Origin of the sequence: Thioalkalivibrio sp. AKL9 (genome assembly GCF_000377825.1) — a bacterium.
Lineage (GTDB): Bacteria > Pseudomonadota > Gammaproteobacteria > Ectothiorhodospirales > Ectothiorhodospiraceae > Thioalkalivibrio > Thioalkalivibrio versutus.
The window spans coordinates 1-56,098 of record NZ_KB905117.1 but is presented as its reverse complement, the minus strand read 5'-3'; the positions used below and the strand labels follow the sequence as shown (position 1 = coordinate 56,098).

Here is a 56,098-nt window from a genome sequence, read left to right as displayed (position 1 = left end):
CCTTGATCAGGCCCAGCTCGTGGCGCGCTTCGTGTTCTTCGCCAAGCTTGTGGTTCAGCACGCTCAGGTAGTTCTGGATGATACTGAGCGGGTTTCCGGCCTCGTGCACCGTGTCGCGGATGCGCTGCTCGGTGGCGCCGTCCGGGGCATCCGCCGGCTCGGGTGTGGCGACCAGCGCCCGGGCGATCTCGCGTGCGAGGGAGCCGATGAAGTTCGAGCGGGCCTGCAGGGCCTGCGCCTGACTGCGTGCAAGGCCAAGGATCAGCACCCCCGCGGGTTCCTGGCCGTCGGCGAGCAGCGGAAAGCTCCACAGGATTTCGGCTTCGCAGAGCCGGAACAGTTGCTGGTCGATCACGGGCAAGCCGGCGGCGTTCTCTTCCTCGTGGAGCTGAATCTCGCGATCCAGCAGCGTATCGGTCACCAGGCTGCGCCCGGGTAGCAGCGGCAGGGTGAAATCGGGGATCTCGTCGTCCTCCACCCAGGCGGCGATAGACTGGTGATCCGGGTCGATCAGAAACAGCAGGCTGTGGTCTATACCCAGCGTCAGGTACAGGGTGCGGCGCGCGGCGGCGCAACGCTCCTGCAGGTCGGCCGCCCTGGCCAGTTCGCCATTCATGCGTTCCAGCTCGGTCAGATCACGGACCCGGGCGGCCAGTGCGCGCTCCGCCGCGTGATCGGTCTCCTCCGGGTTTTGATCCGCCGTGGTCCGGGTCGCGCCCAGATCGATTTCCAGTGATCCGGCAATTCGCCGCACATCCTCGGCCACGCGCCCGCGCAATTCGCGGGTCAATCCCTCGTTGAGGCCGAAAAGGGTATCCGCCGCGGCCAGGGCGGTCTCGTTGCACCCGGCCGCGGAATCCTGTGTGCCTGCGCCCGGCAGACAGCCCATTGCATGCGACAGGTTGACCAGCTTGACCAGGTGATGGGCGTCGCGCACGCGCTCGGCCGGTTCCAGGTGGTAGCGCACGGCATCGGCCAGGAACGGGCCCAGCCCCCAGGCCTCGAGGCATTCGCCGCCCAGTTCCCCGTAGTGTTGACTGTAGGTTGTGCGTTCGGTCTCGATCAGGTGGGGGTCGTCTTCGGCGGACTGGAGGATGGGCCAGTAATGCCCCTCGTCACCCACCAGGCGGACCAGGCGCCCGATGTCGATCAGCAGTCCGGCGAGGTAGGCCTCCTCGGGCCGCGGGTAGCGGGTGAGGGTTGCGAGGACCTGTGCCAGGTTGGCGGTGGTCAGCGCCCGTTGCCAGATGGTGCGCAGGTAGCCGCGATGGCGGGGTCCGAACTCGCCGAACAACTGCTGGATCGACGCGGTCAGGGCCAGGCTGCGCACGGTATCCAGGCCCAGGCTGAACAGGGCGCGGTCGATAGTGCGGCAGGTGGAGCCGCGATAGTAGAAGGGCGAGTTGGCGGCCTGCAGCAGGCGGCTGGACATGCCCGCGTCCTGCATGATCGCCCGGGCCAGGGACTGGAAATCGGCCTCATGGGCCTGGGTGGCGTCCAGCACCGGGATGAGCGCCTGGGGCAGGCTCGGTAGACCGTCCGTTGCCGTATTGACGCTCGTCATGCTGCTCCCCGGTCGCGTGCAGTCGGCCTGCCGCGCCTTTTGCCCTGTGTGCGTGTCCGGAACCGAAGCTCTGATGCAGTCTGTCGGATCACCACTGGTTCCTGACTATACTGAGTGGTATTGCCCCGCGCCACCGAATGGGGTAGACCGACTGTGAGTTCGCCATCATTCTTTCCCCATGCCGATGAGTGCCATGCAGGAAGCCGCGATGTCCCGTCACAGCGCCTTGACGGATACCCGTTCCCGTGTCGCCGCGCGCCCGCGGGTCCTTGTCGTGGCCAGCGGCAAGGGCGGGGTGGGCAAGTCCAGCATTGCGGTGAACCTGGGGATCACGCTGGCGCGGCGGGGGCGGCGGGTCGGCATCCTGGATGGGGATACCGGCCTCGCCAACGTGAACATACTGCTGGGGTTGCGCCCGCAACAGGGCCTGGCGGAGGTCCTGGCGGGCGAATGTGGAATCCGCGATATCCTGCTGGAAGGGCCGCACGGCCTGAAGATCATCCCCGGCGCCAGTGGTATTCGCGAATATGCGGAGCTCTCCGGGGCGCATCAGCAGCGGCTGGCGGAGGAACTGGCGAACATCGAGGCGGATTTCGACGACCTGCTGCTGGATACCGCCGCGGGCATTGGTGATACCACGCTCGATTTCCTCGCGGCCGGGCACCAGGTCCTGCTGGTGCTGACGCCGGAACCGACCTCGCTGACCGATGCGTTCTCCCTGCTCAAGCTGGCGTTGCGGCGTCAGGCCCTGGATGTCCGCGTGATCGTGAACATGGTGGCGGATGTCGCCGAGGCCCGCAGCGTCTTCCAGCGGTTTGCGAATGCTGTCGAGAAATACCTGCATACCCGGGTCGAATTTCTCGGCTTCGTCCAGCGCGACGAAAGCCTCCGCTCGGCCGTCACACTGCAGCACCCGGTCGCCCTGTTCGCCGAGAATGACCCCTCGGCGCGTCCGTTCCAGCGTCTGGCGAATGCCCTGGAAGACAGCCTTCCGCATGAAGACGCGCCAGCATTCAGCCTTTTCTGGCGGCGTCGTCTGCAGCAGGATGATCCGGCTGCGCATACGCCGTTGGGGGACGCTCGTCCACAAGCCCCGGCGCTCGCTGCGGAGCCGCCCCCGGTCGACCATGCCTCGGAAGCCTCGGAAGCCTCGGACGGCTTGGGCAGCGAAGAGGGTGTGCTCGGGCGCTTGCGCGCGGCGTTCGACGCGGCCCTGGAGGCCTCCGAGCCCGAGGCGCTGGCGGTGGAATTGGACGCCATGCACGAGCAGTACCGGGCGCGAACGGGCTGCGCTGCGATCGATCTGATGGCACTGGTGGACGCGCTGCAGGCGGATCCGGAGGCCCATGCCGGGTTGCTGGGCCGTTTGCGTGCGCGGCTTGCGCCCGCGATGGACGCACCCCAAGACGTAGCGGCGCCGGCGACCATGCAAGCCGGGGAGGGTCGACGCCCCGGGGCTGACCGTCCTCCGCCCGATTTCGGCTGGAAGGGGCGGGACGAGTCGGCCGCCAGGCCCGCTCGGGTGGGCTCCGCGTCTCGTGTGCAGGCAACTGCCTACGACGCGACCCGTTTTGGTCCCCAGGAGGCGCTACTCGAGCGACTGCGTCAGGCGGGCGATGACGCGCCGACCCTTGCGGAGTTCCTGCGCCGGATGTGAGCGCCCGGTGCCTGGGTTGGGCCTACTTGGGCCCGAGCAGCAACCAGGCGATCAGACCGACCAGGGGAAGAAACAGCAGGATCAGGATCCACAGTACTTTCACTATGGGGGTCGCGGGGCTTTGTGCGGTGCGCACGATTGCCCAGATCACGATCAGCAGCCAGATCAGGCCCAGAATGCCGGTGACTTCAATGCCCATGTAATGCTCCTTGCGAGGCTTGGCCGGAAGGGCCAAGCATGTTGGTTGACGTCTCCCAAGCAGATAGCACGACGTGTACCGCCCCGGCGCCAATCCGAACGGTGAGGAAATGTGCCGGGCGCCGCAAACGACTACCCTGCACCCCGATCATCAGCGAGCTTTCGGGAAGGAGAACCATGAAGATCTGGGTCGACGCGGATGCCTGCCCCGCGGTCATCAAGGAGATTCTGTTTCGTGCGGCGAAGCGCACGGGGGTTCCGGTCACGCTGGTCGCCAATCAGCCGATGCGCACGCCGCCGTCGAAGCTGATCGACTCGATCCAGGTCGGCGCCGGGTTCGACGTGGCCGACAACGAGATTGTCCGGCGCCTCACGGCCGGGGACCTGGTCATCACCGCCGACATCCCGCTGGCCGCTGAGGTGATCGAGAACGGCGGGCAGGCGCTGAACCCGCGCGGCGAGCTCTACACTCCCGACAACATCCGCGAGCGCCTCAGTATGCGCGACTTCATGGATACGCTGCGCTCCAGTGGGGTCGAGACCGGCGGCCCGGCGGCGCTGGGTCCGCGCGACCGCCAGGCCTTCGGCAATGCCCTGGATCGCTGGCTCGCGCAGAACGTGAAATAGCCGGCTGCAGGCGGGCTCCCGCGTGCATTAAACAGCCTCTTCCCGGCGAACAATCGCCGAGCGGCTGCAAGCGGCTGGAGTTAAGCGTCGCGCCTCATAGCCGCAACTGGCGGATCAGCTGCAGGGTTTCCGTGGCCAGCCGCAGGAGTTCGTCGTCGGCAGGGGCGCAGGTACTCTCGTGGTCTGTTTCGAGCGCGTGCCCGTGGGAGGAGTCACTGGAAGACTCGGAGTGTTCGGTATGCGGCCGGGATACCTGCAACAGGTCCGCAGCCTCCGGAAAGTGGCGGTACGTTTGCACTGACAACCCACCTTCGCGTCGGGGTGAACGGGTGACTTACCCGGGATAACGGCGACGAGCGGGAAACCTTGAAGCGTGGAGTTGGCTGGGAGGCAAAGGGCAAGGTTTGACCCCGAAGACTCTCAACTGGCGGATCAGTTGCAGGGTTTCCGTGGCCAGTCGCAGGACCTCCGCGTCGGCCAGGCTGCACGTCCTGGAACGTTCGGTCCGGAGCTCCGAGCGGCGGGAGGGGTCACTGGACTTGGAGGAGGCCCCGGCATGCGGCAGGGAAACCTGAAACAGGTCGGTAGCCTCCAGGAAGTGGCGGTTCGTTCGCACAGGCAACCCACCATCGCGTCGGGATAATTGGGATGACTCGTCCCGATAACGGCAAAGGGCGGGAAACCTTGAAGCGTGGGGATGCGCGGCAGGCAAATGGCAGGGTGGGCCCATGATGAGCTCAACGCGAAGGAGCCGGCATAAAGCCGGCTCCTTCAGGAGCATATAGCCCGATCGCGAACAGACGTGCGTAGAGCGCTACTTGCTGGTGCCAGTCAGCTGGAACGTTGTGGTTTCACCAGTATTGTCGGCAGTCAGGGTGCAAGCCTCGGTTTCCCCATCAGCAATCGTGGCAGCGGTGATGGAGTACCGAGTAGTGTCAAAGTTGTCGACAAGATCGGGCGCATCACTGCAGTCACCCACTGCAATACATTCAGTCTTGTTCAGGCGGCAGGCCGCGACGTTAATGGTGTTGGCCGAGGTCAGGTTGGATGCCTGGCTTTCCAGTGCGGCTTCTTCGGCATCGCTGGAAAAGTCGATAAAGCGCGGGGCGGCGACGGCGGCGAGGACGCCGATGATAATCAGGACGATGACGAGTTCGATCAGCGTGAAGCCGCGGCTGCGAGGGGCCTGCAGGAAGTCGGTCTTGGGTTGCATTGGATTCCCCTGGGTGGTCAAAAACTGCTTGTTGTTTGTGACTCAATTCACTTTTTTGCCGAGTCTAGCACGGCGGAACCGGTGTCGGTCCAGACGCGGGATGCGTGCGCGCCCCGGGCGGTTCAAAGGGCCGCGGCGCCCAGATCCCACATGGGCAGGAACACGCCCAGGGCGAGGATCAGCACCATCGCCCCGATGATCCCGATCAGGAGGGGCTCGATGGAGCTGGACAGCGTCTTCAGCTCGTAGTCCACCTCTTGCTCGTAGAAGCGGGCGACTTCTTCCATCATGTCGTCGACCTGCCCGGTCTCCTCGCCGACGGCGATCATCTGTAGCACCAGGGGCGTGAACATGCCCGTCCCGGCCGCGGCACCGATCAGGGATTCGCCGCGTTCCAGGTTGGCCCGCATCTCGTCCACCCGGTTTTCCACCCAGGCGTTGTCCACGGCGCGGCCGACCGCTTCCAGGCCATCCAGTACGGGGATGCCGGAGCGTGAGGCCATGGTCATGGCGCGGGCGAAGCGGGCCAGCAGGGCGCGTTCGATGATGGAGCCGACAATGGGCAGGCTCAGTTTCACGCGGTCCCACCACAGGCGTCCGGGCTGGGTCCGGATCCAGCGCAGGAAGCCGAGCGTGACCGCGACGGTGATGCCGAGCATCCACGGCCAGTAGGCGACGGTGAAATCGGAGGTCGCCATCAGGATGCGCGTGGGTAGGGGCAATTCCGCCCCGAAGCGTTCGAACATGCCGGCGAAGGCGGGAATGACCACCACGTTGATGATGGCGAAGGCCGCCGCAATGGCGACCAGCACAAAGATCGGGTAGCGCACGGCCTGCTTGATCTGCTGGCGCGTCTCGCGCTCGCGCTCGAGATAGAAGGCGAGCTGCTGGAAGGTCTCTTCCAGTCGCCCCGTGCTTTCGCCCATGCGCACCATGTTGACCATCAGGGGCGAGAAGACTTTTGGCTCGTCGCGCATCGCGGACCACAGCTCGCGCCCCGCCTCCAGGGCATCGGCCATGCGGCCCACGGCATCCGCAAGCCGGGCGTTGTGCGAGGTTTCGGCCACGCCACCCAGGCCGCGGACAATCGGGACCCCGGCGCGCGTCAGGCTGTGCATCTGGCGGACGAACAGCTCGAGGTCGTCCAGGCGCGGGCGGCCCGTGGCCTTGCGCTTGCGCCCGCGTGGTCCTCCCGTGCTGGCGGATGCCGCCGATGCGTCGCTGGCCGGACGAATCTCCAGTGGCGTTGCGCCGTCGCTCATCAGGCGGCGGGCGACGCCCGCTGGCGAATCGGCCTCGAGTTGCCCCTGCTGGACGCTGCCGGTCGAGGAACGGGCGCGGTAGTTGAACAGTGCCATGCGGTGGGTTAACGCTCGCGATCCGGAGGCACCAGTTCCAGACGACCGTCATCCAGCTCCAGCGGGTTGCCCGGTGGCGATGAATGCGAGTCGGCAGATCCCTCTGCAGAGGCCTGACGCAGGTCATCTTCGGGGAGTGCCGGGAGGTCGGAGAAATCCGGTTCGGCGGCCGTAACGGGCGCATCTTCCTGGTCGTCCAGGCGGGCCGATTCGCCCGCGATGCGCAGGACTTCCTCCAGTGGGATCAGCCCCTGGCGTGCATAATCCAGTGCCACCTGGCCGAGGGTACGAAACCCGGGGCTGCGGTGGGCGGCGTCGCTGAAGCCCTGGTGATCGTCGATGCGCAGCGCGGCCGCCATGTCGCTATCCAGTTCCAGCAGTTCGTAGATGCCGATGCGGCCGGAGACCCCGGTGTTGTTGCAGCGGTTGCAGCCGGTCCCTTGACGCCAGTTGGCCATCGAGTCGGGATCGTCGTCGATCGCGGCCAGCGCGGCGAGCTCCCGCGGGTCGGGGGTGGCCGGTTCCGCGCAGTCGGGGCAGACGCGGCGGGCAAGGCGCTGCGCGAGGACGCCGATGATCGAAGGCGCTAACAGGTAGCCCTCGACGCCCATGTCCAGGAGACGGATGGGTGTGGAGACGGCATCATTGGTGTGCAGGGTGGACAGCACCAGATGGCCGGTCAGCGCGGCGCGTACACCGATCTCGGCGGTTTCGCGGTCGCGCATCTCGCCGACCAGCACGACGTCCGGGTCCTGCCGCAGGGCGGTGCGCAGCACGCGCGGGAAGTCCAGCCCGATGCGGCTGTTTACCTGCACCTGGCATACACGCGGAATCCGATACTCGACCGGGTCTTCCACGGTGATGATCTTTTTTCCGGCATCGTTGATCGCGCGCAGGGCGGAATACAGCGTGGTGGTCTTGCCCGAGCCGGTGGGGCCGGTGACGAGGATGACCCCGTGCGGATGGCGCAGCAGGCGGTCGAACGGTTCGCGCACATGCGGTGGCATGCCCAGCTTGTCGAGATCGAGGATGCCGGTGCTCTGGTCGAGCAGGCGCATGACCACGGATTCGCCGGACTGCAGCGGCAGGGTGGACACGCGCACGTCGATCGAGCGGTCGCGGACGCGGATGTTGAAGCGCCCGTCCTGCGGCAGGCGGCGCTCGGAGATGTTGAGGCCCGCCATGATCTTCAGTCGCGACACCAGCGCGTTGGCGATCTGGCGTTCCTTGAATTCCTGCTCGTGCAGCACGCCGTCGATCCGCTGGCGCACGCGCAGCACGTTCTCGTCGGGTTCGATATGGATGTCCGAAGCACCGGTCTGAATGGCGTCTTCGAACAGCGTCTGCAGCAGGCGCACCACTGGTGCGTCGACCTTCATCTCTGCCTCGACCAGCTGGTCGAGATCGTAATCGCTGCGCGAGATCTCTTCCGACAGTTCCTCGGCGACCCGCGAGATGGCCTCGGTGTGGCGGTAGACGCGATCCAGCGTAGCGAGCAGGTCGTCTTCTGCGACCACTGCGATCTGCGGACGCTGCCCGAGGCTGCGAGCGATCTCGTCCTGCGCAAAGATGTCGGTGGGGTCCGCCATGGCCACCAGAATCCCGTCGCGCCCCTCGGACAGGGGCAGGGCGCGGAAACGCCGGGCGAGGGTCTCTGGCAGCTGCTTGGCCACGGCGGGGTCGAACTGGTAGCGGCGCAGGTCCACCTGCGGGATCTGCAGCTGGTCGGCCAGCACGTCGAGAATCTGCGCCTGGCTGACGAGCCCCATGTCGATCAGGACCTGCCCCAGCTTGCGCGAGCTGCCCTTTTGCTGCTTGAGGGCTTCGTCCAGCTGCCCCTCGGTGATGTGGCCATAGTCGATGAGCAGGTCACCGATACGGATGCGCCGGACCTGTTCCTGCAGGGCCGTGGCGATGTCCTCCTGGGTGCAAAGCTCTAGATCGGTCAGCACGCGGCCCAGCTTGCGCCCCGAGCTTTCCTGTTCGGCAAGGGCCTGTTCCAGCTGCTCTGGGGTGACGATGCCGGTCTCGACCAGGGTTTCCCCCAGCGAACGGCTCCGACGTGCCGCCGTGGGCGTACGGTTGCCTGCGCTCTTCTCCGCCGGGGCGGGTGTCTGTTCACCAGCGGGACGGTCCTGATCCTGATCGGTTTCCGGCTTGCGGAAAAAGCGCATGCGCCAACCTCTACTGGGAGCGCCAAACGAGCCCGCAGGCGCGGGAACGGGGCGGTGGCGGGTTTTGTGGCGACAGCTTGCCCCATGCATCCCTTGGCAACAAGCCTGCGTATTTCCTCTGCAGCAAGGCTGCTGCCTGCCTGATATGCTCGGAAGATCAGCCAGGGGCGTGTGAATGACTGGGGATCGGAAGTTAGGAGCACGGTTCGTCGAGCCGCAGGCGTCGGTTGCGAGCAGGGGGTTCACCATGCTTGAGCTGGTTGTCGTGCTCGTGATCCTTGGAGTTTTTGCCCTGATCGCCCTGCCACGTCTTCCTGCGGGCCTGTTCGATGGAACGCCGGATCTGGTGGCTGCGGAAGATCAACTGGTTGGGGATTTGCGGCGTGCCCGTTCAACTGCCATGGGTTGTGGGGATAACAAGTCCGTGCTCGTGGAGGTCTCGGACGGCTGGGTCGTGGACGCCGCGACGAACTGCCTGGCAAGCCCACTGGCTGGGCCGCGGAACCTGTCCGGGGTGTCGGTGGCGGGATCCGACCTGGAGTTCCGGTATCCGTGGGGGCGCCTGCACAACGGTGAGGATGTACTGCTGACGATTTCCGGAGGTTCGGCGGACCCGCGCCGGATTTGTGTGTTCGGCCTGACTGGAGCGATCCAGAGAGGAGGCTGTTGAATGGCGACCCCAACTGTCCCGCCGGGTATCGGTTCGCGCGGCACGACCTTGATTGAACTCTTGATCGGCCTGGTGATTATCGCGGTCGCACTGGCGGCGCTGGCCACAACACTGCCGCTACTGACGAGTCTGGCCGCCACCGAGGATGCCGAGGAGTTCGCGCGGGATGGCCGTGGGTGCGGCGAGGTATTGCTGGCGATCTTCGATGCCGATTCCCTCGATTTGAGTGGCTGTCCCGCAAGTGGCGTTGATCCGGCGAATTGGGCGGATGAAGATGCCCCGAAAACGGCGGAGGCCGCAGCTCTCCTGAATGCCGCTTGCGGCCATGCCACCCTGGAGTTGTCATGCACCGCACCCGCAGGTGCGGATTATGACGAGGTCGAGATCGGCTGGTCCCGCGGTGGAATGTCCTCCCTGAACCTGCAGTTCCCTCGTGACGAGGACTGACGAATGAGGCGCCGTTCTGCCCTCCAGCGCCTTCTTCTGCCCGGCAACCGGGGGTTCACCCTGCTGGAACTGGTGCTGGTGCTGGTGATCCTCGGGGTGATCGGCTTGATTGCCGCCCGGTTCCTGGGGGGCGCTCTGGAAGCTGTATTTGTGACCCGCGAGGTGACCAATACACAGATGGAAGTCGGCGCGGCGCTGGATCGCATGGCGCGCGATGTACGCCACGCACAGAATGTTGTTGATTGTTCTCCGGGACAGCTGACGCTGACGCTGCAGGATGCTGGACAACGACGCTACTACCTGGGCGGAGGACGGTTGTGGCTCGAGGAGGGGGGAAGTACCGCCTTGCTGGCCGGCGACGAGGATGATCCGGTAGAAACGTTCGTCTGCGACGACGCGGGACCGTTGGAGACGTTCGCCGTGTTGGAGCTGACCCTGAAAACGGTGAGTGAATACGAGGCCTCTACCCATGCCTATCGCCGATCCTGACCGGGCTCCCATTCGACCCCGTTCCGCACGCTGCACGGTCCGGGGCAGCATCCTGCTGGTGGCCTTGCTGATCCTGGTGCTCGCCGGCGCGATTGCCGTGGGTGCGGTCTCCCTGGTGGGTTCCGGCAGCTCCACCAGTGCCGATCGGGTTCAGTCCGAACAGGCCCTGTTTGCCGCGGAAAGCGGCATCCGGCGCATGGTTGCCGGGGAACCTGCGTGCGACGGGTCTACTCATGCCGTGGGTACCGCCTGGTTCAATTGTGACCCGGCACCGGGCCAGTGTGACGCGAACCGCAGCCTCGTGCAGGGATGGGTGGGGTCATCATCGCCGGACGGGGCTCTCGCCCTGCACCAGATCTGCGTGGACTTGCTGGGCGCTGGGTTGCCCCCTTGCGACGACGCGGCCTGGGAATGTGTACAGGATCCCGACGATATCAGTCCTGGTGGGGGTGGAAGGACTTACGAAAATCTCTAAGTGGCAGAAGGGATCAATGTGGTCGGTGCGGGCAACTGGACGGTACAGGGCGTTGCTTGTTTCAGCGAAGGCGTGCGCGTTTCCGGCGGCATTACCTTCGAGGGAAATGTCTATTGGGAGGGTGACGAGGACACGAGTGGCCAGGCCAGCACCTACGAGGGGTGCGTGTACGAGTCGGGCATCTTGAACGAGAGCCTGTCCGGCGGGGCGGATTGCGAGGGGGTCAGTGGTGCCTGGTGTCCGGAGGGTAGTGGTGGAGCGGGCGGCTCTGGCTGGGGGTACTCCGGGGGCTGAATGGTTTCTGCCACGATTCCTTTGCCACCACGAGCCCGCGGCTCTTACCGGTGGCCCGCGAGCGTTTCCCAGCGGGCTTCGGCGTGGCGGCGGGAGGCAGGGCCCAGATCGCCGGCGTCCAGGGACCGGCGGTAGGCGTTCCGGGCCTGGGCGGGCTCGCCAACATGCTCGAGGGAATGGGCCAGGCCCAGCCAGTAGCGGCCTTCGCCCGACTGGGTGGCGAGGGCTCGATAGTGGCGCGCGGCCTCGGCGTGGTCCCCGATGCGTTGCTGGGCCTGGGCCAGTAAGGCCCGCGCACGGGCGTCCAGCTGGTCCGGCGCCAGCCGGGACAGGGTGTCGCGTGCCGCCTGCGGGTCGCCGCTTTCCAGGTGGGCCAGCGCCAGGGTGATGGCATAGGGCAGATCTTCTTGATGGGTCGCAGGAACCTCGCCAAGGACATGAGCGGCGGCCGCCGGTTGGTCCAGCCGGCGCAGCGCCCGGGCGATTCCGAGACGGGCCTCTGCATGGTCTGGTTCCGCCTGCAGGTGTTCCTCGAACGCACCGATGGAGGCTCGCCATTGTCCGGACGCCTGCAGGCGGTGGCCGCGCTCGATCGGCGTCTCGCTCCGGGCTTCTGGGCTCGCAACTTCAACTCCCGGTTCGGGCGCGACGGGTTCCTCATCCGGGGCTGGATCATCCGGTTGTTTGGGCGCCTCTGGCGGGGCCCCGGACTCGCGCGTGTCCTCCGTCACGGCGCCGGCTGTCTGTGCCGGTTCTTCGCGGGGCGGCTCCGATGCCATCTCGGCATTTGCCTGGGGGACCTCTGTAGCCTTCACGGGGATATCGGGTGCGCTTTTGGTCCGTTCGGCGAGGGCTTCCCCTTCAGCCTGCGATCCAGAAGGGGCGCTCTCGGCGGAGGATGCCGTGACCTCGGTTTCCGCGGGGAGAGGCGTGATCGCCGGTGGTGCCTTGGAAGCCGCTTCTTCCGCGACGAGGGGCTGTGGCGTTGCGGGCGCTGTGGCCACCTCCGGGGGTGGGGCGGAGGCGGGCCCCAGCCAGTGCTGGAAGGCGAGCGCCACGAGCGCGGCGACCGCGACGCCCGCGCCAGCGGGACCGAGGAAAAGGATCCAGCGGGGCCGGGACCGGGCAGGTGTGCCCGCGGTCACGGTGTTCGCGGGGTCGGGTCGCCGGCCGGTGCGTTCTTCGAGACGGCGCAGGGTGTCGTTCAGCAGGCTCATGCGAGCAGCCCCGAGTACCACAGCCCGGCGCCAGCGGCCGAACCAGCGATGGCGGCGGCCAGCCAGGGCAGGGCGCGGGCGTCGCTGCGTGCCTCTTCGGTATCGCGCGCGGCACGGGCAACGTGGGCCCGGCGCGCCTGCCCGTCACCGCGGCCGAAGGCGTCCAGAAGGGCCTTGTGGGCCAGTATATTAAGCAGACGGGGCACACCGCCGCTGTGCCGTGCCAGCCGCCGCGCGGCGGTTTCGGTAAACAGGTCGCCGGCATGGCGCCCGGCCACGATCTGGCGAAACCGCAGGTAGTCGACCACCTCGTGGACAGCCAGCGGACGCAGGGTGCAGGCGTGCGTGATCCGCGAGCGAATCTGGCGCAGGTGGTGGGCGGCCAGGCGCTCATCGAGTTCCGGCTGCCCCAGCAGGACCAGTTGCAGCAGGCGTTCGGAGGCACTTTCCAGATTGGTCAGCAGGCGCACGGTTTCGATGGTCTCGTCCGGCATGGTCTGGGCTTCGTCGAGCAGGAGCACGACACGTGCCCCGGCGGCGGCGCGTTCCAGCAGCCGGTCCTGGATCCTGGACATCAGGTGGTCGGTGCCCGGCGAATTCTCCGGCGGGTCGATGGCCAGCTCGCGAGCAATGGCGCTCAGCAGTTCGTTGGGCGGCAGCCGCGGGTTGGGGATGTAGGCCGTTTCGAACGGTGCCTCGAGGCGGTTGAGCAATTCGCGGCACACGAGGGTCTTGCCCAGTCCTACCTGCCCGGTGATCTTGAGAAAGGCATCGCCCGAATCCAGGCCCAGACAGGCCGTGTTGAGGGCCTCGCGCATGCTCTCGCCCAGGTAGAGAAACCGCGTCGCCGGCGTCAGCCGGAACGGCGGTTCCTCAAGGCCGAAGTGTTGCAAGTAGAGCTGGGCAGACATCGCTCGGGGGTCCGGCTACATCTCCAGTGTGCGGCGTTCGGGTTCAGGGCCGTCTTGCTGCCAGTCGCGCAGGCGCTGGCGGGTGCGGTCGATCTCTTCCTCCCACACCCGGCCATCGCCGTCGACCACCAGCGGGCGCAGCAGGATGACCAGCTCGCTCTTGCGTTGCTGGATGCGGCTGGACTGGAACAGGCGTCCGAGCAGGGGTACGTCGCCCAGGATCGGGGTTCGGGAGGCAAGTTCCTCGGTGGTGTCCTGCATCAAACCGCCGATGACAATGACCTGCCCGCTACGGGCGCGTACCACGCTGTCGGATTCGCGAATGGCCGAGGCGGCCAGGGGGAAGGAGTACTCGTTGCCGTCGAAGCGGAAGCTGGTAATGCGTTCGTTGATCTCGCTGACGCTGGGCCGCACATGCAGGATGACCTCGCTGCCTTCGCTGATCTGCGGTGTGACATCCAGGGCCACGCCGTCAAAAATCGGGGTGAAGGTGGGGTCGGGAAGGAGGCGGTCGCGCGCCTGATCGCCGACGCCGCTCTCGGTGCGCAGCTGGAAGTCCGTGATGTAGGTGCGGTCGTTGCCGACCTTGATGACGGCCTTCTGATTATTGACCGTCGAGACCCGCGGGCTGGAGAGCACGGTCAGGTCGCCCTGGGTCTCGAGCAGTTCCAGGAAGGTCGCAAAGCTGTTGCGGGCATAGGCGGCGGTAAATACACCCCCCAGGGCTTCGAACTGGCTGCCGTCCACGATGCCGGGATCCTGGCGCAGGCTTCCGGCATCCCCGCCGGAGGGTGCGCGCTGGGAGTCGCTTTCCAGCCGCCCGGGACTGGACTGCCCAATGATCAGATCGCTGCCCGCGATCTGGGCCAGGTATGACCAGTTGATCCCGGCTTCGAAGCCGCTGCCGAGGGCTACTTCAAGCACCTTGGCTTCGAGGATGACCTGACGCTGGGCCGAGTTCTGAACGGCCTGGAGGAATCCGGCGGCGTCGCGCAGTTCGTCCGGCATGGCGCGCACCGCAACCACGCCGCTGTTTGGGTTCACGATGACGCGCCGCCCGTTATGCTCTTCGTTGTCGCCGCCGAGGACCAGCATCTCCAGTGATTGGCGCAAATCGCCCCAAAAGCTGGATTCCGAACGCGTGCTGATGCGGGTGCCGGAGGCCTCCGGTCCGTTGTCGCCGTTGCCCCCCCCGGCCAACTGCCCGCCGCTGACCTGGAGGCCAGTGCGGCCTTCGCGTTCGACGTTCAGGTAGTCGACGAAGAAAGTTCGGGTTTGCAGTCCGGCCGGGCCGATGCGGAAGGTGTCGTCGCGGCGGTCAACCTGGTATCCGTGCGTATCCTCGACGATGGCCAGGATCTCGGGAATCGTCACGTTCGTGAGGTTGAGGCTGACCTGTCCGCCCACATCGGGATGCACCACGGCGCTGTAGGGCGAATCCTCGACGAGGGTGGTGAAGAAGCTGCGCGCGGGCGCCGCGTCTACCCGCAGATCGAATACCGGTTCCGGCCGGGCGGGTGGCGCGGGCTCCGCCATCATCTCGCGGGCGACCTCGTCGGGCAGCTCCGGCGGCTGCGGATCGGTACCCGTGGCCAGCGGCTCGTCCAGCGCCTCCAGCGCGCGGTCGCGTGCCTGCGAACTGGGCTCGCCCGGGGTGGTGGCACATCCGCCGAGGGCGAGCAGCAAAGCCGTAAGGAGGGATGCGGGTAATAGCCGAGACTGCATCAAGGGTGTCTCCTGATATCCATGTCCGCCCGCCCGCCAAGTGGCAGGGTGCGGGTGCGACCGTTCTCTTTGAGGGTGACGCCGGTGGCATCGATGGATTGCACGCGGGCGCCGTTCAGGCGATCGCCGATGCGGACGGTGCGGCCGTCGATCACGGCCAGTGCCTCGGACCCGCGCAAGCGTATCACCGAGATGTTCGACGCTTCGCCGTGGGTGTCGGCCTGGGGGCTGCCCGTCGCCGATGCGGGTGGCTGGGTTGGATCGTGCAATGCGTCGGCCCACGCGGCGTGCCCGGCCAGCAGCGCACAGGTGAGGAGGATGGCTTTCATGGACGTCATTCGTGGCGCTCCAGTCCGCCCAGGTCGAGGGCGTCCAGGACGAGCCGTACGCGCGAAGCGGGGTGGTCCGTTACTGCGAGATCCAGGCGTCCCCATAGCCAGGTGACGGGGATCGCTTCCAGGTGCTGAAGATAAGCGAGCGTATCCAGATAGGGGCCACTCCACTCGATTTCGATGCGGTGGTTTTCCAGGCGCACTCCGCCTTCCTCGGCGTGTTCCAGGGTTTCTGCGCTGCGGCGTGCGAGTCGCTCAAGGGTCAGACCGTCCCGGTTGTCCAGGAGCTGACGTAGTAGCGCGGCCGTCTCGCGAGGGGACAGCAGTTCGCGCGAGGCGATCTCGAGGTCGGCTTCGTGTTCGGCGATGCGCAACTTTGCGTCGGCGAGCCTGCGTTCCAGCGAAGTAATCGGATCGGTGGCGGTGGCGAATCCGTGGATCTGCTCCTGCAGCGCGCGGGTCTGCTCGCGTTGCTGGTCGATCGACGCCTCCAGGTGCTCCTGTTCGGTTTCGACCGGGGTAACCGCAAATTGCAGGATCAGCAGGAACGGGGCCAGCAACGCCGCGGCGTAAAGCAGCCGCCGCTCCCGCAGCGAGATCTGCTTGAGGCGCTGTTCCAGCGCCTGGAGGAGGCCCTGAATGTTCATGGTGTCTCCACGGCGGCGCCGAACCGGTAGCGGAATTCGATCTGGCCATTGTCGGCCTGTGCCTCGAGTTCTGGCGATTGGGAGTCGAGGCCGAAGCCGTGTTGCTGGAGCGATTCGAAATAGGGCGGCAGGGCGTCCGGTGAGAGTGCCTTGCCCGTCAGTTCCAGGGCAGGCAGCCGGCCATCCAACCGAACGGCCGTGATCCAGACGCCTGCATGCCGGGTCCGCGCCAGCACCAACAGAGGATCGGCCATGGAGACACTGCGGGCATTGTTCAGGCGGCTCTCGAGCAGTTCGCCGGCGGCGGCCAGGGCTTCGGCTCGGGCCTCGGCCTGTTGCACGCGCGCTTCGGCCTGCTTGACTTCCGGGCCCTCCCACAGGGCCTGAAGCTGGCCTAGCTGTGCCTCTGTGCGGGCCTGCTGGGTCTCGGCATTGGAGAGTGTGTCCTGCAGAGCGAGGCGTTGCTGGTGGGCGCCGAGCCAGAGCAGCATGCCGGCAAGGATCGACGCCCCGATCGCGAGTGCCAGGCGCCCCCAGATGGGCACTTCCCGGCGGATATCGAGCTCCGCGCGATACAGGTTGATCTGTTGTGCCATTCAGTCCCGCTCCAGAGCGGCGCCCAGTGCGAAGGCGCAGCCGCGCCCGTCTCCTGTCGCCTCGTCCTGAAAGGTGGAAAGCGGCACCCAGCGAGCCTCCATGCGCAGGTTGTTGCCGAGATGCTGGATTGCGGCTTCTTCCACGGGCTCGTCGCCCATGACGGCCAACTGGCGGATGGGCGGGTGCGCGAAATGTCCGTCGAAGTAGTCCAGCGCGCGCTGAATCTCGAGCAGCACGCTGTCGAAGGCGGTTCCGCTCTCATCACTCAACGAGACCTCGACGTGGCGGGTGACGAACAGGTGATCGTCGCGTACGAGCACAACGGTTGCACCGTCGCTCTGGGCATAGAGCAGGGCCACGCCGCCGGTCGCCTGGGGGAGGCGTGAGGCTAGGTTGCGCAGGGCCAGTTCCGGGATGCCGACCCGGCCGACTCGCAGGCCGGCCCGCCGGGCCATATGGATGGCATCGCGAACAGGGGCCTGTTGGGCGACCACGGCATAGATCAGACGTTTGCCATCGTGGCGATGGGTATCTCCCATCGGGCAGTAGTCAACCACCGCATCGCTGACGTCGAAGTCGACGAGATCCGCCACCTGCCAGCGCAGTGCCTCGCGCAATTCATCTTCGGGGACGTCGGGTGCCTCGGTGGGCAGCAGGCGAAAGTCGTGCCGGTCCAGTACCAGATGGGCATGGTTGCGCTGCAAGCGATGCTGGCGAACCAGCGCTGCGAGGCGTTCGGGGTCGATCTCGCGTTCACAGCCGGTCCAGCCTGACCCTTGTCCGCGCGCCAGGGCGAGAACGCCATCGTGTCGGGCCAGCCCGACCTTCTCGGTGGTGCGCGTGCGCATGCGTCCGAACGGCATCTGCATGATGGCTTGAGTCCCCGGCGCGACTAAGGTCACCTGTGCGGGCGGTCACTTTGTCGCGCCGGAGGTGATCCCCCTGTTGAAATCAAGACACCGCGGAGGATGCCTTCTGTGATCGTCGTCACAGGGCGCAGTGTAGTGAATTGCACGGGTTCAGCGATAGGGGCCGTATCGTATGAGTGGGATGGCCCCTGGGAGAACACGGATTGAATCGCACGTCACTTCAAGCGGTGGCGTACGAACGGACAAGCCGTCCGCTCTGCCTTTATCCCGTCAGGCGGCAGTGAATGCGCAGGGCGTCGGGGACCTTGGGTAGGCTATTCGCAAGACAGTGGCAGAGTGGATCTGCAAACGGGAGCGGAACGGATGATATTGGGTAATGGCTTGAAGACCGGCCCGTGGGCCTTGGCGATGGTGTTGGGAATGGCCGGGATGTTGGCGGCCTGCGGGGGCGAGCGGGTATCGCCGGTGACCCTGGAACAGCTGGCTGCATCCGCGCCGGCCTTCAATGGCGAACTGGTGGAAACCGAGGGTGTCGTGAATCGTTTTGATGATCCGGAGCACTATTGGCTGGAAGACGACGCCATCAACCGCGTGGCGGTCAAGCCCGGGTCGGCGGTGCGTGATCACCTGGGCGAGAACTTGCGGGTGGTGGGGCGCTTCTCCTACCACCCGGAAGAGGGCCGGCGGATCGAGATCGATGCCGCCGCGACCGCGGCCCTGCGGGCGTCCCCCTGAGCTGCCAATGCAGGGGGGGGGGGCGATACCGGGAATTTTCAGAAGCAAAGGAGTCGTGATGACGGAATGGATTGACGTAGCCCCGGTGGGGACCATCCAGGATGGCGATCATCGCCTGGTGGAGACAGCGGATACCGAGGTGGCGATCTTTAACCTGGGTGGTGACTATTTTGCCGTGGAGAACCTCTGTACTCACGAGGATGTGCCCATCGCGGATGGTGAGATCGGCGCCGATGACTGCATCACGTGTCCGATGCACGAGGCCCAGTTCTGCCTGCGAACCGGCGAGGTGATGGCCGCGCCTGCCGAGGAACCACTGACCCGGTTCCCCGTGCGTGTCGAGGGCGAAATGGTTCAGGTGGGAACGCAGCCGCTGGACCTCTAAGGAACGTCTCAGCAAGGGTCTCCCTGTCCGGTGCGAAACTGCACTGGATGTCCCGCTTTGATCGCGCCTGTACACTGTGGACGGGCTCACGCTGAACTAACGCGAGCCACCACGCAGCAATACGAGGACACCTCATCGATGGCAGGCAGGGAGCATACAGACAGGGAAGCACGGGCCGCGGACCCGGCCGCGGTCTGGTCGGGTCTGTCCGGTTTGTCGGATGCCCAGCGCCAGCAACTGGTGCGCGGGATCGTCCCGCGGGTGACCGATCACCTTGAGCGCTGCCTGGAATCCGTCGCGCAGGATTGGTCCGCTGGCGGTGACGAGGCCGACAGCGCGGAGTGGGCGAACCAGCTCCAAGGCTATCAATATGTGCTGCGTCGTCAGTTCGAGGAGGCCCTGGAGCGTGACTTTGTCTCCACAACCTACCCACCCGAGTACGAATTCTCCGGTTCCAGCTACGCCGATGACAACTCCGGCCTGCAAATCCTGGACGATTACCAGTCCACCCGCCGTTCCCTGCGCCACAAGCTCGAAGGGCTGGTCCGCGAGCAGAACCGCTACTCCTGGTTCGTGTTCCTCCAGGCCGCGCGCGAGGATCATCGCTTCGAGCACCCCGGCTGGGCGCCGTGGTCGCCGCTGAACTGGTACGAGCGCCTGATCGAGTCGGCCGAGGAACAGTTCGGCCGGACGGATATGACGCTGGGCCTGATGCGAGCCTACGTGCGTTGTCTGGGCCAGACGGCCGCACCGACCCTGGCCTTTGTGGTCGAGACAGTCGAGGGCTGCGGGCTGGTCAGAGAGCCGGTGTCCGAGGTCCCGGAGGGCGACTTGCCCGGAGCGTCGCCGCGTGCGAGCTGGGCCCATGCCACCCGGGAAGAGGAGGGCCCCGCCACGGCGTCGGAATCGGCTGCGACGGAGAGCGCCGCACCTGCGGTTGGCGGAGCAGGGGGCCCTGCGGTCTCTGGTGCCGTGATGCCGGCCCCGGATGCCGGCGCGGCGGACTGGTTGCAGTGGGCCGCGGCGGCTGGCTGGCTACCATCGGGCCATGGAGTTGCGGCAGGCGGCGGTGACCCCGCGACCGCCGCCGTGGCGGACGAAGCCACGGCGGACCCACGGATCGAGAGCGTCATCGAAGGGGTCCTGGCCGGTGTATTCGCCGAGGTATCGCGTCACCTCGATTGCCATGCAGCGTTTCGCGCAATGATGCTGGAGCTGCAGCCGCTACTGGTACGTGCGGTTAGCCACGACCTCGAATTTTTCCACGACCCCGGGCATCCCTTGCGCGAATGGGTCGGTAGCCTGATCAATACGGGCGTACGGATCAGCCCCGAGGTCAGCGCGGACGACTCGGAGACGGTCCGCCGCTACCTGGAAGCCATGCGCCGGAGTATCGAACACCTGGGGCGTGCGATCGATGATCTGGATCGCCCTGCGGCGCAGGCGCTGGCAGACGACTGGGCCGCCGCCGTGGCCGCGGAACACGAACACTGGCAGGCGCAGGCGGCCGAGTTCACGGGGCCGATGTGTCAGAGGGAACGCGCGGCCCGCGCCCGGCGCACCCTGACGGTCTGCGTACTGGAGACCGGGGCCGAGCTCCCGGAGTGTTCCGCCGAGCAGATCGTCGAGGCCTGGGAGGACCTGCTGGCAGTGGACGAGGCGGCTGTGCAGGTGCTGGATGGCCAGGTGCAGGAGCTCGTGCGGGCCATCTGCAACCAGGCGACCCCACAGGAAGCGAACCCGCTGGTGCAGCGCATCGTGGCCACCGCACGTGAGCATGGCGCCGACGAGGCGCGCGTCAAGGCGGTCGTGCAGCACCTGGGGCAGGCCCATCTGCAACGGATCCGGGCCTCCGCCGACGAGCCGCGCTTCGATCCGCAGGCGCGCATCGAAGCGCGGCGGGCCGTGCGCCTCGAGGATGACGACCCCGACTTGTTGACCGATCTTGACGATCCCTGGGTCTTCGATGCCAGCCGCATTCGTACCGGCGAGTGGTTCGAGGTGGTCGACAAGGCAACCGGGCAGTTGCACCGCATGGGCCTGGTCTGGCGTGGCGAGGCCACCCGTGGCTATCTGTTCCTCTCGCTGGATCTGGGCGCCAGCCGGCGCCACTCCCTGCAGGGTGTGGCCCAGGAACTGCGCGAGGGCCGCATGCGCCCGCTCCCCGACGACAACCCGCTGGATGCCCTGCTCGCCTGACCTGCGCCTTTGCGCCAAGGGTCAAAGGCCTCTCTGGCACCTCGAAGTGCACGAAGACACGAAGAGGCGTCAACGGTGGGGCACCCGAGAGGGTCCGGAGACGGCGAGGAAATCGGGGTGAGAGCGTTGGTGCCGAGAGCCGTACGGGCTTTTCACGACGACGCGCCTGGTATTGGGCTTGAGGTACCCCGGACTATGGTGGAGGTAGGGGCGTTGAGCCCTGCGAAACGCCCCGTTCGGAGACGCTCGCGTCCATCTGGGGTGTCCCGACGTTAGGCCCGGGGCAGGCGCACTCGCAGGTGGGTCGCGCCGATGACCGCGGCCGGTACCAGCAGCAGATTCACTAGCGGGACCATTGCCAGAAGCGTGGTCCCGGCGCCGAAGCTCAGGGTCTCCAGCCGGTGGGCGCGCAGCATCGCGCGTACCTCGGCGAATGCCAGGCCGTCGTTGGCCAGTGGCGCCTCCAGGAATTCCACGGCCAGTACCCAGCTCCCGAACGTGAACCAGGCGATCGGGGCCAGCAGGTTCAGTCCGGGGATCACCGTGATCAGCAGCACGGGGATAAAAAGCAGGCCGTAGTAGCCGGCCTTGCGCAGCGCGGTTACGGTCGCGTGGCCCATCTCGCCAAGGAACGAGCGCGCCGGCTGGCGGGGCTCGTGGCCCAGCCCGCGGGCGGTGCGGTAGGCCAGTGGTCCGGAGAACGGGCTGGCGATGATCGCCGCCAGCGCGACGGCGGAGACCCCAAAGGCCACCAGCAGCGCCAGTGCGAACAGGGGCCACAGCAGCCAGGCGAGCCAGTCCCAGCCGCCGGGCAGCCAGGCCGCCAGAAGGGCCTCGAAGCCGAGCCCGGCGGCTGTCGCAAGCCCGATCACGACCAGGATGTTGATGATCAACGGGCCGATCACCAGACCGCGCAGGCCCGGGTCGAATACGCGCGCGAGCCCGCGAAACGGCGCGAGGAAGGCGAGCAGCGGCGTCAGGCGGAGGGTGCCGGCGGGCACGGATGTGTCCTTAGCGGCGCACCCCAAAGATCGCGAGTACGAGGCCCACGACGGACATGATCCCGCCGGCGATCAGGTACATGCGCGTGTCTTCCGTATAGCGCCCCATGAACTCCTGGTGCAGTTCCTCGCCCAGGCTTTCCGTGGCGTTGTAGCCCATCACCAGCAGGATGATGCCGCCCACCAGCAGTGCAATGCCGAGAATTCGCGTCCAGTGCATGTCGTATCCCCTTGTTGTTGGGTGCCTCCCCCGAATGTAGCACCGATCCGCACCTTCGGCGTCATGGCAGAGCACATCGTGGGACGGGTTTTGTGGGAACGGCCTGCCCGTGCCTTGTTCTGGCAAACAGCGCCGTAGGATGCGACGAGCGCAGCGAATCGCATCAATCACCGGGGGGCTGAGCAATGATGCGATTCGCTGCGCTCATCGCATCCTACGTTTGTTGTCCGAGTCCGGCTTTGCCGGGGGCTTCGCGGCCAAGGCCGTTCCCACAAGATTCCCCTCATGGAATGGGTGGCCCCACCCGGCATCGCGGTCGGCTTGCAGGCGAAGCCCCGGCCAAAGCGGGCGATTGCCGAGCCTCTCGGCCTGGCCGGTTAACTCGTGAAACCCGGCTCCAGCCCCACGCCGATGCGCGCGAGCCGGGCGGCGCCGCTGGCGGCATCGTCGTCCTCGGCGGTGGTCACCGGCAATCCCAGGATCCGGCTGCGGATGCGTGTCCACACGGGGTTCTGGGCGCCGCCACCCAGGGACACGACACGCTCCACGCGCGGGGCGCCCAGCTCGGACAGGCGCTCATAGCCGTCGTGCTCCACCCGGGCAACCCCCTCGAACAGCCCCTGCAGGAAACGCGCGTCGTCCTCGGGGCGGGGGGTGAGGCGGGGTTGCAGCTCGGGGTCGTTGACCGGGAAGCGTTCGCCGCGGCGGGGCAGGGGGAGATAGTCGAGCCCGCTGTCGGTCTCGGGGTCGATCGCGGCGCTCAGCCGCTCCAGGGCCGCATCGTCGAAGTGCTGGCGCAGTACCGCGCCGCCGCTGTTGGAGGCCCCGCCCACTAGCCAGCGCCCCAGCAGCCGGTGGCTGTAGATCCCGAGTTCCGGGGCGTAGATCGGTTCCGGGGCCAGCTGCTTGATCACCAGCGTCGAGCCCAGGCTGGTCACGCCCGTGGTGGCGTCGCCCACACCGGAGGCAAGGAACCCGGCGATGCTGTCGGTGGTGCCGGCGACCACCCGGCAGGCCGGGTTCAGATGCAGCGATTCCGCCATTTCCGGGTCCAGCGGGCCCAGCACCGTCCCGGCCGGGACCACCTCCGGCAGTAGCGACGCGTCACTGCCCAGGGTCTCCTGCAGCCAGTTCGGCCAGCCGCCCCACAGTGCGTCGTAGCCGAGCTTCAGGGCGTTGTTCTCGTCCATGCGGTCGAAGCGCCCGCGCAGGCGTCCGGTAACCCAGTCGGCCTGGTGCAGGACGCGGCGCACGCCGGAGAGCCCCTCGTGGCGCCGCAGCCACAACAGCTTGGCCGCCGATGAGCTGGGGCTGTGCACGGCGGAGTCCGCGGGCGCGACCCCGGCCAGTACCGACAGCATGTCGGTGGCCCGGGCATCGTTGTACATCAGGGCCGGATGGGTCGGGCGTCCGTCGGCATCCAGACGCAGCAGGGTGGCGGAGGTGCCGTCCACCGCGATGGCGGCGGGCTCGCCGTGCAGATGCGCGGCCGCTTCACGCAGCAGCTCGCGCACAATGGCCCACCACAGCGCGGGGTTCTGTTCCGCCCGCTGCTCGTCGCCCCCGACCGACGCCGGCAGTGCCCGGTGCGCGCCGTGGATGGGCGCCCCCTCCGGGTCCAGCAGCGCCAGCCGGATCCCGGAGGTGCCGAGATCAATGCCGATGGCGTGCATGGCAGGCTCGGTCAGCCGTTCATGTCCAGCGGGCTGCGCGTCGGCGCCGGCAGGTGCACCGGCTCCGGGGGCGTCCAGCCGGGCTTGCGGTGTTCCGCAACCACCGTGGTATAGACGCCGCCACGTACGTTGAAATACGAGGTCAGGCGCATGTAGCGCGGGTCGGTCGCCGCCACCAGATCCGCCAGGATGCGGTTGGTGACCGCCTCGTGGAATGCGCCCTCATCGCGGTAGGACCACATGTAGTTCTTCAGCGACTTCAACTCCACGCACTTGCCGTCGGCAACGTACTGGATATGAATCTCGGCGAAGTCCGGCTGCCCGGTGGCGGGGCACAGGCAGGTGAACTCCGGGACGCGGATATAGATCGCGAAATCGTTCTCCGGCGCCGGGTTGTCGAAGGTTTCCAGGGTCTTGCTCGGCTGGCTGGGCATGGGTTTGTCGCGTCCTCGGTCGTTCCTGTGGGAGCGGGCCTGCCCGCGAAGCCCCCGCCAAAGCGGGAGGCAAGGAAGGCTTGGCGTGCAGGCGCGCCGCAGGGTTTTGTGTGGTTTCGTGAAACGGTTGGATTGTCGAACTGGCAGTGGGTCACGGTAAACGTCTAAGCGTGTACCATTCTAACCCCGACTTTCCTGACCGCGGATAGCGCCGAACGTGCGACTCGCCCGAATCAAGCTGGCCGGCTTCAAGTCGTTCGTGGACCCGACCACACTCGTCCTCCCCGGCAACCGGGTGGGCGTGGTCGGGCCGAACGGCTGTGGCAAGTCCAATACCATCGACGCCGTGCGCTGGGTCATGGGCGAGTCCTCGGCCAAGCACCTGCGCGGGGACTCCAGCGAGGACGTCATCTTCAACGGCTCCTCCAGCCGCAAGCCGGTGGGGCAGGCCTCCATCGAGCTGGTGTTCGACAACTCCGACGGTCGCCTGGGCGGCGAGTACAGCGGCTACGGCGAGATCGCGGTCAAGCGCGCGCTGACCCGCGACGGCCAGTCCAAGTACTTCCTCAACGGCCAGCGCGCGCGCAAGCGCGACGTGGTCGACCTGTTCCTCGGCACCGGCTTGGGCCCGCGCAGCTACGCCATCATCGAGCAGGGCATGATTGCGCGGCTGATCGAGGCGCGCCCCGAAGAGCTGCGCGTCTACCTGGAAGAGGCCGCCGGCATCTCGAAGTACAAGGAGCGCCGCCGCGAGACCGAGAACCGGGTACGCCATACCCGCGAGAACCTGGAACGCCTGGACGACGTGCGCGACGAGGTGTCCAAGCAGGCCGAGCGCCTCAACCGCCAGGCCGCGACTGCCGAGCGCTACCAGGCGCTGGCCGCCGAGCGCCGGCGCAAGCGCGCCGAGGCCATCCTGCTGCGCCTGCAAGCGCAGGAGCAGGAGACGGAGGCCAGCCGCGCCCGCCTGAACGACGCCGAGACGGCGTTGGCTGCGAGCCAGGCCGAGGCCCAAAAGGCCCAGACGGGCACCGAGCAGGCACGCCAGGAGCGGGTCGAGCTGGAGGCCGCTACCACCCAGGCACAAAGCGCCTATTACGATCGCGCCGCCGAGGTCTCGCGCCTGGAGCAGTCCATCCGCCATGCGGAGGACGAACTGGCGCGCGAACAGGCCGAACTGCGCCAGCTCGAAAGCCGCATCGAGGCCGCCGCCAGCGAGCACCAGGCGGTGGAGGCGCGCATTACCCAGGCGGAACAGGAGAGTACGCAGCGTCAGGAGGCCGCCACGACCGCGGAGGCCGAGCGCGAACGCCTGGAAGCTGCCGCCGAAGGTGCCGAAACCGAATATCAGAGCGCACGCGAGGCGCTCACCGAGTGGGAGCGCTCGCTCGCCGAGCCGCGCCAAAACGCCCAGCTCGCGCGCTCGCGCATGGACAATGCCGAGCATCTGCTCAAGCGCGTCGCCCAGCGCCGGGAACGCGTGGAGGCCGAGCGCGCGGCCCTGCCGCAGACCCATCCGGGCACCGAGGCCGACCGCCTGGACGCGGAACTCACCGGACTGCGCGAGCGCTTGCAGGGGCTGCAGGGCGAACGCGACCAGCAGCAGGCCGCGCTGGCCGATCTCGAACAGGCCCAGCGCGAGGAGCAGGACACCCTGCACTCCACCGAACGCGAGGCGCGCGAGGTCGCCGGGCGCCTGGCGGGGCTGGAGCACTTCGCCGGCGAGGATGACCCGCAGGAGACCCGCGCCCGCCGCGAGGCCTGGGCGCGCGAGCACGGGCTGGACCTGTCGCGCCCGCTGGTGCAGCAGCTGGAGGTGACCGAGGGCTGGGATACCGCGGTGGAGATGGTGCTGGGCAGCTGGCTGGAGGCCGCCGTCACCGATCAGCCGGAGACCGCGCCGGATCTCCCCGAGGCGATGCTGCGCCTGGTCGGCACGGGCCTGTCGCACACGCCGGAGGTGCCGGCGGGGAGCCTGGCCGGGCAGGTACAGGGCTCCCCGGTCGTCACTGCCTGGCTCGCCTTGGTGCATTGCGCGGAGGATGCCGACGCGGCGCGGGCGCGCCTGGCCACGCTGGGGCCGGGCGAGAGCGTGATCACCCCGGACGGCACCTGGCTGGGCCCGGGCTGGGTCGCTCATCGCACGCTGGAGGGTGGGGCCAGCGGTGCGGTGGCCCGCGTCCGCCTGGCGCGCGAGCTGCAGGAACGCCAGGAGGAACTGAACACGCAGGTGAGCCGGCTGCAGGCCGCGCTGGAAGAACGCAACGAGACCATCGCGGCCACTCGCGCCCGGCGGGAGGCGCTGGACGGGCAGATCCGCGAACAAAAGGCGCAGATCGAGGACCGTGAGCGTCGCGTGCAGCGCCTGCGCGACCAGGCGCGCCAGCTGGAGCAGCAGCAGGAACGCATCGACCGCGAGGCGGGCGAGCTGGACGAGGAGGCCGCGCGCGCCCGCGAGCAGTTCGCCACCGCGGAGGCCGAACGCAACGAGGCCCTGACCCGCATCGAGACCCTGGAGGCCGACCGCGCCGCTCTGGAGGCGCGGGTCGAGGCCGCGCGCACGGCCCAGACGGGCGCCCGCGACGCAGTGCGCGCGGCGCGCGACACGGCCAACCAGGCGCGCATGGCCGAGCAGGAGGCGCGCCATCGCCTGGAACGCGAACAGAACGAACGCGGGCGCCTGGAGCGCCAGCGCGAGGACGACGCCCAGCGCCGCGAGCGCCTGGCGCAGGGGCTCAGCGACCGCCAGGGCCCGCTGGAGCAGTGGCGCGCGGACCTGCAGACCGTGGCGGAACAGCGCCAGGCCGCCGAGGCCCGCCTGACCCAGGCGCGGGCGGACCTGGAGGCCTGCGACGCGCGGCTGCGCGAGCTGGCGAGCACCAGCACCGAGCTGGGCAACCGGGTCGAGGCGCAGCGTTCGACCTGCGAGGAGCTGCGCCTGGATCTGCGCGAACGCTCGGTGCAGATCGAACAGCTCAAGACCCAGTTCCAGGAATCCGGCTTCGCCGCCGAGGCCCTGGCGCCCGAGCTACCGGAGGACGCGACCGTCCCCGCCTGGGAACAGGCGATCGGCGAACTGGATCGCAAGATCGAGAAGCTCGGACCGATCAACCTGGCGGCGATCGACGAGGCGCGCAGCCTGGAGGAGCGTTCGCGCTACCTGGAGGAGCAGCACGCCGACCTGATCGAGGCGCTGGAAACCCTGGAGCAGGCGATGCATCGCATCGATCGCGAGACCCGGGCCCTGTTCAAGCAGACCTTCGATCAGGTGAATGCCGGGCTCGGGCACAAGTTCCAGCGCCTGTTCGGCGGTGGCGAGGCGCGCCTGGAGATGACCGGCGATGACCTCCTGGATACCGGCGTCACCATCATGGCGCGCCCGCCGGGCAAGCGCCTGTCGACCATCCACCTGATGTCCGGCGGCGAGAAGGCGCTTACCGCCTCGGCCCTGGTGTTCGCGATCTTCGAGCTGAATCCGGCGCCCTTCTGCATGCTGGACGAGGTGGACGCCCCACTGGACGAGGCCAACGTCGGCCGCTTCTGTGACCTGTTGCGCGAGATGTCGGAGCAGATCCAGTTCATCTTCATTACTCACAACAAGGCAACGATGGCCATGGCGGAACAGCTGATCGGCGTTACCATGCACGAGCCAGGCGTGTCGCGCCTGGTTAGCGTGGATATCGACGAGGCTGTGGAACTGGCCGAGGCCTGACCGTCGGTACCGGGATCAACGAGGTTTTTTGTGGATTGGATGCGTATCAGCCTGGTCATTTTGGGGATTGTCCTGATCGCGGGGATCTGGGCCGCCCATCGTCTGCGCGCGCGGGCGCAGCAGCGCGATATGGAGGACGATGCCGCGGACTGGGGCGACGAGGCCGTACATATCCGTGCCAGTGACGAGCCGGGCGACAAGCGCTGGTACGAGCCGGCCGAGCCCGGGGACTCCGTTGAACCGGAGGCCGGCTGGGGCGATCCGCTGGATACCGGGCGCAGCGTTCGCACGGGCGGCGCGCGCGAACCCGCGTTCGACGAGCCGCGCATCCCCGGCGCGGCGCGCGAGGAGCGCCACGAGCCGCACCTCGGCGTGACCGCCAACGACGACGAGCCGGATCTGGAACCGGACTACGGTCGGCGGGGTGAGCGCGCCCAGGACATCTACGGCGTGCTGGACAGCGACGACGAGCCCACGCCGCCCCCGCCGCACGGGGCGTTCGAACCGTCGCCCGAGGATCGCCCGGCCCGGGCCCGGCGCAAGGGTTCGGCCAGCGCCCCGGTCGAGCGGGCCCGCGAGGCGTTCGGGGGGCTGGGTGCACGTCTGCGCTCCGGCATGGATCGCCTGCGTCCGGGCAAGCTCAAGCCAACGCGCGCCCATGACACCCTGGGCGAGCATCTGGATCCGGACCACGAGATGAACCCGGACCTGATCGAACAGCCGGCGCCGGATATGGAGACGCTGGGCGAATACGTGTCCGAGCCGCGCGTGGTGGGGCGCAATCCGAGGGCCGAACGCCGCCCGTCGGAGGAGAAAATCCTGCTGCTGCACGTGGTCGCGCCGCGCAACAAGCCGTTTACCGGCGTCGCCCTGGGTGCGGCGATGCAGCGCGCTGGAATGACCCCCGGCGAGATGGATATCTACCATTTCTTTGAGCCGGAGACGGATGCCGGCGTGCCGCTCTTCTCCGCCGCCAACATGATCCCGCCCGGCACCCTGCGCGAGGAAGACCTGGCGGACATGATGACGCCCGGCGTCACGCTGTTTACCCAGGTGCATCGCAGCGCCGAGCCGCAGCGCGCCTTCGAGGCGTTGCTGGAGCATGCCCACGTGCTGGCGCGCGATCTCGGCGGCAGCATCCTGGATGCCCAGCAGTCCACCGCGACCAACCAGACGCTGGCCTACATGCGCGAGGACCTGAGCGACTGGCTCCGCCGCCACCGCCCGGATGTGCTGCGCCGGCGGAGTACGCGGTGAGCCGGTCGGGTTCGCCTGCCTCGCAGGCTGGCTCGACGGATTCTCCGAAGACGCGCATCGACGCGCTGCGTCGCCAGATCGAGCATCACAACTACCGCTACTACGTGCTCGACGACCCCGAGGTCTCGGACGCCGAGTTCGATGCCCTGATGCGCGAGCTGGAGCAACTGGAGGCGGACCACCCGGAGTTTGTCACCCCCGATTCGCCCACCCAGCGCGTGGGCGCCACCCCGGCCGAGGGCTTTGCCACGGTCCGGCATCGCTTGCCAATGCTGTCGCTCGCCAACGGCTTCGAGGCGGACGCGATCCGCGACTTCGACCGCCGCGTGCGCGAGCGTCTGGCGAAACAGACTGGCGACCCTGCGCGCGGCGAGGGCGCCGTCACCTACATGGCCGAGCCCAAGCTGGACGGCCTCGCCATCAGCCTGATCTACGAGGACGGTCGCCTGATCCAGGCCGCCACCCGCGGCGACGGCGAGACCGGTGAGGACGTGACCGCGAACGTGCGCACTGTGCGGCCGATCCCGCTGCATTTGGGCGACCGCTTCACCGACGATGCCCCGCGGGTGCTGGAGGTGCGCGGCGAGGTCTTCATGCGCCGCGCCGACTTCGAGCGCCTGAATGCCGGGCTGGAGGCGGACGGCCTGCGCGGGTTCATGAACCCGCGCAATGCCGCCGCCGGCAGCCTGCGCCAGCTGGACTCGAAGGTGACCGCGCGCCGCCCGCTCAGCTTCTTTGCCTACTCGGTGGGTTTCGTCGAGGGTGGAACGCTGCCGGACACCCAGTCCGGCACCCTAGACTGGCTGCAGCGCCTGGGCTTCCCGGCCTGCCCGGAGCGCGAGGTGCTGGAGGGCGTCGAGGCCTGTCTCGAATACTACGAGCGCCTGGCCGCCCGCCGCGCGGGGCTGGACTACGAGATCGACGGCATCGTCTACAAGGTGGATGCCCTGGCCGATCAGCAGCAGCTCGGCTTCGTCTCGCGCGCGCCGCGCTGGGCCATCGCCCACAAGTTCCCGGCGGAGGAGCGCACCACCACCCTGCGCAATGTCGAGTTCCGTGTCGGCCGCACCGGTGCGCTCACCCCGGTGGCGCGCCTGGAGCCGGTGCTGGTCGGTGGCGTGATGGTCAGCAACGCCACCTTGCACAATATGGACGAGATCGCGCGCAAGGACGTGCGCATCGGCGACCGCGTGATCGTGCGCCGCGCCGGCGATGTGATCCCCGAGGTGGTCGGCCGCGCCGGCGGCGAGCGCCCCGCCGATACCCGCGCCATCGAGATGCCCGCGGCCTGCCCGGAGTGCGACTCGCACATCGAGCGCACCGAAGGCGAGGTCGTCGCCCGCTGTACCGGCGGGCTGGTATGCCCGGCGCAGCGGCGCGAGGCCCTCAAGCACTTCGTCTCGCGCCGCGCGATGGATATCGAGGGCTTCGGCGAGAAGATCATCGAGCAGCTGGCCGACGGCGGGATCGTGCAAAGCCCGGCGGATCTGTTTGCCCTGGATGCCGAACGCCTGGAGGCGCTGGAACGGGTCGGCCCGAAGCTCGCCGCGAACCTGGTCAACGCGCTGGAGCAGGCGCGCGAGACCACGCTGGCGCGCTTCATCTTCGCGCTGGGCATCCGCGAGGTGGGGGAGGTCACCGCCCGCAACCTGGCCGAATACTACGGCGACCTCGACACGCTGATGCAGGCGGATGCCGAGGCGCTGCAGGAAGTCCCGGATGTCGGCCCCATCGTCGCCGAGCACATCGCCAACTTCTTCGCCGAGCCGCACAACCTAGAGGTTATCCGCGCCCTGCGCGACGCTGGCGTGCACTGGCCCGACCCGCCCCGGCGCGAGGTCGCGGAGACGGGCGACGACGCGCCGTTGGCCGGCTGCACCTACGTCCTCACCGGCAGCTTCGACGCCATGACCCGCGACGAGGCCAAGGCCGCCCTCGAGGCCCGCGGCGCCAAGATCACCGGCTCCGTCTCCAAAAAGACCACCGCCGTCATCGCCGGCGCCGACCCCGGCTCCAAGGTCACCAAGGCCGAATCCCTCGACATCCCCATCCTCGGCCCCGACGACCTCGCCCAACTCCTAACCTGAGGCAATTTGGGCTGTCGCAATTTCACTGTGGGAGCGGGCCTCGCCCGCGAAGCGCCTGCCGGTGTTGGGCTTGGGCGGGAGGCGTTCGCGGGCAAGGCCCGCTCCCACAAAGCTCGTTCCTGCAAGTAAGTGCTTCGACAAGTCAAGGAGGTTGGAATGCCACGGAAGGCACGAACGCACCGTCTGCGCCTCGGCCGTTTCAGCGAGCCGGGGCGGGTCTATCTGATCACCGCGGTCTGTGCTAATCGGCAAGCATGGTTTTCGCAATTCGACCAGGGTCGCTGCGTCGTTCATGCGTTGCGCGATCTGGAAGGCGCGGCGTCGACGCTCTGTTTCGTGGTCATGCCTGACCATGTGCACTGGCTGATGCAGTTGGAAGGGGGTGACCTCTCCAGTACCGTGCAAAAGCTCAAGAGTCTCTCTACCCGCCGGATTGGGCGACTGCGGAGGTGCACGTGTCGAGTGTGGCAGAGCGGCTTCCACGACCGCGCGTTGCGCCGGGAAGAGGATCTCCAGGCGGTCGCCCGCTATGTGGTGGCGAACCCGCTGCGGGCAGGGCTGGTCGGCAATCTCGGTGATTACCCCCTGTGGGATGCGGCCTGGCTAGAGTAAGGGGCTGGATGGAGTTTGGCGGGGGTTTCGCGGCCAGGGCCGCTCCCACAGTAAACCAAGCCGGGGGTACCCTTGTGGGAGCGGGCCTGCCCGCGAAGCCCCTGCCAGCATGGAATGATGACAACCCCTTCAGCGATGAGTGCATTTTCATCACGGCTTGCTTATGCTCCGCACGCCGCGATGGAGAGCGGCGGCGAACGGGTGCGTACACTTGCTGTAGTGTAATTCAGGCAATTTTTGTGGACGGGAGAGTCGGGCGAGACATGCCGGAACGGTGTTGCAAATCATGCTGAGCCGGAGCTTGGAAAGGCTGCTCAAGCTGCCGCGCTCGACAAAGCGCTGGCTGATGGTGCTGGCGGATGTGGTCATGCTGCCGTTGGCGTTGTGGTCGGGCTTCGCCATCCGCCTCGCGGAGCCGTTCCCGACAATCATGCAGGAGACCTGGTGGCTGTTCCCTCTGGTGGTGCTGGTGGGCATACCCGTGTTCGCAAAGCTGGGTTTGTACCGGGCGGTAATCCGCTTCATGGGGTCCCGCACGATCTGGGCGGTGGGGTCCGGTGTGGCGGTCCTCGCTCTTGTTTTGTGGGCCGCCGTTGCGATCGGTCGCGTGGACAGCTTTCCGCGTTCCGTGCCGATCAACTTCGCGATCGTGGCCTTCATCTATGTCGGCGGCAGCCGCTTCCTGGTGCGCACGTGGTATCGCTCGATCATCGAGGCGGGCGCGGGTGCCGAGCCGGTGGTGGTGTTCGGGGCGGGCGAGGCCGGCGTGCAGCTCCTTTCCGGGCTCAAGGCCGGGGGCCGGTTTCGAGTGGTCGCCTTCGTAGACGAGGATCGCAGCCTGCAGGGGAGTTCGATCGACGGGATTCCGGTCCATAGTCCGGATCGTCTGGAGCGCTTTGTGTCGCGTTTTCGGGTCAAGCGGATGCTCCTGGCCATCCCATCCGCGACGCGCCAGGAACGCCGCCGCATTCTGGAACAGCTGGAGCCGCTTCCGGTGTACGTCCAGACGGTCCCGTCGATGGAGTCGGTGGTCTCCGGGCATGCGAGTCTCGAGCAGCTGGAGGACGTCGACATCGCCGATCTCCTCGGTCGTGATGCCGTACCGCCGGACCCGGAGCTACTCACCTGCAGTGTGCGCGACCGCATCGTCATGGTGACCGGGGCGGGCGGCTCCATCGGTTCGGAATTGTGTCGGCGCATCATTCGTCTCGAACCGGCGACGCTGATCCTGTTCGAGCGCAACGAGTTTGCGTTGTACAGCATCGAACGCGAGTTGCAGGAAACCGCGGCGCAGCTGGACCGGTGCCCGGCCGTCCACGCGGTTCTGGGTTCCGTCGCCAATACGCGACGCGTGGCCTCCGTGCTGGCGGAGCATGGCGTGCAGACGCTTTATCACGCGGCGGCCTACAAGCACGTCCCCATCGTCGAGGCCAACCTGATCGAGGGCGTGCGCAACAATGTCTTCGGTACCGCCGTGCTCGCGGAGGCAGCGCTCAATGCCGGCGTGGACCGCTTTATCCTGATCTCCACCGACAAGGCCGTGCGTCCCACCAACGTCATGGGCGCCACCAAGCGCCTGGCCGAGATGGTGCTGCAGGATCGCGCCCGAGAGCAGCGCGGGACCATCTTCAGCATGGTGCGCTTCGGCAACGTGCTGGGCTCGTCCGGCTCCGTGGTGCCGCTGTTCCACCAGCAGATCCGCGATGGCGGCCCGGTGACGGTGACCCATCCGGAGATCACGCGCTACTTCATGTCCATCCCCGAGGCGGCCGAACTGGTGATCCAGGCCGGTGCCATGGCCGAGGGCGGCGAGGTCTACGTGCTCGACATGGGCGAGCCGGTCCGCATCGTGGACCTGGCGCGCCGCATGATCCATCTGCATGGGCGCCAGGTGAAGGAAGACGGCGTGCCCGAAGATGGCGTGGAGATCGTGTTCACCGGCCTGCGTCCGGGCGAGAAGCTCTACGAGGAGCTGCTGATCGGCGACAACGTCCAGGCCACAGGCCATCCGCGGATCATGCGCGCACGCGAGGACTGCGTATCGGCGAAGGACCTGCACGCAGCCCTCAATCAGCTGGACCAGGCCGACCGCGACATGGACACCGAGCGGGCCTGCCGCACCATCCGCGCTGTGGTGCACGAGTACGCCCCGGCCAATCACCCACCGCAGGAACGCGTGGCTGGGTAAGGCGGGCGTTAACCTTTCGTGCCCCCGATCGCATCATTGTTCATGGCGCCCCAGTATCCTCGGGCGCTGGGTAAACGTGCCAGCGCCCCTGTAGGAGCCTGCTCGCAGGCGAAGCCCCTGCCCGCGCCGGACTTCGGCAGGGGCTTCGCCGCCAAGGCGGCTCCTACGGGGCTCGGACGCACGGCCGACGAACTTGGCTACACCGATTGCAACAGGAAGGAAACCAGGAATGAAAATCGCAGTCGCCGGAACCGGCTACGTCGGGCTCTCCAACGCCGTCCTGCTTGCGCAGAACCATGAGGTCGTCGCGCTCGACGTGGTGCCGGAGAAGGTCGACCAGATCAACCGCAAGCACTCCCCGATCATCGATGTCGAGATCCAGGACTTCCTGGAAAACCACGCGCTGAACCTCAAGGCCACGCTGGACAAGCAGGAGGCCTACGCGGGCGCGGACTTCGTGATCATCGCCACGCCGACGGACTACGACCCGCAGACCAACTACTTCAACACCGCCACCGTGGAGTCGGTCATCCGCGACGTGCTGGCGATCAATCCGCATGCGGTAATGGTCATCAAGTCCACCGTGCCGGTCGGCTACACGCGCGAGATCAAGGCGGAGCTGGAGACCGACAACATCCTGTTCTCGCCGGAATTCCTGCGCGAGGGCCGGGCGCTGTACGACAACCTGCACCCCTCCCGGATCATCGTCGGTGAGCAGTCCGAGCGGGCCGAGACCTTCGCCCGGCTGCTGGCGGAAGGCGCGATGGACCACGATATCCCCATGGTCTTCACGCACTCGACCGAGGCCGAGGCGATCAAGCTGTTCGCCAACACCTACCTGGCCATGCGCGTGGCGTATTTCAACGAGCTGGACAGCTACGCCGAAGCCAACGGCCTGGATACGCGCCAGATCATCGAGGGCGTGTGCCTGGACCCGCGCATCGGTAGCCACTACAACAATCCCTCTTTTGGCTTTGGCGGCTATTGCCTGCCGAAAGACACCAAACAGCTGCTGGCCAACTACGACGAGGTCCCGAATAACATTATCAAGGCCATTGTTGACGCCAATCGCACGCGAAAGGACTTTGTTTCCGACGCGATCATCAAGCGCCAGCCGAAGGTCGTCGGCATCTACCGCCTGGTGATGAAGAGCGGCTCCGACAACTTCCGCGCCTCCGCCATCCAGGGCGTAATGAAGCGCATCAAGGCCAAGGGCATTGAGGTCGTCGTCTACGAGCCGGAGCTCCCCGACGACGAGTTCTACCACTCCCGCGTCATCCGCGACCTGGACGAGTTCAAGCACGTGTCCGACGTCATCGTCGCCAACCGCATCACCGACGACATCCGCGACCAGGCCGACAAGATTTACACCCGCGACCTCTTCAACAACGACTGACCTGCACCGTGCACCTTGCGCGTAGGAGCCCAGCCCCCTGGGCGATAGGGCTCAACCAACGCCCCAATCGCCGAGAGGCTCGGCTCCTACAGGTCCGGGATCCATAGCACGTGTAGGAGGCCAGCCTCTGGCCGATAGGGCCTGACCAACGTCCCGATCGCCAAGAGGACCCGGCTCCTACTCGCGAAGCTCCATCAAAATCAGCCCGTCGCTGGGAGCCGTTGATTGCGGCCCTTGTAAATGGTCCAATGTGCGTTCAGCCCGTGAACGTACGGTGAAGAAAAGATCCCCCAGCCGAGGCGGACCCGCAAGAAATCGGGGTGGACCGTCCCGGCGGTAGCGTGCCCAAACGCCGCCCACCGAATCGATAACCTATTGATTGAAGAAGACCTTCATCTGGAAGTGCTCCGCCTGCTCGAACGCGAGCCGGACATGAGCCAACGCCAGCTCGCGCGTGCCCTGGGCCTGTCTGTGGGCAAGACGCACTACGCCCTCAAGGCCGTGCTCGACCGCGGCTGGGTCAAGGCGCAGAACTTCCGCCGCTCGGACAACCGCTCCGCCTACCTGTACAAGCTCACGCCAAGCGGCCTACAGGAAAAGGCCCGCCTGGCGTACGGCCTGCTCCAGCGCAAACGCGCCGAGCACAAAACCCTGATGACCGAAATCGAACAACTCCGCGCCGAGCTCCAGGGCACAAAGCCCGAGGCCGTAGCCCCGGAGCCCCGCAATCCGTAGGAGCCGCCTTGGCGGCGAAGCCCCTGCCAGAGCCGGACGCGGGCAGGGGCATTCGCCTGCGAGCAGGCTCCTACCGGGCCCGGCTCAGCGTCACGCCAACCGTCATCTGTGCGGACCACCCGTCCCCACCGTCATCCCGGCCGCGGCGAAGCGAAGAGCCGGGATCTGCACCGGTGGGGGCTCCCCAGACGCACGAGATCCCGGATAACCGCTTCGCGGTTTCCGGGATGACGAAGTTGGGCGCTCACAAAGAGCTAGAACGGTCAGAGAGCTCACTGGCCGAACTTGGAGATGAGAGGCAAAGGAATGCACTCCCAACGATTCGACCGACCGATAAACGTTACGCGCCATGCGCGAGAACGGATGGCGCAGCGCGAAATCTCGGAAAGCGATTTGGCGGAATTGGTGGAAACGGGTGAGCTACGCTACAAGGATGAGCGTCGGTTATGGACCGCGAAGCACTTCGAAGACCGTTGCGACAACCTCATTTGTGCGGCTTTGGTGCTTGAAGAACAATTGGTAGTCAAAACCGTCATGCATCACTTTGACTGGAGAGAGTGACGATGCGCACGACCTATGACGAAACCGATGACATTCTCGTCCTGCATCTGTCCGACAAGCCGATTACGCGCGAATGTTCGCAGGACTGGAACACTAGTGTGAGCTACGCCGAAGACGGAACGATTGTGGAAGTCGTGATTCTCGAAGCGTCCAAGCAGGGAGCCTGGCCGCTCCTGCGGTCGGAAGCCGCCTGAGCCCAACCGCATCGGCTTTAACGGAACGCCGTTGAGCTGTCGCAGGTGCGGCCGGTTCGTATTTCCGCGCCCGATCGCCGAGTGGCTCGGCTCCTACAGGTCTAGGGCCACCAAGCGGTGTAGGAGCCCAGCCCCTGGGCGAACGGGTCTGTCCAATGCCCCAATCGCCGAGAGGGCTCGGCTCCTACAGGTCCGGGTCCACCGCAGGTAAACGGTCATCCCGGTCGCAGCGAAACGTAGAACTGTGAAGAACTGATCTGCCTCCGTCGTTCTTGCGCGCCGGACGAGTGCGTGTCACCTTCTAGTAGGTCGTGGCATGAGGAACGATTGATGGCACATCAAGATAACGAAGTCCAGATAGGGGCTCAGGGCCGCGTCGTTATTCCCGCGGGGCTGCGCAAGACACTCAAGCTGAAAGCCGGCGACCGCTTGGTCGCGCGTCTGGTTGGCGAGAGCTTGGTGCTGGAACGGCGAGAACTCGTCGAGAGGCGGTTGCGCGATCGGTTCAAGCACATCCCCAGGGACGTCAGCCTTGTGGATGAGCTGATCGACGAGCGGCGGTCCGAGGCGACGCGCGAGCGCAAGGCTCCATGACCACGGTACTGGATGCTTCGGCAGTGTTGGCCTTTCTGCATGACGAGCCGGGTGGCGACCACGTGGCACCCGCTTTGGATGGCGGCCGCGTCTCAACCGTGAACTGGTCCGAAGTGATGCAGAAATCGCTCCAGCGCAACGTGAACATCCAGGAGATGCAGCAGGAGTTTTCCGATGTCGGGCTGCTTTTCGAGCCCTTCACAGCGGAACAAGCCGCGTTGGCGGCACAACTCTGGGAGCCTTCTCGGCAGCACGGGCTGTCGATGGCCGACCGGGCCTGCATCGCCCTGGCGATGGACAAGGCGCTCCCTGTGCTGACCGCCGACCGAGCATGGGGTCAGCTGGACTTGGGGATTGCCATTCAGGTTTTGAGGTAAGAGCGCGCAAGCGCATCGACACCCGCGACATGGGCTCGGACGAAGCCGCCCATCGCATCCTGCTCAAGCTGGAAGCCATGGGTTTCATCCGCAACCCGTAAACAGCACCAACCCATGTGCATGTAGGCGCCCAGCCTCTGGACGAACAGGCCTGTCCGGCGTCGCAATCGCCGAGAGGCTCGGCTCCTACAGGCTGCGGAGCCACGGCGAGTGTAGGAGCCCAGCCCCTGGGCGATAGGGCCCAACCAATGCCCCAATCGCCGAGAGGCTCGGCTCCTACAGGTCCAGGTCTACCTTGCGTAGAACGGTTATGCCGGCCGAAGCGAAGGGAAGGGCCGGGATCCGGGGGTGCGGTCGCACAATGGGTTCGGGACGGCTATCATTGTCTTTATGGCAAAGATTGCCAAGAAAGCTGGAGGTTTGTGAGGCTATGGCGACCATGAACGTATCGCTTCCCGACCCGATGAAGAACTGGGTCGAAAAGCAGGCCGAATCCGGTCAGTACAGCAACGTCAGCGATTACGTGCGCGATCTGATCCGTCACGACCAGGAGCGTGCCGAGAAGGTCGAGCGCATGCAGACGTTCGTCACGGAAGCGCTGGAGAGCGGTCCCGGCCAGCACAGTATGGAAGAGCTCCACGAGCGGGCGGCGCGCCAATGTTCCGGTTCCTGACTCGCCAGGGAGACGCTGATTGAATCGCACGTTCGCGCTCGAGTCGCTTTTTACGTGCGAACAAGGCGCGGCGACTGCCGTGCAGTCATTCTGCACAAGGGAGCCGCAACGCCGTGCGCGCACCCGTTTTGGTCAACAACGGGCGGCCGAGCCCCTGCTTTCAATAGCGTGTAGGGGTTGGCACCCCAGGTTCCACGATCCTGCGTTGCGCCCCGAAGAAATCAAAAACGGGCGGGTAGAACCACTACCCGCTGCACGACGCGCCTGGTCTCGGAAAACCTGGGTTATCAACGCGAGCGCGCGATTCAATCAGCGTCTCCCTCGGTAATGCCCTTTTACCTGAGTGAAAAGGCGGAGGAGGATGTCATCTCCATCTTTGTCCAGGGCGCAGCAGAGTTTGGTCTTGACCAAGCAGGGCGGTATCACGCAGCGCTGGAGCGCCAGTTCCGGTTCCTGGCGGAGAACCCGCTGGTGGCCCGCGAACGCGCCGAAATCGCTCCGCCTGTACGTGTCCACCCGTTTCAGGCGCATATCGTCGTCTACATCCTGGATCCGGTTGGCGACGTCTATATTCTCCGGGTGCGCCACGCACACGAAGATTGGCTTCCAAACCCTTGAGGTTCGCCGCAAGCCGATACGAGCCAGCCAACGCCCCAATCGCCGAGAGGCTCGGCTCCTACAACTCAAAGGCCCAAAGCCGTCGCCGCCCTGCGCTGCACGTCATTCCGGCCGTACGTCCTCCCACCCCGTCATCCCCGCCGTAGCGAAGCGAAGAGCCGGGATCTACACCGCTGGGGGTCGCCCGGACGCCCGAGATCCCGGATAACCGCTCCGCGGTTTCCGGGATGACGGAGGGGCGCGCAGGTTGTATGAGCCGAACCCACTGAGCGATGAGGCCTGGAAACACGCCGCTGGCTGGGATATGCTTTAGGCATATGCATCCATTTTGGGGCTAGATAATGAAGCGACGCACGGCGAGTTTGTTTCGGAATGGGCGCAGTCAGGCCGTACGGCTGCCGAAGGGATTTACGTTCGATACCGATGAGGTGGTCATCGAAAAGCGCGGGGATGCATTGATCCTGCGGGCCAAGCCGCGGTCCTGGGATGATTATTTCCTGGGTCCTGCCGAGACCCTGCCCGACGACTTTCCCGATTCGATCGAGGATCGAATGGCCCAGGATCGCGAGGCGTTGTGATCCATGCGCTATATGCTGGACACGAACATCTGTATCTACATCATGAAACGCCGGCCGCCAGAGGTGCACGAACGGTTACGCCACGTGCCGGTGGGGGAGGTAGGCCTATCCGCCGTCGTCCTGGCGGAATTGCGTTACGGCGTTTGCCGGTCGAATCAGAAAGAGCGTAGCGAGGCCGCATTGGAGCGTTTTCTGGCTTTCACGCAGGTGTGCGACTGGCCGGAAGAAGCAGCCGACCATTACGGAGACATCCGGGCTGAGCTGGAACACGCTGGCGCCCCCATTGGCGCAAACGACCTTCTGATAGCGGCGCACGCACGGGCAACAGGAACCGTACTAGTGACGAACAATGGGCGCGAGTTTGAGCGTGTGCCCGGGCTGCAGGTGCAAAACTGGGTGTCTGCACATTGACCGCGCGCCGGTATCCCCGCGCCGACACGCGGCAGCGTTAGCCCGCGGCCGGAACGCTACATCCACCCCGTCATTCCGGCCGTAACCGCACCCCGTCATCCCGGCCGTAGCAAAGCGAAGAGCCGGGATCTCCACCGGTGGGACTGCCCGGACGCGGGAGATCCCGGATAACCGCTCCGCGGTTTCCCGGATGAGGGCGGTTGGTGTGGGGCCCGGGGCGACCGGATAGGCCGATGTGTTTGACTCACGTGCGTGTGCAGCGCGTTGCCTGTCGAGGCATCATGTATATCGTGTTGTGAGCAGGAGGTCGGTTCGTGCATCCACTGATTCACCAGAACCGAGAGGCGATTGAATCCATTTGCCGACGTTATGGTGTCCGGCGCTTGGAGGTGTTTGGGTCCGCTGCACGAGCTGTCGATTTTGATCCCATCCGATCGGATGTCGATTTCCTGGTCGAGTTTGCGCCGGAAAGCGAAGCGGCCACATCCCTCGAGCCGTTCCTGGCGTTTCGAAGCGCTCTGAGCCGCATCCTGGGGCGCCCGGTCGATCTAATCACCCCCGAGAGTTTGGCCAACCCCTATGTGCAGGCCGAGGTCGACAGGCATCGGGAATCGGTCCATGCGGCGTGATCCTCGAGCCTATCTGTGGGATGCCCGTGAAGCCGCCCGCCGCGTCGCGGACTTCATCGGCGATGCCAATGAGGATGCATATCTTCATAATGCCTTGATGCGCTCGGCTGTCGAGCGTCAGCTGGAGATCCTGGGTGAAGCACTTGGTCAGTTAGATAAGCTCGATCCGGAGATTGCGAAGCAAGTGCCGCAGCTACGAGCAGCGGTCGATCTACGAAACCCTCTTATTCATGGCTATGCGAAGGTTGATGACCGTATTGTGTGGAACACAGCGTGCAACGATGTACCTGTCATGGCCAACGAGCTCGATCGTCTTTTGAGTCGCCTGGATTCATGAATGCCCGAGGGCTGCGGGGAACCCGGGGTGGTCCGGCCGGAGAAAAAACCATTTCCCGTTTTCTAAGCCCCGCATAACCACGGATTCTGGCCTGCAGGGGCACGCACCGCGCTTGTGCGATCGGACCTATCCAACGCCCCAATCGCCGAGAGGTTCGGCTCCTACATGTCCAGGGGCACCGCGGATTGTAGGAGCGCAGCCCCCTGCGCGATGGGGTGCTGGATATGCCCGAATCGGCCAGAGGGCTGGCCTCCTACAGGTTCGGAGCCACGGTACGTGAACGGTCACCCCGGCCGCCGCGACGCGAAGAGCGGGGAACTCCATCGCTGAGCAAGCCTCGGACGCTGAAGATCCCCGCTTTTCGGTTTCCGCGATGACGGGATAAAGGGGTTCGGCTTAGGAGGTGACGACGCAGAGCGGCCCTGCTTCCAGAATGCGCAGTGGCGCTAGGCTTGGGCCCCGGAATTGCGACCCCGGCGCTCAGACGGTCGCATTCGAAACACGGCGGGATGGCGGAAGGAGTGGTGGTGACACCGCTATACTAGGGGCCTGGCCGTTCGGCAATGGAGAAAGCGTGATGACCAAGCATTTGACGGCGATTATCGAGCAGGAGGATGGCGGCTATGTGTCGCTCTGTCCCGAGGTCGATGTCGCAAGCCAGGGCGCGACCATTGAAGAGGCTCGCAACAACTTGCGAGAAGCGCTGGAGCTGTTCTTCGAGGCGGCTCCGGAAGACGAGCTTCAAGAGCGCCTCCACGGCGAAGTATTCGTGACCAGCGTTGAGGTCGCCGTTGGGTAAGCTGCGACCGCTTTCGGGCAAGGAGGTGATGGCCATCCTTGCGAGGCACGGCTTCGAGCCCGTTCGGCAAAGGGGCAGCCATGTTGCCATGCAGAAAAAAGATGGACCCTCCACCATCACGGTTCCCATACCGGATCATTCGGAACTGCGAAAGGGCACTCTGATGTCGATCATTCGGCAGTCGGGTATTTCTCGTTCCGAGTTCGAATAGGCGGGTATCCCCACCCCGTTACCCCGGCCGCAGCGAAGCGAAGAGCCGGGATCTCCAGCGGCAGGACCGCCCCGATGGGGTCGGCAGAAACCAATCCCTCCCGTTGCCCTTTCTTGCGCGCGCGTCCCGTTGCCATGCGGCTGCCCCATATGCTCTACTTTCGGCCTTCGTTCACCCCGTGAACGCACAGTCAGCAGCTTTCCCAGGGCGGGCCCGCGAAAATCCCGGCGCACCGTTCCGGCGGTAGCGTGCCCAAACGCCGCCCACCGGCTCGATAACCTATTGATTGAAGAAGATCTTCATCTGCAAGTGCTCCGCCTGCTGGAGCAGGAGCCGGACATGAGCCAGCGCCAACTGGCGCGCTCGCTGGGCCTGTCGGTGGGCAAGACGCACTACGCGCTCAGGGCCGTGCTCGACCGCGGCTGGGTCAAGGCGCAGAACTTCCGCCGCTCGGATAACCGCTCCGCCTACCTGTACAAGCTCACACCAAGTGGCCTGCAGGAAAAGGCCCGCCTGGCGTACGGCCTGCTGCAGCGAAAACGCGCCGAGCACCAAGCCCTGATGACCGAGATCGAACAACTCCGCACCGAGCTCCAGAACACCGAACCAGCGGACGAACCACCAACCCCGTAGGGGCCCAGCCCCCTGGGCGAACAGGCCTGACCAGTACCCCCGATCGGGTGGCATTCGCACCCGGAATACCGGGCACGCACGCAATACAAGGGATCTACACCCTCATGGATTTGATTGAACCGTACGGCGGCACGCTGTGTGATCGCTATCTCGACGAGGGGGCCACCCGGGAGCTGAAGGCCCAGGCGCGGGACTACCTCGCCTGGGACCTGATGCCGCGCCAAGTGTGCGATGCCGAGCTGCTGCTGAATGGTGGTTTCTCCCCGTTGACCGGCTTCATGGGCCCGGCGGACTACGCGGGCGTCGTGGAGAACATGCGGCTGGCCGACGGCACACTGTGGCCGATACCGGTCACGCTGGATGTCAGCGAGGCATTCGCCGAACAGGTGGAGGAGGGCAGCCGCATCGCCCTGCGCGACGCCGAGGGCATGCTGATCGCCGTGATGGACGTGGAGTATCGCTGGCGGCCGGATCGCGCCCGCGAGGCGCAGCTCGTGTATGGCACCCGCGATACCGCGCATCCCGGCGTCAACGAATTGATGCATCGCACCGGCCCGGTCAATCTCGGCGGTACGCTGCACGGCCTGGAACCCCCGGTCCACCACGACTTTCGCAATTACCGCTACAGTCCCGCGGAGCTGCGCGAGTACTTCCAGAAGCTGGGCTGGAACCGCGTGGTCGCCTTCCAGACCCGCAACCCCATGCACCGCGCCCAGGTGGAGCTGACCCGCCGGGCCGTGCGCGAGACCGAGGCCAACCTGCTGATTCAGCCCGCGGTGGGCGTGACCGCACCGGGGGATGTGGACCACTTCGTGCGCGTACGTTGCTACGAGCACGTGCTGCGCCAGGCCCCGGAGCAGACGACCCAACTCAGCCTGTTGCCGCTCGCCATGCGCATGGCCGGCCCGCGCGAGGCGCTGTGGCACGCGATCATCCGTCGCAACTATGGCTGCACGCACCTGATCGTCGGCCAGGACCACGCCAGCCCGGACCCGGGTCCCGGCGGCCAGACCTTCTACGGCCCCTACGCCGCGCAGGACCTGATCCGGCGTCACGCCGACGAGATCGGCATCGAGATGGTCCCGTTTCAGGCGATGACCTATGTGCAGGACCGCGCCGATTTCGTGCCGGGCAACGAGGTGGGCGAAGGCGAACACGCGCTCAACCTCGACAACCCCGAGTTCCGCCGCCGCCTGCGCGAGGGCTTGGAGATCCCCGAGTGGTTCTCCTACCCGGAGGTCGTCCAGGAGCTACGCCGCACCTTCCCGCCGCGCCATCGGCAGGGCTTTACCGTGTTCTTCACCGGGCTCTCCGGTTCCGGCAAGTCGACCATGGCCAATGCCCTGGGGGTGAAGCTGATGGAACTGGGCGGGCGCGCCGTCACGCTGCTGGACGGCGACATCGTGCGCAAGGAGCTCTCCAGCGAGCTTGGCTTCTCCAAGGAACACCGCGACATCAACGTCCAGCGCATCGGCTATGTGGCCAGCGAGATCACCAAGAACGGCGGCTGCGCCATCTGCGCCCCCATCGCCCCGTACACTGACATGCGCCGCCGCGTGCGCGAACGCATCGAGCAGCACGGCGGTTTCCTGGAGGTCCACGTCGCCACCCCGCTGGAGACCTGCGAGGCGCGCGACCGCAAGGGCCTCTACGCCAAGGCTCGCGCCGGCCTCATCAAGGAATTCACCGGCATCGACGACCCCTATCAGGAACCGGAACACCCGGAACTGCGCATCGACACCCGCGACACCACGCCCGACGAAGCCGCCCACGGCATCCTGCTTAAACTCGAAGCCATGGGCTTCATCCGCAACCCATGATCCCTCAACCCTGTAGGAGCCCAGCCCCCTGGGCGATCGCCCTTATCCAGCGCCCAAACCGCCGAGGGACCTGCGCCCCAACACCACCCAATGTAGGAGGCCAGCCCCTGGCCGATCAGACCTGCTCAGCGCCGCATCGCCGAGAGGGCTCGGCTCCTACAGATCTCGAAGCCACCGCCGCCCAAATCATTCGCCGGCTACCAACAACGGCATCCAATCAGGTGGCGACCCCTTGATCCGCGCCATCCTCGACAGCCTGAAATGGAGCGGCCGCCTGGGCGCCAAGTTCTTCTGGGCGGTACCTGTGGCCACGGGCACTGTCGTGGTTGCGACGCTTGTTTCCCAAGTGGCCTTGCTGCTGGCCTTCTTCCTACCGCTGAAGGTCATCATCCTGCTGGGCTCGGACGGCATCCCGCGCTACTTCCCGCCGGCATTCGAGCAAGTCGAAAGGGACCATCTGATTCTTTGGCTGACCATGGCCACGGTTGCCTTCTATTTGCTCTATCTCATCGCCGAGCGCGTGGTGGAGTGGGGCTCGCAGCAAGGCGCCACGCGATTGCTGGCGCGAAGCCGCAAGATGGTGCTTTTCGAAGGGCAGGACGGGGTGGCCTCCCGCTCGTACAAGCGGTTTGCGTCGGTTCTGGCGGGTGGCGTGTTCTTTGTCCTGGCGATTGCCTTGATGGTTTGGCTCTATCCCGCGGTTGCGGTCCTCATGGTGGGCTATTCATCCGTCGTTACGCTTGCGCTTCTTGTCGGGCTGATTTTGAGTCGGCGCTTTCGCGAGCATCTCAAACAGGCGCTTTCGCGCTGGACGGCGGTGCTCGCGGCCGTCGGTTTCATGCTCGCGTTCGGGTACCTGGTGGTAGATTTTCTTTTCCGTCAACCGCCCGGCCTTATACCTGCCATCATCGCGCTGCTGATGTCCCGTCAGGCGTTCAATCGGCTGGGCAGTCTGGTGCCTTCGCTTGTGCAGCTGTATCAGCAGCGCTCAAAACTGGATGCACTGTTCTTTCATCGCGCCGCCTATCACCCGCCCACTGTTCTGCAGGGCGCTAGTGTGATGGATCTTCTCTTTCCGGAAGAGCGTGCGCAGTGGATCCCAAGGGTTCTCCACGATCTCGCCGAAGAGTCGTCGACTGCGGACGTTGTTGTGCGCTGGCAAGAACTGATGGTTTCCGGAGTTTTCGCTTTGCGCTGCGAGGTTGCGGGCGGCGGTACTTACCTGGTCAAGCTCTTCGAGGACAAGAGCATGGGCCAGGCTCGGCATGAAGCCGCACTGCTGAGCGCCGCACCCAGGGGGCTACCGGCCCCGGGGTGGGTGGGTGCGACATCGGTTCGGGGTTATCGCTGCCATGTGCTGAAGCTCGATGATGGGCAGGGGAGTACTGCGCAAAATCCGCAATCCCTCCTGCTCGACGTGCGCACACGGCTGCTCCAGCTCTCGCCCGGAAAAGCGATGGTTGCTCAATATGGCCGGTCGCGGGCCCGACTCTGGCAGCGTATGGATGCCCCCTTGCTCGATTCCCTGCGCATTGCCACGGATGGACGCTCAGAGGAGCACCTGCGGGCCCTGGTCGAACGCCTGCCTGAATGGCAGGAGCATCTGAGAAACGCGCCGATGGTATTTCACAACCCCGACCTCAAGCCAGCCACCGTGATCGAGACGCAAGATGGAGCAGGTGTGGCGGTTCACTGGGGGCGCTGGGCAATGGAGCCCGCTGGTGTGGGTTGGCCTGCATCCTCCAAGGGTAGAGAAGACCTGAAGCCCGCTGCCGAGGTGATTCAAAACGGCGATTCCCTAGTCCAGAATGTATCGGATATCACTCTTGATCTAGCGGCTTTGACGGCCGACCTTGAAAGAGACCTGAAGGCCAAGCATTACCTCGATGCGACCAGAAAGCTCAAGCCCATCCGGGATAGTCTCGACCAATTGGAGCGAGCCGGGAACGAGTCGCGGTAGTGAGAGCGTGTGGCTTCCGTCCATCGGTGAAGTTCGGTAGGCTGCGCCAGCGCCGGGAGGGCGCGGGCGAATAGCTGGAGTATTTGGATAAACGTTCCCCTGAAAGCAGTTACTCTTGCAGGGGTTCAAGAGTTTTTTTAGCAGGGTGACTGGCTCCGCTGCGACAAACAGGGATGCGAAATTGAACCAGCTGAAAAAACAAGAGAATTCTGATCACGGGTGCATGCGGCACCATCGGGCGCGAACTGGTGCGGCAGGCACTGGAAGAATTCGGGGTGGCCGAGTGTATAGGCATCGACAATAACGAAAGCGAACCGTGCTTCGTGATCAGGAGTTCGGCGGGAATGGCCGGGGCAACTTATTCCCGGGGGCATGCGCGACTAGGACGAGCTGCTGCGGCTCCCGCGCGGTGCAGAGCGGTACCCTGGCGATCCCGAATATAATTACAGCCCGTGCTGAAACTGGGTGGAGTCATGCCACTTCTCTAGTTTGCCATCCCGGCTGGGCCGAAGCGCCGAGCCTGTACGTTCAGCGGTTAGCCCTCTCAGTAATGGAATCGGTCCAACCGGGCCAACGAACCAAAACATCTAGTGGAATACAATGGAATGTCTGCACAACACGAACTGATCAAGCGCTTGGAAGAGCGCAGCGCCGTCATCGGCATCATTGGGCTTGGCTACGTCGGTCTGCCCCTCATGCTTCGTTATGTGGAGCTGGGCTACCATGTGCTCGGGTTCGATAACGACCCCTCCAAGGTTGAGCAGCTGAACGCGGGGCAAAGCCCCATCGAGCACATCCACGGCGACCAGATTGCCGATGCGGTCAGCGGCGGTCTGTTCGAGGCCACAAGCGACATGTCACGGGCATCGCAGGCGGACGCCCTGATCATCTGTGTCCCCACGCCACTGGACCGCTATCGCCAACCGGATCTGTCCTATGTGGTGGGCACCACGGATGCCGTCGTCCCGTATTTGCGTTCGGGCCAGGTGGTCTCGCTGGAAAGCACCACCTATCCGGGTACGACCGAAGAGGAGTTGGCCCCGCGCATCGGCTCCGGTGGACTTAAGGTGGGGGAGGAGATCTTCCTTGTCTATTCCCCGGAACGCGAAGACCCCGCCAACCCCGACTTCAAGACCCAGACGATCCCCAAGGTCTGCGGCGGATACTCCCCCGCATGTCAGGAGGTGGGCCAAGCCCTGTACGGCCAGGTGGTGGATCGGGTGGTACCGGTCAGCAGTGCCCGTGCCGCGGAGATGACCAAGCTCCTGGAGAACATCCACCGCGCGGTGAACATCGGCCTCGTCAACGAGATGAAGATGGTCGCCGACCGTATGGGCATCGACATCTACGAGGTCATTGATGCAGCCGCCACCAAGCCGTTCGGCTTCGTGCCGTACTACCCGGGGCCGGGCCTGGGCGGGCACTGCATCCCTATCGATCCCTTTTACCTCACCTGGAAGGCGCGTGAGTACGGGCTCAATACCCGCTTTATCGAGCTCGCCGGCGAGGTCAACAGCGGCATGCCGGAGTGGGTGCTGCGCAAACTCGCCGACGCGCTCAATGCACGCGGCAAGGCCGTCCACGGCAGCCGCATCCTGATCCTTGGCATCGCCTACAAGAAGAACGTGGACGATATGCGGGAATCCCCGGCGGTCGAGATGATGGAATACCTGCGCGAGCAGGGCGCCGTCCTGGCCTATTCCGATCCTCACGTGCCCAGCTTCCCGCAAATGCGTGAGCATCAGTTCGACCTTTCGCACACGGCGATCAGCGAGGAAACCCTGGCAGCGCAGGATTGTGTCCTCATTGCCACCGATCACGATGCAGTGGACTACGACCTGGTCCTGAACCATGCGCCGCTGGTCCTCGATACCCGCGGGGTCTACCGGGATCGTACCGACCCGAAGATCGTTCGCGCCTGAGCCCCGTCAACAAAGGAACCCCATGATTCATCAGTTCACTCCGATTACCGATCGCCGCATTCGCCTGGCCCTGGTCGGCTGTGGTCGCATTGCCCAGAAGCATATCGACGCGCTGGAAAAGCACGCCGACAACATCGAACTGGCTGCTGTTTGTGACATTGACCCGACTGCGCTCGAACAGGCCCGGGCCCGGACCGGTGCCCCCGGATATCGCCATCTGAGCGATCTTCTGGAGCAGGACTCCGGTCTGGACGGCGTCATCCTCTGCACCCCCAGTGGCATCCATGCCCGTCAGGCCATCATGGCCGCCGAGGCTGGTAAGCACGTGATCACCGAAAAACCCATGGCCACGCGCTGGGCAGACGGAAAAGCCATGGTGGAAGCCTGCGACCACGCGGGCGTGCGCTTGTTCGTGGTCAAGCAGAATCGCCGCAATGCGACGCTGCAGCTGCTCAAGCGGGCAGTGGACCAGCGCCGCTTCGGCCGCATCTTCATGGTCAACCTGAACGTCTTCTGGACGCGCCCGCAGGAGTACTACGACAGCGCGAAATGGCGCGGTACCTGGGAGTTCGACGGCGGTGCGTTCATGAACCAGGCCAGCCACTACGTGGATCTGCTCGACTGGCTGATCGGGCCGGTAGAGAGCGTGCAGGCCTACACCGCCACGCAGGATCGCCTGATCGAGGTCGAAGACTCCGGCGTGCTCAACGTTCGTTGGCGCAACGGCGCCCTGGGCAGCATGGCGGTCACCATGCTCACCTACCCGAAGAACCTGGAAGGCTCCATCACCATCCTCGGCGAGAAAGGTACGGTCCGCGTGGGCGGCGTCGCGGTGAACGAGATCCAGCACTGGGAGTTCGCGGACGAGCAGCCCGAAGACGCCAAGGTGAAGGAGGCCAATTACGAGACCACCTCGGTCTACGGCTTCGGCCACCCGGCGTACTACGAAAACGTGATCGACAGCCTGCGCGGCGAAGCCGACCCGGAAACCGACGGTCGCGAGGGCCTGCGCTCCCTGGAAATCCTCATCGCCACGTATCTGTCCGCCCGCGACGGCCGCCAAACGCCTCTGCCGCTGGACTACTGACGACGAAGGACCAATGACCAAGGGCCGGCCACGGATGAACACGGATGAACACGGATGAACACGGATGAAGGGCGAATGGATATGGACGAGCAGGGAACGCTTGTTGAAGAGGATCTGACCTATCGGATCCGGTCCTGTGTCTTCGCGGTGTCCAATGAACTTGGACCGGGGTTCCTGGAGCGAGTGTATGAAAACGCCCTGGCAATCGAACTGCGTGATGCGGGGCTCCTGGTGCAGACACAGCCGCCCGTAAAGGTCTGCTACAAGGGACAAGCAGTTGGCGAGTACGTTGCCGATATCCTCGTCGAGAACCGCGTGCTGCTGGAGCTGAAGGCCTGTAGCAAGCTGGCACCGGAGCACCAAGCGCAAGTGCTCAACTATTTGCGGGCCACCGGCAATCCGCTCGGCCTGCTGATCAACTTCGGCCAGTCCCGGGCGCAGATCAAACGCTTCGTCTTGCAAGGTGCGGGGGTGAATTCGTGATCATCCGAAGCTACCTGAAACCCATGACCATCAGTGTCCATCCGTGAACATCCGTGGCTAATTCAATGACTACAACCATCCATCCCACCGCCATCGTCGATGACGGCGCGCAGCTCGGCGAAGGCACCCGCGTCTGGCACTGGGTCCATATCTGCGGCGGTGCCCGCATTGGCGAGCGCTGTTCCTTCGGCCAGAACGTATTCGTCGGCAACCGCGTGGTCATCGGCGACAATGTGAAGGTGCAGAACAACGTCTCCGTTTACGACGATGTCACCCTGGAAGATGACGTCTTCTGCGGCCCCAGCATGGTCTTCACCAACGTCTACAACCCACGCTCCGCTGTGCCGCGCAAGGATGAATACCGCAACACGTGCGTCAAGCGCGGGGCCACGCTCGGCGCCAACTGCACCATCGTCTGTGGCGTCACCATCGGTGAGCACGCCTTCATCGGCGCCGGGGCCGTGGTCAACAAGGATGTCCGGCCCTACGCCCTGATGGTCGGCGTCCCCGCGAAACAGATCGGGTGGATGAGCGAACACGGCGAACAACTCGACCTACCACTGGAAGGCGAGGCCACGGCCCAATGCCCCGCCACCGGCACCGGCTATACCCTTCGCGGCACTACACTCACCCGCGGGTGAAAGGGTCCCTTTTTAGCTCTCCAGCGGTACAACGAACAGCGGGTAGCCACGGATCGACACGGATGAACACGGATGCTGGGTCTGTTTGTTTTTATCCGAGTCCATCTGTGTACATCCGTGGCCAAACCGCCCTTCACCGCGCAAGATTCGCCCGTATGTACGCTTGCCCCACCGTGCAATGGATGAAGGCGCGTGTTTACCAACGATCACCAGGTGCGAAGCATGAAAATTGAAGCCACTCTCGACGACAAAGGGCACCTGCGGTTCGCCCGTCCGCTCAAGCTCCGCCATCAGCGAGTACGCGTTCTGGTCACCCTTCCGGACGACGAGATCGAAGAAGGGGGCGAGGTGGGGGCAGCCAGCAAGCCGGAACCCCATACCCCCTACAACGGGCCAGCGGCCGCCTCGCGCTTTATCGACGAACTCCAGTCGATCCAGGCCCCGATCCGTGATGTTCTGCAATCGGCAGAGAACACCTCGCTGAGCAAGGACGAAATGCGCGAACTGCGTGACCAGGCGTGGGAGGAAAAGCACCGTGGCTGATCGGCATTATATTCTCGATGTCAGCGCCATCCTCGACATGTGGCTGGACGCGGACGTGGACAACAACCCCACGGCGCGGCTCCTGGAAGACGCGAAGGGCGCGGGCGCCAAGCTCTGGGTCGGCGCCAGTGCTTTGAACACCCTGGACTTCGTCGCCGTGCGTCGGCTGAAGGATCTGGGCGCCGAGCCGGAAACCGCCCGCGCCACCGTCCAGCAGCTCATGCGGCAATTGCTGGAATGGGTCGCGGTACTGAGCCTGCCCGGTCACGAACAAGCCGCCCTGTACGCCGGGGCCCGCGATTTCGAGGATGCCCAGCTCGCCGCAGGTGCCCGCAGCCTTCGGGGCGGCAGTGTGGCTATCATTACGCTCGAGCACACCTTCGACACGCTTGGCGAGTGCGAGGTCATGCAACCGAGCGAGGCGCTGGCCCGGCTGCAGCCCGCGACAGACGTAACCGACGCGGCGATCCCCTTCATCGATCTCGCCGCCCAGCAGCGGCGCATCCGGCCCGAAATCGAGCGGCGCATCGAGACCGTCCTGCGCCACGGCAAGTACATCATGGGCCCGGAAGTCGGCGAGCTGGAAGAGCGGCTAGCGGCCTATACCGGCAGCAAACACTGCATCAGCGTCAGCAGCGGCACCGATAGTTTGCTCATCGCGATGATGGCGCTCGGCATTGGGCGCGGGGATGAAGTGATCACCACCCCGTTCACCTTCATCGCCACCGGCGAGATGATCGCCCTGCTGGGGGCGAGACCGGTGTTCGTGGATATCGACCCGGCCACCTACAACATCGACCCGGAACAGATCGAGGCGGCCATTACCCCGAAGACCCGCGCCATCATGCCCGTGAGCCTCTACGGCCAGTGTGCGGCCTTCGACGCGATCAACGCCATTGCGGAGAAGCACGGCCTGCCGGTGATCGAGGACGGCGCCCAGTCCTTCGGCGCCACCTACAAGGGCCGCAAGAGCTGTGCGCTCTCCACCATCGGCTCCACCAGCTTCTTTCCTAGCAAGCCGCTGGGCGGCTACGGCGACGGCGGCGCCCTGTTCACGGATGATGACAACTTGGCCAAGGCGATGCGCGAGATCCGCGTGCACGGGCAGGACCGGCGTTACCACCACCCGGTCATTGGCGTGAACGGCCGTATGGATACCCTCCAGGCGGCCATTCTCCTTCCGAAATTGGAGATTTTCGCGGAAGAAGTGCATCTGCGTCAGCGAGTTGCGGAACACTACAGCGACGCGCTGCAGGGCAAGGTAACGGTCCCGCAGATTGCATCTGATCGGACTAGCGTCTTTGCTCAGTACACGGTCCAGACCGATCAACGAGCGGCGGTTCAGAGCGCCCTGAACGATATTGGTATTCCCACCGCTGTCCATTACCCGGTTCCCCTGTATCGGCAGCCGGCCTTCATGGACCTGGAAATCAAGCCGGATCGCTTTCCCAATTGTGAGGCGGCAAGCGAGCGCGTGGTGAGCCTGCCGATGCATCCGTATCTGCAGCACAGCGATATCTCACGCGTGGTCGAAGCGATCGCAGGTGCAGTCGACACCGAGGAATTAACCTGAATGGAGCAGTCGTCGGTTCGCCATCCTTCGGGAAATCAGCATGTCGTCATGCTGGTCAATAATCCCTGCGTCACCGACAGCCGCGTGATCAAAATGGCAGAGGCGGTAGCGAAGACGGGCCGAAGGGTCACGGTAGTGTGCCGCCACGACGGGGCCTTGCCAATGGATGAGGAACGAAAAGGCGTTCGCTATGTTCGGGTCGAACCGATTCCGCTAGATTGGCGGAGGCTGTCGCGACGCTTGCTCGGGTCCTCATTTGTCGGCCCAAAGACTAAGGCCGATCAAAATCGAGCAGTCGCCTGTGGGGAAGTACAAGATCAGTTCAAGCGTCTATCCTTCACAAAGTGGATTAGTAACAGGGCGCGTTTCATTATCCGCCCGATCCGTCTGATAACGCGGCTCATCATTCGTCGGATCCTTCGGACAGCCTACTGGCTCTTCGAGACCGATGAATTCGGCTCCGCAGCAGAGCCGCACGTTCGCAGGTTGGCACCCGACGTGATCCATGCCCACGATCTCACGACTCTGCCCTTAGGTGGGCGAGTCGCAACGAAACTCGGGGCACGGCTCTTATACGATTCCCATGAACTCGAGATGCACCGCAACGCCACTTACCCGCGCCTCGTGAGGTGGAGACGGCGTCAACTGGAGTCGAAATATATTCGGCAAGCCGACCGCGTCATTACCGTCTCCGAGAGCATTGCCGACCATTTGCGTGACGACTACAAGATTCCTCGTCCCACCGTCATTATGAACGCACCGATCTTCGACGAGACGATTGTCCCGGATCGAGATATTCGCAGCGACCTAAAGTTGGACGAAGCCGTGCCCTTGGCGGTCTACGTCGGAAGTGTCACTGTAAACCGAGGCATCGAGCACGTGGTCCGCGCACTCGTCCACGCGCCGATGGTGCACTTCGCTACCGTAGGTCCGCGCCGGCCCGCTACGGAAAAAGAAGTGACCCTCATCGCCGGAGAACTCGGTGTGCTCGATCGGTTGCACTTCATCGACGCTCTTCGCCCGGAAGAGGTAGTCGGCTTCATCCGAACCGCTGACGTCAGTGTCCTCCCTATGCAGAACGCCTGTCTCAGTTACTACTACTGCATGCCTAACAAGCTCCTGGAAAGCGTTTTCGCTGGTGTGCCGGTGGCTGTGGGCAACCTTTTGGAGATGCGCCGATTCGTGGAGGCCCATGGCTGCGGCCTGGTTATGGACGAGACCAACCCGAAAGAAATCGCACGAGCAATAAGTGTCGTGGCCGCCGATAGAGAAGCTTATACCCTTTGCCGAGAGGATCGCGAACAACTGGCAGCCAGTTTTGGCTGGCCTTCCCAGGCTGCGCGCCTGACCGCACTGTATGAAGGTCTAGGGAAACACTGATTAACGCCCCCGCATTCGGCTCCGTGCCCGGCCGAGGGGTTTTTGGAAGGGCACTGGGGCCATTACGGCCGGCCTGCGGCCCTGTAACCGCCGTTTTTGGCGGTTACAGGGCGATTTCCGGTCTTGCGGACACACTACCCCTGCGGCAGCAGCCCCCATTGTCGCGCACGGTACAGGTTCGCCAGGGCGAACAGGCTGTGCAGCTGCGCGGTGTTCTTTTTGAGGCCGCGGTAGCGCACCTTGCGATATCCGAACAGGTTCTTCACCACATGGAACGGATGCTCCACGATCGAACGCAACTGAGCCTTGTGCCGTTCAGCGGCGCGCACCTGATCGCGTTCCGGGCCGTCTTGCATTGCGCGTACCGTGCCGCGCTTGCGCGCGATGTGCGTCTCCGGACGATGGCCTTCCAGTCGCTTCTCCGCACCGATGTAGCCGGCATCGCCATGCAGACTGGCTTCCTCGCCGTGGAGCAGTTCCGGCACCTGCGATACATCGGAGACGTTCGCCGCCGTGCCCTTCACGGTGTGAACCAGGCCGGTGACGACATCGGCCCCGATATGCGCCTTCATCCCGAAGTACCACTGGTTGCCTTTCCTCGCCTGGTGCATCTCCGGGTCGCGGGCCTTCTCCCGGTTCTTGGTCGACGGCGGGGCCGCGATCAGGGTGGCATCCACGACCGTCCCTTCGCGCAGCATCAGTCCCCGCTGCTGCAGATGGGCGTTGATCCGGTCGAAGATCACCTGGGTCAGGTTGTGCTGCTCCAGCAGCCGGCGGAACTGCAGCAGGGTCGTAGCATCCGGGGCGTCTTCGCGGCTCAGGTCGATCCCGACAAAGCTCCGGATCGCCTGACTGTCGTAGACCGCATCCTCGATCCCTTCATCCGACAGGTTGAAGCACTGCTGGGCCACGTACATCCGCAGCATCCGTTCCAGACCAATCGGCGGACGACCCCGCTTCCCCTTCGGGTAGTGCGGCTCGATCGCCTCCACCAGCGCCGCCCAGGGCGTGATCGCATCGATCTCCCCCAGAAAGCGGTCGCGCCGCGTCTGCTTACGCTTGGCGGAATACTCGAGATCGGAAAAGCTGCGCTGGGACATCGGCCATCACCTCGGGCAGGAAACCTGGCGCCATTATCCCAAACCCGCCAGGTGGGCGGGACCCACGGCGGATTAAATCAGTGTTTCCCTAGTGTTCTTTAACAAAAGTTCATCGACTCCGTGACTGTCCCCCCTGTATCCTGATAACAGGCACTCGGGAGGCGACCGGAATGGGACGACCGATCAAGACGTTGACGATCAGTGAAGCCGAACGCGACGAGCTCGAGAGCTGGCTGCGGCGGCGCCAGATGCCCGCGGCGGAACAACAGCGCGCGCGCATGATTCTGCTGAGCACGCGAGGCCTGAAGGCTTCGGAGATTGGCGCGCGGGTTGGCGTCTCGGCGGAGACGGTGAGCAAGTGGCGCAAGCGCTTCGAGCAGGCACGCATCGGAGGGCTCACGGATGCCCCGAGAAGCGGACGTCCCCGTACGATCGATGACGACAAGGTGACCGAAGTCATCAACAAGACGCTGCAGTCGAAGCCGGATAACGCGACGCACTGGTCGACCACGCTGATGGCCAAGGAGACCGGGCTCAATGCGATGGCCATCAGCCGGATTTGGCGGGCCTTCGGTCTCAAGCCGCATCGGCTCGAGACCTTCAAGTTGTCCACGGATCCGCACTTCGTGGCCAAGGTGCACGATATCGTGGGCCTGTACATGCACCCACCGGACCGCGCCTTGGTGCTGTGCGTCGACGAAAAGAGCCAGATCCAGGCCCTGAACCGGTCCCAGCCGGCGTTGCCGTTGTCGTTCGGCCATCCCGAGACCCGCACCCATGACTACCTGCGCCATGGCACGACCACCCTGTTCGCGGCACTGGATGTGGCCACCGGCGAGGTCATCGGCAAACTCCATAGAAGGCATCGCGCCAAGG

58 protein-coding genes (1 of these 58 cut by a window edge) are annotated in these 56,098 nt (G+C 65.5%); 40 read left to right on the top strand and 18 right to left on the bottom strand.

Translation table 11 applies throughout. The features are described 5' to 3' along the window. Positions 1-1,564 carry the 5' portion of an HDOD domain-containing protein gene (locus D573_RS0112465; protein ID WP_018938940.1) on the bottom strand. The gene continues 566 nt to the left of window position 1, outside the view, so 1,564 of the gene's 2,130 nt are visible here — the first part of the coding sequence; the start codon lies at positions 1,562-1,564; its stop codon lies beyond the left edge, outside the window. Positions 1,565-1,772: 208 nt separating this feature from the next. On the opposite strand from D573_RS0112465, the gene D573_RS0112460 reads away from it, so the two are divergent. Next, entirely contained in the window at positions 1,773-3,221 is a 1,449-nt protein-coding gene (locus D573_RS0112460; protein WP_018938941.1) for a MinD/ParA family protein, read from the top strand. 22 nt (positions 3,222-3,243) lie between these two features. Here the strand turns inward: D573_RS0112460 and D573_RS14425 are convergent, their stop codons facing one another. Next, complete coding sequence (locus D573_RS14425; protein ID WP_018145966.1) at positions 3,244-3,420, bottom strand: PLDc N-terminal domain-containing protein; 177 nt, start codon at positions 3,418-3,420, stop codon at positions 3,244-3,246. A 176-nt stretch (positions 3,421-3,596) separates the two neighbouring features. Here D573_RS14425 and D573_RS0112450 point away from each other — a divergent pair, with 176 nt between their 5' ends. Next, positions 3,597-4,046 (top strand): YaiI/YqxD family protein, encoded by a 450-nt coding sequence (locus D573_RS0112450; RefSeq protein WP_018938942.1) that lies wholly within the window; start codon positions 3,597-3,599, stop codon positions 4,044-4,046. 94 nt (positions 4,047-4,140) lie between these two features. On the opposite strand, the gene D573_RS0112445 is transcribed toward D573_RS0112450, so the two are convergent. From D573_RS0112445 to D573_RS0112425, 4 genes are all read right to left on the bottom strand, one after another. Further along, positions 4,141-4,344 (bottom strand): hypothetical protein, encoded by a 204-nt coding sequence (locus D573_RS0112445; RefSeq protein ID WP_018938943.1) that lies wholly within the window; start codon positions 4,342-4,344, stop codon positions 4,141-4,143. A gap of 516 nt (positions 4,345-4,860) precedes the next feature. Then, on the bottom strand, positions 4,861-5,259 hold the full coding sequence (locus tag D573_RS0112435) for a prepilin-type N-terminal cleavage/methylation domain-containing protein (RefSeq protein WP_018938944.1): 399 nt from the start codon (positions 5,257-5,259) through the stop codon (positions 4,861-4,863). A gap of 122 nt (positions 5,260-5,381) precedes the next feature. Next, positions 5,382-6,617: a type II secretion system F family protein gene (locus tag D573_RS0112430; protein ID WP_018938945.1), complete on the bottom strand. Its 1,236-nt coding sequence runs from the start codon at positions 6,615-6,617 to the stop codon at positions 5,382-5,384. Between the two features lie 8 nt (positions 6,618-6,625). Next, positions 6,626-8,791 (bottom strand): GspE/PulE family protein, encoded by a 2,166-nt coding sequence (locus tag D573_RS0112425; RefSeq protein WP_018938946.1) that lies wholly within the window; start codon positions 8,789-8,791, stop codon positions 6,626-6,628. 175 nt (positions 8,792-8,966) lie between these two features. Here D573_RS0112425 and D573_RS0112420 point away from each other — a divergent pair, with 175 nt between their 5' ends. The 5 genes from D573_RS0112420 to D573_RS0112400 are packed head-to-tail and all read left to right on the top strand — an operon-like array spanning position 8,967 to position 11,166. Continuing rightward, a complete protein-coding gene (locus D573_RS0112420) occupies positions 8,967-9,461 on the top strand; it encodes a prepilin-type N-terminal cleavage/methylation domain-containing protein (RefSeq protein ID WP_018938947.1) in 495 nt (164 codons plus the stop codon). Then, entirely contained in the window at positions 9,462-9,908 is a 447-nt protein-coding gene (locus D573_RS0112415) for a prepilin-type N-terminal cleavage/methylation domain-containing protein (protein WP_018938948.1), read from the top strand. Positions 9,909-9,911: 3 nt separating this feature from the next. Further along, complete coding sequence (locus tag D573_RS0112410; RefSeq protein ID WP_018938949.1) at positions 9,912-10,397, top strand: prepilin-type N-terminal cleavage/methylation domain-containing protein; 486 nt, start codon at positions 9,912-9,914, stop codon at positions 10,395-10,397. Continuing rightward, positions 10,378-10,872: a hypothetical protein gene (locus D573_RS0112405; RefSeq protein ID WP_018938950.1), complete on the top strand. Its 495-nt coding sequence runs from the start codon at positions 10,378-10,380 to the stop codon at positions 10,870-10,872. Before D573_RS0112410 ends, D573_RS0112405 begins: the two co-directional genes overlap by 20 nt. Beyond that, positions 10,873-11,166 (top strand): hypothetical protein, encoded by a 294-nt coding sequence (locus D573_RS0112400; RefSeq protein WP_018938951.1) that lies wholly within the window; start codon positions 10,873-10,875, stop codon positions 11,164-11,166. A 44-nt stretch (positions 11,167-11,210) separates the two neighbouring features. Here D573_RS0112400 and D573_RS0112395 read toward each other — a convergent pair whose 3' ends face one another. The 7 genes from D573_RS0112395 to pilM all read right to left on the bottom strand — a co-directional run bounded on the left by D573_RS0112395 (position 11,211) and on the right by pilM (position 17,464). Further along, complete coding sequence (locus D573_RS0112395) at positions 11,211-11,945, bottom strand: lipopolysaccharide assembly protein LapB (RefSeq protein WP_018938952.1); 735 nt, start codon at positions 11,943-11,945, stop codon at positions 11,211-11,213. 434 nt (positions 11,946-12,379) lie between these two features. After that, a complete protein-coding gene (locus tag D573_RS0112390) occupies positions 12,380-13,294 on the bottom strand; it encodes an ExeA family protein (RefSeq protein WP_018938953.1) in 915 nt (304 codons plus the stop codon). Between the two features lie 15 nt (positions 13,295-13,309). Further along, positions 13,310-15,019, bottom strand: a complete 1,710-nt coding sequence (locus tag D573_RS0112385) for a secretin N-terminal domain-containing protein (RefSeq protein ID WP_026287989.1) — start codon at positions 15,017-15,019, stop codon at positions 13,310-13,312. Next, positions 15,019-15,348 carry a hypothetical protein gene (locus D573_RS0112380; protein WP_231367872.1) on the bottom strand — a complete coding sequence of 110 codons (330 nt, stop codon included), beginning with the start codon at positions 15,346-15,348 and terminating at the stop codon, positions 15,019-15,021. Before D573_RS0112380 ends, D573_RS0112385 begins: the two co-directional genes overlap by 1 nt. 5 nt (positions 15,349-15,353) lie before the next feature. Beyond that, complete coding sequence (gene gspM / locus D573_RS0112375; protein ID WP_018938956.1) at positions 15,354-15,998, bottom strand: type II secretion system protein GspM; 645 nt, start codon at positions 15,996-15,998, stop codon at positions 15,354-15,356. Further along, entirely contained in the window at positions 15,995-16,594 is a 600-nt protein-coding gene (locus D573_RS0112370) for a hypothetical protein (protein ID WP_018938957.1), read from the bottom strand. Before D573_RS0112370 ends, gspM begins: the two co-directional genes overlap by 4 nt. Beyond that, positions 16,595-17,464: a type IV pilus biogenesis protein PilM gene (gene pilM, locus D573_RS0112365; protein ID WP_018938958.1), complete on the bottom strand. Its 870-nt coding sequence runs from the start codon at positions 17,462-17,464 to the stop codon at positions 16,595-16,597. Positions 17,465-17,884: 420 nt separating this feature from the next. Here pilM and D573_RS0112360 point away from each other — a divergent pair, with 420 nt between their 5' ends. From D573_RS0112360 to D573_RS0112350, 3 genes are all read left to right on the top strand, one after another. Beyond that, entirely contained in the window at positions 17,885-18,199 is a 315-nt protein-coding gene (locus tag D573_RS0112360; protein WP_231367873.1) for a hypothetical protein, read from the top strand. A gap of 58 nt (positions 18,200-18,257) precedes the next feature. Beyond that, positions 18,258-18,584 (top strand): non-heme iron oxygenase ferredoxin subunit, encoded by a 327-nt coding sequence (locus D573_RS0112355; RefSeq protein WP_018938960.1) that lies wholly within the window; start codon positions 18,258-18,260, stop codon positions 18,582-18,584. Positions 18,585-18,797: 213 nt separating this feature from the next. Beyond that, positions 18,798-20,783: a DUF1631 family protein gene (locus D573_RS0112350; RefSeq protein WP_018938961.1), complete on the top strand. Its 1,986-nt coding sequence runs from the start codon at positions 18,798-18,800 to the stop codon at positions 20,781-20,783. A 272-nt stretch (positions 20,784-21,055) separates the two neighbouring features. Here D573_RS0112350 and cysZ read toward each other — a convergent pair whose 3' ends face one another. From cysZ to queF, 4 genes are all read right to left on the bottom strand, one after another. After that, the gene (gene cysZ / locus D573_RS0112345; RefSeq protein ID WP_018938962.1) at positions 21,056-21,784 is read right to left on the bottom strand and encodes a sulfate transporter CysZ; all 729 of its coding nucleotides are present in this window, start codon (positions 21,782-21,784) and stop codon (positions 21,056-21,058) included. A gap of 10 nt (positions 21,785-21,794) precedes the next feature. Further along, positions 21,795-22,004, bottom strand: coding sequence for a DUF3185 family protein (locus tag D573_RS0112340; protein ID WP_018650312.1), 210 nt, complete (start codon positions 22,002-22,004; stop codon positions 21,795-21,797). A gap of 377 nt (positions 22,005-22,381) precedes the next feature. Then, a complete protein-coding gene (locus tag D573_RS0112335; RefSeq protein ID WP_018938963.1) occupies positions 22,382-23,677 on the bottom strand; it encodes an FGGY-family carbohydrate kinase in 1,296 nt (431 codons plus the stop codon). Between the two features lie 11 nt (positions 23,678-23,688). After that, a complete protein-coding gene (queF, locus tag D573_RS0112330; protein WP_018145957.1) occupies positions 23,689-24,111 on the bottom strand; it encodes a preQ(1) synthase in 423 nt (140 codons plus the stop codon). Between the two features lie 217 nt (positions 24,112-24,328). Between queF and smc the strand changes: the two genes are divergently transcribed. From smc to D573_RS0112185, 29 genes are all read left to right on the top strand, one after another. Next, the gene (gene smc, locus D573_RS0112325; RefSeq protein WP_018938964.1) at positions 24,329-27,823 is read left to right on the top strand and encodes a chromosome segregation protein SMC; all 3,495 of its coding nucleotides are present in this window, start codon (positions 24,329-24,331) and stop codon (positions 27,821-27,823) included. 39 nt (positions 27,824-27,862) lie between these two features. Then, entirely contained in the window at positions 27,863-29,080 is a 1,218-nt protein-coding gene (locus D573_RS0112320) for a cell division protein ZipA C-terminal FtsZ-binding domain-containing protein (RefSeq protein WP_018938965.1), read from the top strand. Then, positions 29,077-31,167: an NAD-dependent DNA ligase LigA gene (gene ligA, locus D573_RS0112315; protein WP_018938966.1), complete on the top strand. Its 2,091-nt coding sequence runs from the start codon at positions 29,077-29,079 to the stop codon at positions 31,165-31,167. Before D573_RS0112320 ends, ligA begins: the two co-directional genes overlap by 4 nt. A gap of 156 nt (positions 31,168-31,323) precedes the next feature. Continuing rightward, positions 31,324-31,779, top strand: a complete 456-nt coding sequence (locus D573_RS0112310) for a transposase (protein ID WP_018938967.1) — start codon at positions 31,324-31,326, stop codon at positions 31,777-31,779. A gap of 286 nt (positions 31,780-32,065) precedes the next feature. Next, the gene (locus D573_RS0112305) at positions 32,066-33,967 is read left to right on the top strand and encodes a nucleoside-diphosphate sugar epimerase/dehydratase (RefSeq protein ID WP_018938968.1); all 1,902 of its coding nucleotides are present in this window, start codon (positions 32,066-32,068) and stop codon (positions 33,965-33,967) included. A gap of 229 nt (positions 33,968-34,196) precedes the next feature. Further along, on the top strand, positions 34,197-35,363 hold the full coding sequence (locus D573_RS0112300; protein WP_018938969.1) for a nucleotide sugar dehydrogenase: 1,167 nt from the start codon (positions 34,197-34,199) through the stop codon (positions 35,361-35,363). A gap of 375 nt (positions 35,364-35,738) precedes the next feature. Further along, on the top strand, positions 35,739-36,098 hold the full coding sequence (locus D573_RS0112295) for a MarR family EPS-associated transcriptional regulator (protein ID WP_018938970.1): 360 nt from the start codon (positions 35,739-35,741) through the stop codon (positions 36,096-36,098). Between the two features lie 306 nt (positions 36,099-36,404). Continuing rightward, complete coding sequence (locus D573_RS0112290; RefSeq protein ID WP_081618766.1) at positions 36,405-36,659, top strand: DUF4258 domain-containing protein; 255 nt, start codon at positions 36,405-36,407, stop codon at positions 36,657-36,659. A 2-nt stretch (positions 36,660-36,661) separates the two neighbouring features. After that, positions 36,662-36,853 carry a DUF2283 domain-containing protein gene (locus D573_RS0112285; protein ID WP_018938972.1) on the top strand — a complete coding sequence of 64 codons (192 nt, stop codon included), beginning with the start codon at positions 36,662-36,664 and terminating at the stop codon, positions 36,851-36,853. Positions 36,854-37,183: 330 nt separating this feature from the next. After that, positions 37,184-37,447 carry an AbrB/MazE/SpoVT family DNA-binding domain-containing protein gene (locus D573_RS0112280; RefSeq protein ID WP_018938973.1) on the top strand — a complete coding sequence of 88 codons (264 nt, stop codon included), beginning with the start codon at positions 37,184-37,186 and terminating at the stop codon, positions 37,445-37,447. Continuing rightward, the gene (locus tag D573_RS0112275; RefSeq protein ID WP_018938974.1) at positions 37,444-37,824 is read left to right on the top strand and encodes a PIN domain-containing protein; all 381 of its coding nucleotides are present in this window, start codon (positions 37,444-37,446) and stop codon (positions 37,822-37,824) included. The genes D573_RS0112280 and D573_RS0112275 overlap by 4 nt, the downstream gene beginning before the upstream one ends. A 430-nt stretch (positions 37,825-38,254) precedes the next feature. Next, positions 38,255-38,497, top strand: a complete 243-nt coding sequence (locus D573_RS0112270) for a type II toxin-antitoxin system ParD family antitoxin (RefSeq protein ID WP_018938975.1) — start codon at positions 38,255-38,257, stop codon at positions 38,495-38,497. Positions 38,498-38,824: 327 nt separating this feature from the next. Further along, on the top strand, positions 38,825-39,115 hold the full coding sequence (locus D573_RS0112265; protein ID WP_018938976.1) for a type II toxin-antitoxin system RelE/ParE family toxin: 291 nt from the start codon (positions 38,825-38,827) through the stop codon (positions 39,113-39,115). Between the two features lie 341 nt (positions 39,116-39,456). After that, entirely contained in the window at positions 39,457-39,693 is a 237-nt protein-coding gene (locus D573_RS0112260; RefSeq protein ID WP_026287991.1) for an antitoxin, read from the top strand. Between the two features lie 3 nt (positions 39,694-39,696). Beyond that, positions 39,697-40,104 (top strand): type II toxin-antitoxin system VapC family toxin, encoded by a 408-nt coding sequence (locus D573_RS0112255; protein WP_018938978.1) that lies wholly within the window; start codon positions 39,697-39,699, stop codon positions 40,102-40,104. 314 nt (positions 40,105-40,418) lie between these two features. Next, a complete protein-coding gene (locus D573_RS0112250; protein ID WP_018938979.1) occupies positions 40,419-40,733 on the top strand; it encodes a nucleotidyltransferase family protein in 315 nt (104 codons plus the stop codon). Beyond that, positions 40,723-41,070, top strand: coding sequence for a DUF86 domain-containing protein (locus D573_RS0112245; protein ID WP_018938980.1), 348 nt, complete (start codon positions 40,723-40,725; stop codon positions 41,068-41,070). The genes D573_RS0112250 and D573_RS0112245 overlap by 11 nt, the downstream gene beginning before the upstream one ends. Positions 41,071-41,647: 577 nt before the next feature. Then, complete coding sequence (locus D573_RS0112240) at positions 41,648-41,869, top strand: type II toxin-antitoxin system HicB family antitoxin (RefSeq protein WP_018938981.1); 222 nt, start codon at positions 41,648-41,650, stop codon at positions 41,867-41,869. 28 nt (positions 41,870-41,897) lie between these two features. Further along, positions 41,898-42,080: a type II toxin-antitoxin system HicA family toxin gene (locus D573_RS0112235; protein WP_018938982.1), complete on the top strand. Its 183-nt coding sequence runs from the start codon at positions 41,898-41,900 to the stop codon at positions 42,078-42,080. A 282-nt stretch (positions 42,081-42,362) separates the two neighbouring features. Next, positions 42,363-42,713: a MarR family EPS-associated transcriptional regulator gene (locus D573_RS0112230; RefSeq protein ID WP_018938983.1), complete on the top strand. Its 351-nt coding sequence runs from the start codon at positions 42,363-42,365 to the stop codon at positions 42,711-42,713. A 104-nt stretch (positions 42,714-42,817) separates the two neighbouring features. Then, entirely contained in the window at positions 42,818-44,533 is a 1,716-nt protein-coding gene (locus D573_RS0112225) for a bifunctional sulfate adenylyltransferase/adenylylsulfate kinase (RefSeq protein ID WP_018938984.1), read from the top strand. A gap of 232 nt (positions 44,534-44,765) precedes the next feature. Next, positions 44,766-46,493, top strand: a complete 1,728-nt coding sequence (locus D573_RS0112220) for a hypothetical protein (RefSeq protein ID WP_018938985.1) — start codon at positions 44,766-44,768, stop codon at positions 46,491-46,493. A 605-nt stretch (positions 46,494-47,098) separates the two neighbouring features. Beyond that, positions 47,099-48,415 carry a nucleotide sugar dehydrogenase gene (locus tag D573_RS0112215; protein WP_018939208.1) on the top strand — a complete coding sequence of 439 codons (1,317 nt, stop codon included), beginning with the start codon at positions 47,099-47,101 and terminating at the stop codon, positions 48,413-48,415. Between the two features lie 22 nt (positions 48,416-48,437). Beyond that, positions 48,438-49,502 (top strand): Gfo/Idh/MocA family protein, encoded by a 1,065-nt coding sequence (locus tag D573_RS0112210; RefSeq protein WP_018939130.1) that lies wholly within the window; start codon positions 48,438-48,440, stop codon positions 49,500-49,502. A 75-nt stretch (positions 49,503-49,577) separates the two neighbouring features. After that, positions 49,578-49,985: a GxxExxY protein gene (locus D573_RS0112205; RefSeq protein WP_018939129.1), complete on the top strand. Its 408-nt coding sequence runs from the start codon at positions 49,578-49,580 to the stop codon at positions 49,983-49,985. Positions 49,986-50,050: 65 nt separating this feature from the next. Continuing rightward, positions 50,051-50,626: an acyltransferase gene (locus D573_RS0112200; protein ID WP_018939128.1), complete on the top strand. Its 576-nt coding sequence runs from the start codon at positions 50,051-50,053 to the stop codon at positions 50,624-50,626. Positions 50,627-50,848: 222 nt separating this feature from the next. Then, positions 50,849-51,169 (top strand): hypothetical protein, encoded by a 321-nt coding sequence (locus tag D573_RS0112195; RefSeq protein WP_231367878.1) that lies wholly within the window; start codon positions 50,849-50,851, stop codon positions 51,167-51,169. Further along, a complete protein-coding gene (locus D573_RS0112190) occupies positions 51,162-52,742 on the top strand; it encodes a DegT/DnrJ/EryC1/StrS family aminotransferase (RefSeq protein WP_018939126.1) in 1,581 nt (526 codons plus the stop codon). The genes D573_RS0112195 and D573_RS0112190 overlap by 8 nt, the downstream gene beginning before the upstream one ends. Then, positions 52,743-54,122, top strand: coding sequence for a glycosyltransferase family 4 protein (locus D573_RS0112185; RefSeq protein WP_018939125.1), 1,380 nt, complete (start codon positions 52,743-52,745; stop codon positions 54,120-54,122). It begins immediately after the preceding gene. Positions 54,123-54,256: 134 nt separating this feature from the next. Here D573_RS0112185 and D573_RS0112180 read toward each other — a convergent pair whose 3' ends face one another. After that, complete coding sequence (locus tag D573_RS0112180; protein ID WP_018939207.1) at positions 54,257-55,222, bottom strand: IS5 family transposase; 966 nt, start codon at positions 55,220-55,222, stop codon at positions 54,257-54,259. Positions 55,223-55,392: 170 nt separating this feature from the next. On the opposite strand from D573_RS0112180, the gene D573_RS0112175 reads away from it, so the two are divergent. Continuing rightward, positions 55,393-56,098: IS630 family transposase (locus D573_RS0112175; protein ID WP_018938267.1), on the top strand; the 706-nt coding region annotated here is incomplete at its 3' end.

Excerpts from the sequence above, each read along its gene's own strand:
- D573_RS0112280 (WP_018938973.1), top strand. The coding sequence starts at position 37,184 with ATGGCACATCAAGATAACGAAGTCCAGATAGGGGCTCAGGGCCGCGTC.
- D573_RS0112235 (WP_018938982.1), top strand. The coding sequence starts at position 41,898 with ATGGCCATCCTTGCGAGGCACGGCTTCGAGCCCGTTCGGCAAAGGGGC.
- D573_RS0112195 (WP_231367878.1), top strand. The coding sequence starts at position 50,849 with ATGAAAATTGAAGCCACTCTCGACGACAAAGGGCACCTGCGGTTCGCC.
- D573_RS0112425 (WP_018938946.1), bottom strand. The coding sequence starts at position 8,791 with ATGCGCTTTTTCCGCAAGCCGGAAACCGATCAGGATCAGGACCGTCCC.
- D573_RS0112205 (WP_018939129.1), top strand. The coding sequence starts at position 49,578 with ATGGATATGGACGAGCAGGGAACGCTTGTTGAAGAGGATCTGACCTAT.
- D573_RS0112305 (WP_018938968.1), top strand. The coding sequence starts at position 32,066 with ATGCTGAGCCGGAGCTTGGAAAGGCTGCTCAAGCTGCCGCGCTCGACA.
- D573_RS0112450 (WP_018938942.1), top strand. The coding sequence starts at position 3,597 with ATGAAGATCTGGGTCGACGCGGATGCCTGCCCCGCGGTCATCAAGGAG.
- D573_RS0112260 (WP_026287991.1), top strand. The coding sequence starts at position 39,457 with ATGAAGCGACGCACGGCGAGTTTGTTTCGGAATGGGCGCAGTCAGGCC.
- D573_RS14425 (WP_018145966.1), bottom strand. The coding sequence starts at position 3,420 with ATGGGCATTGAAGTCACCGGCATTCTGGGCCTGATCTGGCTGCTGATC.
- D573_RS0112200 (WP_018939128.1), top strand. The coding sequence starts at position 50,051 with ATGACTACAACCATCCATCCCACCGCCATCGTCGATGACGGCGCGCAG.
- D573_RS0112215 (WP_018939208.1), top strand. The coding sequence starts at position 47,099 with ATGTCTGCACAACACGAACTGATCAAGCGCTTGGAAGAGCGCAGCGCC.
- D573_RS0112245 (WP_018938980.1), top strand. The coding sequence starts at position 40,723 with ATGCGGCGTGATCCTCGAGCCTATCTGTGGGATGCCCGTGAAGCCGCC.
- D573_RS0112390 (WP_018938953.1), bottom strand. The coding sequence starts at position 13,294 with ATGTCTGCCCAGCTCTACTTGCAACACTTCGGCCTTGAGGAACCGCCG.
- D573_RS0112270 (WP_018938975.1), top strand. The coding sequence starts at position 38,255 with ATGGCGACCATGAACGTATCGCTTCCCGACCCGATGAAGAACTGGGTC.
- D573_RS0112460 (WP_018938941.1), top strand. The coding sequence starts at position 1,773 with ATGTCCCGTCACAGCGCCTTGACGGATACCCGTTCCCGTGTCGCCGCG.
- D573_RS0112415 (WP_018938948.1), top strand. The coding sequence starts at position 9,462 with ATGGCGACCCCAACTGTCCCGCCGGGTATCGGTTCGCGCGGCACGACC.
- D573_RS0112355 (WP_018938960.1), top strand. The coding sequence starts at position 18,258 with ATGACGGAATGGATTGACGTAGCCCCGGTGGGGACCATCCAGGATGGC.
- pilM (WP_018938958.1), bottom strand. The coding sequence starts at position 17,464 with ATGCAGATGCCGTTCGGACGCATGCGCACGCGCACCACCGAGAAGGTC.
- D573_RS0112385 (WP_026287989.1), bottom strand. The coding sequence starts at position 15,019 with ATGCAGTCTCGGCTATTACCCGCATCCCTCCTTACGGCTTTGCTGCTC.
- D573_RS0112405 (WP_018938950.1), top strand. The coding sequence starts at position 10,378 with ATGCCTATCGCCGATCCTGACCGGGCTCCCATTCGACCCCGTTCCGCA.
- D573_RS0112185 (WP_018939125.1), top strand. The coding sequence starts at position 52,743 with ATGGAGCAGTCGTCGGTTCGCCATCCTTCGGGAAATCAGCATGTCGTC.
- D573_RS0112265 (WP_018938976.1), top strand. The coding sequence starts at position 38,825 with ATGCCCTTTTACCTGAGTGAAAAGGCGGAGGAGGATGTCATCTCCATC.
- D573_RS0112300 (WP_018938969.1), top strand. The coding sequence starts at position 34,197 with ATGAAAATCGCAGTCGCCGGAACCGGCTACGTCGGGCTCTCCAACGCC.
- D573_RS0112255 (WP_018938978.1), top strand. The coding sequence starts at position 39,697 with ATGCGCTATATGCTGGACACGAACATCTGTATCTACATCATGAAACGC.
- D573_RS0112285 (WP_018938972.1), top strand. The coding sequence starts at position 36,662 with ATGCGCACGACCTATGACGAAACCGATGACATTCTCGTCCTGCATCTG.
- D573_RS0112210 (WP_018939130.1), top strand. The coding sequence starts at position 48,438 with ATGATTCATCAGTTCACTCCGATTACCGATCGCCGCATTCGCCTGGCC.
- D573_RS0112435 (WP_018938944.1), bottom strand. The coding sequence starts at position 5,259 with ATGCAACCCAAGACCGACTTCCTGCAGGCCCCTCGCAGCCGCGGCTTC.
- gspM (WP_018938956.1), bottom strand. The coding sequence starts at position 15,998 with ATGAACATTCAGGGCCTCCTCCAGGCGCTGGAACAGCGCCTCAAGCAG.
- queF (WP_018145957.1), bottom strand. The coding sequence starts at position 24,111 with ATGCCCAGCCAGCCGAGCAAGACCCTGGAAACCTTCGACAACCCGGCG.
- D573_RS0112275 (WP_018938974.1), top strand. The coding sequence starts at position 37,444 with ATGACCACGGTACTGGATGCTTCGGCAGTGTTGGCCTTTCTGCATGAC.
- D573_RS0112430 (WP_018938945.1), bottom strand. The coding sequence starts at position 6,617 with ATGGCACTGTTCAACTACCGCGCCCGTTCCTCGACCGGCAGCGTCCAG.
- D573_RS0112340 (WP_018650312.1), bottom strand. The coding sequence starts at position 22,004 with ATGCACTGGACGCGAATTCTCGGCATTGCACTGCTGGTGGGCGGCATC.
- D573_RS0112225 (WP_018938984.1), top strand. The coding sequence starts at position 42,818 with ATGGATTTGATTGAACCGTACGGCGGCACGCTGTGTGATCGCTATCTC.
- D573_RS0112380 (WP_231367872.1), bottom strand. The coding sequence starts at position 15,348 with ATGAAAGCCATCCTCCTCACCTGTGCGCTGCTGGCCGGGCACGCCGCG.
- D573_RS0112420 (WP_018938947.1), top strand. The coding sequence starts at position 8,967 with ATGACTGGGGATCGGAAGTTAGGAGCACGGTTCGTCGAGCCGCAGGCG.
- D573_RS0112335 (WP_018938963.1), bottom strand. The coding sequence starts at position 23,677 with ATGCACGCCATCGGCATTGATCTCGGCACCTCCGGGATCCGGCTGGCG.
- D573_RS0112360 (WP_231367873.1), top strand. The coding sequence starts at position 17,885 with ATGGCCGGGATGTTGGCGGCCTGCGGGGGCGAGCGGGTATCGCCGGTG.
- D573_RS0112240 (WP_018938981.1), top strand. The coding sequence starts at position 41,648 with ATGACCAAGCATTTGACGGCGATTATCGAGCAGGAGGATGGCGGCTAT.
- D573_RS0112395 (WP_018938952.1), bottom strand. The coding sequence starts at position 11,945 with ATGGCATCGGAGCCGCCCCGCGAAGAACCGGCACAGACAGCCGGCGCC.
- D573_RS0112310 (WP_018938967.1), top strand. The coding sequence starts at position 31,324 with ATGCCACGGAAGGCACGAACGCACCGTCTGCGCCTCGGCCGTTTCAGC.
- D573_RS0112320 (WP_018938965.1), top strand. The coding sequence starts at position 27,863 with ATGCGTATCAGCCTGGTCATTTTGGGGATTGTCCTGATCGCGGGGATC.
- D573_RS0112370 (WP_018938957.1), bottom strand. The coding sequence starts at position 16,594 with ATGGCACAACAGATCAACCTGTATCGCGCGGAGCTCGATATCCGCCGG.
- D573_RS0112180 (WP_018939207.1), bottom strand. The coding sequence starts at position 55,222 with ATGTCCCAGCGCAGCTTTTCCGATCTCGAGTATTCCGCCAAGCGTAAG.
- D573_RS0112410 (WP_018938949.1), top strand. The coding sequence starts at position 9,912 with ATGAGGCGCCGTTCTGCCCTCCAGCGCCTTCTTCTGCCCGGCAACCGG.
- D573_RS0112290 (WP_081618766.1), top strand. The coding sequence starts at position 36,405 with ATGCACTCCCAACGATTCGACCGACCGATAAACGTTACGCGCCATGCG.